Origin of the sequence: Natrinema sp. 74 (assembly GCF_046097095.1) — an archaeon.
GTDB lineage: Archaea > Halobacteriota > Halobacteria > Halobacteriales > Natrialbaceae > Natrinema.
The window spans coordinates 3,295,145-3,349,794 of the sequence record NZ_CP175698.1 but is presented as its reverse complement, the minus strand read 5'-3'; the positions used below and the strand labels follow the sequence as shown (position 1 = coordinate 3,349,794).

The 54,650-nt window shown below is 65.1% G+C and carries 56 protein-coding genes and 1 pseudogene (2 of these 57 running past the window's edge); 22 read left to right on the top strand and 35 right to left on the bottom strand.

Annotated features, from left to right (window positions below):
• Nucleotides 1-634: the 5' portion of a DUF354 domain-containing protein gene (locus ACJ70B_RS16655; RefSeq protein ID WP_408958114.1), read on the bottom strand. The gene continues 503 nt to the left of window position 1, outside the view; 634 of the gene's 1,137 nt are visible here — the first part of the coding sequence; it begins with the start codon at nucleotides 632-634; its stop codon lies off the left edge, out of view.
• Nucleotides 635-955: 321 nt separating this feature from the next.
• Nucleotides 956-1,888 (bottom strand): thiamine-phosphate synthase family protein, encoded by a 933-nt coding sequence (locus ACJ70B_RS16650; protein WP_408958113.1) that lies wholly within the window; start codon nucleotides 1,886-1,888, stop codon nucleotides 956-958.
• A 113-nt stretch (nucleotides 1,889-2,001) separates the two neighbouring features.
• On the opposite strand from ACJ70B_RS16650, the pseudogene mvk reads away from it, so the two are divergent.
• Nucleotides 2,002-2,991, top strand: a pseudogene (gene mvk, locus ACJ70B_RS16645) (mevalonate kinase); the annotation flags it as partial.
• Nucleotides 2,988-3,728, top strand: a complete 741-nt coding sequence (locus ACJ70B_RS16640) for an isopentenyl phosphate kinase (RefSeq protein ID WP_408958112.1) — start codon at nucleotides 2,988-2,990, stop codon at nucleotides 3,726-3,728. The pseudogene mvk and the gene ACJ70B_RS16640, both read left to right, overlap by 4 nt.
• A gap of 30 nt (nucleotides 3,729-3,758) precedes the next feature.
• Here the strand turns inward: ACJ70B_RS16640 and ACJ70B_RS16635 are convergent, their stop codons facing one another.
• A complete protein-coding gene (locus ACJ70B_RS16635; protein ID WP_408958111.1) occupies nucleotides 3,759-5,303 on the bottom strand; it encodes a TrkH family potassium uptake protein in 1,545 nt (514 codons plus the stop codon).
• Between the two features lie 311 nt (nucleotides 5,304-5,614).
• Here ACJ70B_RS16635 and ACJ70B_RS16630 point away from each other — a divergent pair, with 311 nt between their 5' ends.
• The 3 genes from ACJ70B_RS16630 (at nucleotide 5,615) to ACJ70B_RS16620 (ending at nucleotide 8,176) form a co-directional block, all read left to right on the top strand.
• Entirely contained in the window at nucleotides 5,615-6,301 is a 687-nt protein-coding gene (locus ACJ70B_RS16630) for a potassium channel family protein (RefSeq protein ID WP_408958110.1), read from the top strand.
• Nucleotides 6,302-6,419: 118 nt separating this feature from the next.
• The gene (locus ACJ70B_RS16625) at nucleotides 6,420-7,970 is read left to right on the top strand and encodes a TrkH family potassium uptake protein (RefSeq protein ID WP_408958109.1); all 1,551 of its coding nucleotides are present in this window, start codon (nucleotides 6,420-6,422) and stop codon (nucleotides 7,968-7,970) included.
• Entirely contained in the window at nucleotides 7,967-8,176 is a 210-nt protein-coding gene (locus tag ACJ70B_RS16620) for a hypothetical protein (protein WP_408958108.1), read from the top strand. The genes ACJ70B_RS16625 and ACJ70B_RS16620 overlap by 4 nt, the downstream gene beginning before the upstream one ends.
• A gap of 44 nt (nucleotides 8,177-8,220) precedes the next feature.
• Here ACJ70B_RS16620 and trkA read toward each other — a convergent pair whose 3' ends face one another.
• On the bottom strand, nucleotides 8,221-9,552 hold the full coding sequence (gene trkA, locus ACJ70B_RS16615) for a Trk system potassium transporter TrkA (RefSeq protein ID WP_408958107.1): 1,332 nt from the start codon (nucleotides 9,550-9,552) through the stop codon (nucleotides 8,221-8,223).
• 369 nt (nucleotides 9,553-9,921) lie between these two features.
• Between trkA and ACJ70B_RS16610 the strand changes: the two genes are divergently transcribed.
• The 4 genes from ACJ70B_RS16610 (at nucleotide 9,922) to ACJ70B_RS16595 (ending at nucleotide 14,912) form a co-directional block, all read left to right on the top strand.
• Complete coding sequence (locus tag ACJ70B_RS16610) at nucleotides 9,922-11,274, top strand: RNase J family beta-CASP ribonuclease (RefSeq protein ID WP_408958106.1); 1,353 nt, start codon at nucleotides 9,922-9,924, stop codon at nucleotides 11,272-11,274.
• 1 nt (nucleotide 11,275) lies between these two features.
• Nucleotides 11,276-12,328 carry a geranylfarnesyl diphosphate synthase gene (gene idsA3, locus ACJ70B_RS16605; RefSeq protein WP_408958105.1) on the top strand — a complete coding sequence of 351 codons (1,053 nt, stop codon included), beginning with the start codon at nucleotides 11,276-11,278 and terminating at the stop codon, nucleotides 12,326-12,328.
• Between the two features lie 157 nt (nucleotides 12,329-12,485).
• On the top strand, nucleotides 12,486-13,133 hold the full coding sequence (locus ACJ70B_RS16600) for a twin-arginine translocation signal domain-containing protein (RefSeq protein ID WP_408958104.1): 648 nt from the start codon (nucleotides 12,486-12,488) through the stop codon (nucleotides 13,131-13,133).
• Between the two features lie 60 nt (nucleotides 13,134-13,193).
• Nucleotides 13,194-14,912: a glutamate--tRNA ligase gene (locus ACJ70B_RS16595; RefSeq protein WP_408958103.1), complete on the top strand. Its 1,719-nt coding sequence runs from the start codon at nucleotides 13,194-13,196 to the stop codon at nucleotides 14,910-14,912.
• Nucleotides 14,913-14,960: 48 nt separating this feature from the next.
• Here ACJ70B_RS16595 and ACJ70B_RS16590 read toward each other — a convergent pair whose 3' ends face one another.
• Together ACJ70B_RS16590 and ACJ70B_RS16585 are read right to left on the bottom strand one after the other, a co-directional pair.
• The gene (locus tag ACJ70B_RS16590) at nucleotides 14,961-15,125 is read right to left on the bottom strand and encodes a hypothetical protein (RefSeq protein ID WP_408958102.1); all 165 of its coding nucleotides are present in this window, start codon (nucleotides 15,123-15,125) and stop codon (nucleotides 14,961-14,963) included.
• 38 nt (nucleotides 15,126-15,163) lie between these two features.
• A complete protein-coding gene (locus ACJ70B_RS16585; protein WP_408958101.1) occupies nucleotides 15,164-15,649 on the bottom strand; it encodes a DUF456 domain-containing protein in 486 nt (161 codons plus the stop codon).
• Nucleotides 15,650-15,726: 77 nt separating this feature from the next.
• On the opposite strand from ACJ70B_RS16585, the gene ACJ70B_RS16580 reads away from it, so the two are divergent.
• Nucleotides 15,727-16,467: an SDR family NAD(P)-dependent oxidoreductase gene (locus ACJ70B_RS16580; RefSeq protein ID WP_408958100.1), complete on the top strand. Its 741-nt coding sequence runs from the start codon at nucleotides 15,727-15,729 to the stop codon at nucleotides 16,465-16,467.
• A 159-nt stretch (nucleotides 16,468-16,626) separates the two neighbouring features.
• Here the strand turns inward: ACJ70B_RS16580 and tmcA are convergent, their stop codons facing one another.
• From tmcA to ACJ70B_RS16565, 3 genes are all read right to left on the bottom strand, one after another.
• On the bottom strand, nucleotides 16,627-18,894 hold the full coding sequence (gene tmcA / locus ACJ70B_RS16575) for a tRNA(Met) cytidine acetyltransferase TmcA (RefSeq protein ID WP_408958099.1): 2,268 nt from the start codon (nucleotides 18,892-18,894) through the stop codon (nucleotides 16,627-16,629).
• 115 nt (nucleotides 18,895-19,009) lie between these two features.
• Nucleotides 19,010-21,196: a DHH family phosphoesterase gene (locus tag ACJ70B_RS16570; RefSeq protein WP_408958098.1), complete on the bottom strand. Its 2,187-nt coding sequence runs from the start codon at nucleotides 21,194-21,196 to the stop codon at nucleotides 19,010-19,012.
• A gap of 88 nt (nucleotides 21,197-21,284) precedes the next feature.
• Nucleotides 21,285-21,548 carry a hypothetical protein gene (locus tag ACJ70B_RS16565; protein ID WP_408958097.1) on the bottom strand — a complete coding sequence of 88 codons (264 nt, stop codon included), beginning with the start codon at nucleotides 21,546-21,548 and terminating at the stop codon, nucleotides 21,285-21,287.
• Nucleotides 21,549-21,946: 398 nt separating this feature from the next.
• On the opposite strand from ACJ70B_RS16565, the gene ACJ70B_RS16560 reads away from it, so the two are divergent.
• Entirely contained in the window at nucleotides 21,947-22,675 is a 729-nt protein-coding gene (locus ACJ70B_RS16560) for a metal-dependent hydrolase (RefSeq protein WP_408958096.1), read from the top strand.
• Nucleotides 22,676-22,754: 79 nt separating this feature from the next.
• On the opposite strand, the gene ACJ70B_RS16555 is transcribed toward ACJ70B_RS16560, so the two are convergent.
• Together ACJ70B_RS16555 and ACJ70B_RS16550 are read right to left on the bottom strand one after the other, a co-directional pair.
• Nucleotides 22,755-23,366 (bottom strand): metal-dependent hydrolase, encoded by a 612-nt coding sequence (locus tag ACJ70B_RS16555; protein ID WP_408958095.1) that lies wholly within the window; start codon nucleotides 23,364-23,366, stop codon nucleotides 22,755-22,757.
• 13 nt (nucleotides 23,367-23,379) lie between these two features.
• Nucleotides 23,380-23,574 (bottom strand): hypothetical protein, encoded by a 195-nt coding sequence (locus ACJ70B_RS16550; protein ID WP_408958094.1) that lies wholly within the window; start codon nucleotides 23,572-23,574, stop codon nucleotides 23,380-23,382.
• 224 nt (nucleotides 23,575-23,798) lie between these two features.
• Here ACJ70B_RS16550 and ACJ70B_RS16545 point away from each other — a divergent pair, with 224 nt between their 5' ends.
• Both ACJ70B_RS16545 and ACJ70B_RS16540 read left to right on the top strand, forming a co-directional pair.
• Complete coding sequence (locus ACJ70B_RS16545; protein ID WP_408958093.1) at nucleotides 23,799-24,194, top strand: OsmC family protein; 396 nt, start codon at nucleotides 23,799-23,801, stop codon at nucleotides 24,192-24,194.
• A gap of 43 nt (nucleotides 24,195-24,237) precedes the next feature.
• Nucleotides 24,238-24,777: a gamma carbonic anhydrase family protein gene (locus ACJ70B_RS16540; protein ID WP_408958092.1), complete on the top strand. Its 540-nt coding sequence runs from the start codon at nucleotides 24,238-24,240 to the stop codon at nucleotides 24,775-24,777.
• Between the two features lie 3 nt (nucleotides 24,778-24,780).
• Here ACJ70B_RS16540 and ACJ70B_RS16535 read toward each other — a convergent pair whose 3' ends face one another.
• Both ACJ70B_RS16535 and ACJ70B_RS16530 read right to left on the bottom strand, forming a co-directional pair.
• Entirely contained in the window at nucleotides 24,781-25,821 is a 1,041-nt protein-coding gene (locus tag ACJ70B_RS16535) for an amidohydrolase family protein (protein ID WP_408958091.1), read from the bottom strand.
• Between the two features lie 309 nt (nucleotides 25,822-26,130).
• Entirely contained in the window at nucleotides 26,131-27,366 is a 1,236-nt protein-coding gene (locus ACJ70B_RS16530; protein WP_408958090.1) for an HD domain-containing protein, read from the bottom strand.
• 108 nt (nucleotides 27,367-27,474) lie between these two features.
• Between ACJ70B_RS16530 and ACJ70B_RS16525 the strand changes: the two genes are divergently transcribed.
• On the top strand, nucleotides 27,475-27,720 hold the full coding sequence (locus ACJ70B_RS16525; protein WP_408958089.1) for a hypothetical protein: 246 nt from the start codon (nucleotides 27,475-27,477) through the stop codon (nucleotides 27,718-27,720).
• 62 nt (nucleotides 27,721-27,782) lie between these two features.
• Here ACJ70B_RS16525 and ACJ70B_RS16520 read toward each other — a convergent pair whose 3' ends face one another.
• The 13 genes from ACJ70B_RS16520 to ACJ70B_RS16460 form a co-directional block, all read right to left on the bottom strand.
• Entirely contained in the window at nucleotides 27,783-28,271 is a 489-nt protein-coding gene (locus ACJ70B_RS16520; RefSeq protein ID WP_408958088.1) for an SHOCT domain-containing protein, read from the bottom strand.
• A gap of 111 nt (nucleotides 28,272-28,382) precedes the next feature.
• A complete protein-coding gene (locus tag ACJ70B_RS16515; RefSeq protein ID WP_408958087.1) occupies nucleotides 28,383-29,507 on the bottom strand; it encodes a Gfo/Idh/MocA family protein in 1,125 nt (374 codons plus the stop codon).
• 152 nt (nucleotides 29,508-29,659) lie between these two features.
• Nucleotides 29,660-32,023, bottom strand: a complete 2,364-nt coding sequence (locus ACJ70B_RS16510; RefSeq protein ID WP_408960126.1) for a beta-glucosidase — start codon at nucleotides 32,021-32,023, stop codon at nucleotides 29,660-29,662.
• Nucleotides 32,024-32,467: 444 nt separating this feature from the next.
• Nucleotides 32,468-33,085, bottom strand: a complete 618-nt coding sequence (locus ACJ70B_RS16505; protein ID WP_408958086.1) for a nitroreductase family protein — start codon at nucleotides 33,083-33,085, stop codon at nucleotides 32,468-32,470.
• A gap of 248 nt (nucleotides 33,086-33,333) precedes the next feature.
• Nucleotides 33,334-34,410 (bottom strand): methionine synthase, encoded by a 1,077-nt coding sequence (locus tag ACJ70B_RS16500; RefSeq protein ID WP_408958085.1) that lies wholly within the window; start codon nucleotides 34,408-34,410, stop codon nucleotides 33,334-33,336.
• Entirely contained in the window at nucleotides 34,407-35,411 is a 1,005-nt protein-coding gene (locus tag ACJ70B_RS16495) for a 5-methyltetrahydropteroyltriglutamate--homocysteine methyltransferase (protein WP_408958084.1), read from the bottom strand. The genes ACJ70B_RS16500 and ACJ70B_RS16495 overlap by 4 nt, the downstream gene beginning before the upstream one ends.
• A 118-nt stretch (nucleotides 35,412-35,529) precedes the next feature.
• Nucleotides 35,530-36,756, bottom strand: a complete 1,227-nt coding sequence (locus ACJ70B_RS16490; RefSeq protein WP_408958083.1) for a PQQ-binding-like beta-propeller repeat protein — start codon at nucleotides 36,754-36,756, stop codon at nucleotides 35,530-35,532.
• Between the two features lie 134 nt (nucleotides 36,757-36,890).
• On the bottom strand, nucleotides 36,891-37,463 hold the full coding sequence (locus ACJ70B_RS16485) for a HemK2/MTQ2 family protein methyltransferase (protein WP_408958082.1): 573 nt from the start codon (nucleotides 37,461-37,463) through the stop codon (nucleotides 36,891-36,893).
• Nucleotides 37,463-38,629, bottom strand: a complete 1,167-nt coding sequence (locus ACJ70B_RS16480; protein ID WP_408958081.1) for a mechanosensitive ion channel family protein — start codon at nucleotides 38,627-38,629, stop codon at nucleotides 37,463-37,465. The genes ACJ70B_RS16485 and ACJ70B_RS16480 overlap by 1 nt, the downstream gene beginning before the upstream one ends.
• Nucleotides 38,630-38,735: 106 nt before the next feature.
• A complete protein-coding gene (rsmA, locus tag ACJ70B_RS16475; protein ID WP_408958080.1) occupies nucleotides 38,736-39,629 on the bottom strand; it encodes a 16S rRNA (adenine(1518)-N(6)/adenine(1519)-N(6))-dimethyltransferase RsmA in 894 nt (297 codons plus the stop codon).
• Between the two features lie 101 nt (nucleotides 39,630-39,730).
• Nucleotides 39,731-40,330, bottom strand: coding sequence for a DUF655 domain-containing protein (locus tag ACJ70B_RS16470; RefSeq protein WP_408958079.1), 600 nt, complete (start codon nucleotides 40,328-40,330; stop codon nucleotides 39,731-39,733).
• A 136-nt stretch (nucleotides 40,331-40,466) separates the two neighbouring features.
• The gene (locus tag ACJ70B_RS16465; protein ID WP_408958078.1) at nucleotides 40,467-40,823 is read right to left on the bottom strand and encodes an RNA polymerase Rpb4 family protein; all 357 of its coding nucleotides are present in this window, start codon (nucleotides 40,821-40,823) and stop codon (nucleotides 40,467-40,469) included.
• A gap of 7 nt (nucleotides 40,824-40,830) precedes the next feature.
• Complete coding sequence (locus ACJ70B_RS16460) at nucleotides 40,831-41,139, bottom strand: 50S ribosomal protein L21e (RefSeq protein ID WP_408958077.1); 309 nt, start codon at nucleotides 41,137-41,139, stop codon at nucleotides 40,831-40,833.
• Nucleotides 41,140-41,379: 240 nt separating this feature from the next.
• Between ACJ70B_RS16460 and ACJ70B_RS16455 the strand changes: the two genes are divergently transcribed.
• The gene (locus tag ACJ70B_RS16455; RefSeq protein ID WP_408958076.1) at nucleotides 41,380-42,549 is read left to right on the top strand and encodes a cystathionine gamma-synthase; all 1,170 of its coding nucleotides are present in this window, start codon (nucleotides 41,380-41,382) and stop codon (nucleotides 42,547-42,549) included.
• 45 nt (nucleotides 42,550-42,594) lie between these two features.
• Here ACJ70B_RS16455 and ACJ70B_RS16450 read toward each other — a convergent pair whose 3' ends face one another.
• The gene (locus ACJ70B_RS16450) at nucleotides 42,595-43,590 is read right to left on the bottom strand and encodes a hypothetical protein (RefSeq protein WP_408958075.1); all 996 of its coding nucleotides are present in this window, start codon (nucleotides 43,588-43,590) and stop codon (nucleotides 42,595-42,597) included.
• Between the two features lie 142 nt (nucleotides 43,591-43,732).
• On the opposite strand from ACJ70B_RS16450, the gene ACJ70B_RS16445 reads away from it, so the two are divergent.
• Nucleotides 43,733-44,413 carry an MBL fold metallo-hydrolase gene (locus ACJ70B_RS16445; RefSeq protein ID WP_408958074.1) on the top strand — a complete coding sequence of 227 codons (681 nt, stop codon included), beginning with the start codon at nucleotides 43,733-43,735 and terminating at the stop codon, nucleotides 44,411-44,413.
• A gap of 56 nt (nucleotides 44,414-44,469) precedes the next feature.
• Nucleotides 44,470-44,907 (top strand): hypothetical protein, encoded by a 438-nt coding sequence (locus ACJ70B_RS16440; RefSeq protein ID WP_408958073.1) that lies wholly within the window; start codon nucleotides 44,470-44,472, stop codon nucleotides 44,905-44,907.
• Between the two features lie 101 nt (nucleotides 44,908-45,008).
• Here the strand turns inward: ACJ70B_RS16440 and ACJ70B_RS16435 are convergent, their stop codons facing one another.
• The 3 genes from ACJ70B_RS16435 to ACJ70B_RS16425 all read right to left on the bottom strand — a co-directional run bounded on the left by ACJ70B_RS16435 (nucleotide 45,009) and on the right by ACJ70B_RS16425 (nucleotide 46,585).
• The gene (locus tag ACJ70B_RS16435) at nucleotides 45,009-46,019 is read right to left on the bottom strand and encodes an AI-2E family transporter (protein WP_408958072.1); all 1,011 of its coding nucleotides are present in this window, start codon (nucleotides 46,017-46,019) and stop codon (nucleotides 45,009-45,011) included.
• Nucleotides 46,020-46,127: 108 nt separating this feature from the next.
• A complete protein-coding gene (locus ACJ70B_RS16430; RefSeq protein ID WP_408958071.1) occupies nucleotides 46,128-46,394 on the bottom strand; it encodes an elongation factor 1-beta in 267 nt (88 codons plus the stop codon).
• Between the two features lie 11 nt (nucleotides 46,395-46,405).
• A complete protein-coding gene (locus tag ACJ70B_RS16425) occupies nucleotides 46,406-46,585 on the bottom strand; it encodes an HVO_2753 family zinc finger protein (RefSeq protein ID WP_408958070.1) in 180 nt (59 codons plus the stop codon).
• A 269-nt stretch (nucleotides 46,586-46,854) separates the two neighbouring features.
• On the opposite strand from ACJ70B_RS16425, the gene nreA reads away from it, so the two are divergent.
• The 3 genes from nreA (at nucleotide 46,855) to nhaC (ending at nucleotide 50,340) form a co-directional block, all read left to right on the top strand.
• Nucleotides 46,855-48,156, top strand: a complete 1,302-nt coding sequence (gene nreA / locus ACJ70B_RS16420; RefSeq protein ID WP_408958069.1) for a DNA repair protein NreA — start codon at nucleotides 46,855-46,857, stop codon at nucleotides 48,154-48,156.
• Between the two features lie 222 nt (nucleotides 48,157-48,378).
• Nucleotides 48,379-48,585 carry a hypothetical protein gene (locus ACJ70B_RS16415; protein ID WP_408958068.1) on the top strand — a complete coding sequence of 69 codons (207 nt, stop codon included), beginning with the start codon at nucleotides 48,379-48,381 and terminating at the stop codon, nucleotides 48,583-48,585.
• Between the two features lie 315 nt (nucleotides 48,586-48,900).
• Nucleotides 48,901-50,340, top strand: coding sequence for a Na+/H+ antiporter NhaC (gene nhaC / locus ACJ70B_RS16410; RefSeq protein ID WP_408958067.1), 1,440 nt, complete (start codon nucleotides 48,901-48,903; stop codon nucleotides 50,338-50,340).
• Nucleotides 50,341-50,346: 6 nt separating this feature from the next.
• On the opposite strand, the gene ACJ70B_RS16405 is transcribed toward nhaC, so the two are convergent.
• The 4 genes from ACJ70B_RS16405 to ACJ70B_RS16390 form a co-directional block, all read right to left on the bottom strand.
• Nucleotides 50,347-51,429, bottom strand: coding sequence for an AI-2E family transporter (locus ACJ70B_RS16405; RefSeq protein WP_408958066.1), 1,083 nt, complete (start codon nucleotides 51,427-51,429; stop codon nucleotides 50,347-50,349).
• Between the two features lie 99 nt (nucleotides 51,430-51,528).
• Nucleotides 51,529-51,966 (bottom strand): DUF302 domain-containing protein, encoded by a 438-nt coding sequence (locus tag ACJ70B_RS16400; RefSeq protein ID WP_408958065.1) that lies wholly within the window; start codon nucleotides 51,964-51,966, stop codon nucleotides 51,529-51,531.
• A gap of 63 nt (nucleotides 51,967-52,029) precedes the next feature.
• Complete coding sequence (locus ACJ70B_RS16395) at nucleotides 52,030-52,725, bottom strand: type II CAAX prenyl endopeptidase Rce1 family protein (protein ID WP_408958064.1); 696 nt, start codon at nucleotides 52,723-52,725, stop codon at nucleotides 52,030-52,032.
• Nucleotides 52,726-52,729: 4 nt separating this feature from the next.
• Nucleotides 52,730-53,017, bottom strand: a complete 288-nt coding sequence (locus ACJ70B_RS16390; protein WP_408958063.1) for a DUF5789 family protein — start codon at nucleotides 53,015-53,017, stop codon at nucleotides 52,730-52,732.
• 167 nt (nucleotides 53,018-53,184) lie between these two features.
• Here ACJ70B_RS16390 and ACJ70B_RS16385 point away from each other — a divergent pair, with 167 nt between their 5' ends.
• Entirely contained in the window at nucleotides 53,185-54,177 is a 993-nt protein-coding gene (locus ACJ70B_RS16385) for a hypothetical protein (RefSeq protein ID WP_408958062.1), read from the top strand.
• A 115-nt stretch (nucleotides 54,178-54,292) separates the two neighbouring features.
• Nucleotides 54,293-54,562, top strand: coding sequence for a HalOD1 output domain-containing protein (locus ACJ70B_RS16380; RefSeq protein ID WP_408958061.1), 270 nt, complete (start codon nucleotides 54,293-54,295; stop codon nucleotides 54,560-54,562).
• 67 nt (nucleotides 54,563-54,629) lie between these two features.
• Here the strand turns inward: ACJ70B_RS16380 and ACJ70B_RS16375 are convergent, their stop codons facing one another.
• Nucleotides 54,630-54,650: the 3' portion of a metal-dependent hydrolase gene (locus tag ACJ70B_RS16375; RefSeq protein WP_408958060.1), read on the bottom strand. 465 nt of this gene lie beyond the right edge of the window; the window shows 21 of its 486 coding nt (coding positions 466-486); its start codon lies beyond the right edge, outside the window — the gene reads right to left on this strand; its stop codon occupies nucleotides 54,630-54,632.

Here is a 54,650-nt window from a genome sequence, read left to right as displayed (position 1 = left end):
GCGCGAGATCGTCGACGATCCGCTGACACCCCGTTGCGGAAATCCCGCTTTTGCCGATGTCGTGGTTGCTGTTGAACGCGCCGCGGCGAACGACGGCGTACCGATCGTCGGGCTCGACCCCGTTTCGACGAAGGAGGTCCGGATCCGGTTCGAACCGGTCGGGATGGAGGTACGCGAGTTCGTGGTAGCCGGGGTACCGAACGTGGTCGTCGCCGATGTCCTCGTTGAAACTCGAGGGTGTATAGATGCGGTCTGCGAACGGAGTTGTGAGGGCGTTTCCGTGGTTGATGCTCGTCTCAGTGTCGATATAGACGAGGCTCTCTGCGCCGACGAGCGTGGCGACGTGAGAGGCGGCGATCCCGTGGCTGCTGATGATGTAGTCCGGGTCGATCGCGCGCGCTCGGTTGAAGATACGCAGTTCGTATCGGATCTGAGTCAGTCCGAGGTCGAACAGCGTCTCCGGTTCTTTACAGAGGAGTTCGTGATCGATGTCGTAAGACTCTAGGAGAGAACTCACGACTTCGGCCTCTCGAGCGAAAACGTGGACATCGTGACCTGCGCCCCGAAGCGTTCGTATGAGGTGTTTGAAAAAGTGAACGTTTCCCCCGTGTTGGATCGTGACGATTACGTCCATCGGGCGAACAAAGCGAGTGACGGCGCATTATTACCGGTTTTGTAACGACGGACCGCCGTGCTATCGCGTCCGGACGCACCCTCGCTCTCAGTTGTGGGGGAATACCGACGAGAGCAGGGATCGGACCACCGGCCGCCACACAGTAGCGGTGCGCACAACTGTTTTGACCCGGAAGTTTGTCAGTTGACAGATTCGAAACCCCTGTACGGCGGACGGAATTGCGCTCGCCGTAATCGGTCGGCAGTTATTGCCGGATCGGGCGCACACGAGCCCGGCCTGGACTTCGACTCGGCGGTCAGATGTGGCTCCTTGAGGGCGAACTCACCGATCGGCGCGTCGGTGCTTCGAGCGTAACTCTGCGACCAGATCGGCTGCGTCGGCGGCCGTCGAGCCGAAGACGTACGTGGCGGGCTCGATGCCGAACGCGCCGCTGTGGTACGCGATCCGGGGAACCGTTCTGCGTTCCTCGAACCGGGTTCGGAGGTGGTCGGCGCGGTCCTCGTAGTCGGCGTCGAACTCGAGTGGTTCGATCCCCCGCTCACGTGCGGCCGCGAGCAGTTCGTCGTCGGTGGCGATATTCGTCGCCCCGCGAACGGCCGGGTCGACGGCGTTGGCGGCGAGGACGGCGGTTGCGACGTGTTTCGACGCGCCGAACTCGGGGTTGGCTGGGATCTCGATCCGACCGCCCATAGCGTAGATGCGGCCGGGCACCGCGGCCACGTCGGTCTCGTCGTCGGGACTGGGCAAGCACATGCCGACGTTGGTGCCGACGTTCGGGATGACCTCGGCCATGCCGGGGATCGACGCGAGGGTCCGTGCGGCGGTGCGGACGTTCGCGAGCACGTCTCGTTCGGCGCGCACGTCGGGATCGAGGCCGCGAACGCAGAGATCACAGCCGAGCCCGCGTAGCTCCGGCATGACCTCTTCGTGCAGCTCGCAGATAGGGCCGCGGTCCTCGAGACTGCGGACGAGCGAGAGGAGTTCCGCGAGCGCGTCGTAGCCGTCCATCTCGCCGCCTGCGAGCCCGTCGGCGATGCGGTCGACGGTCGCGACGGTCTCGGGATCGTCCCGAAATCGGTCGTCGCCGCCGCCTTCGCCGGCGACGTACTTGCTGACGGCGGCCTGTGTGACGCCGAGCTCCGCGGCGATCTCCTGCTGGGTCAGCCCTCGCTCGGCGAGACGAGTCGCCAGCATCGCCCGCACCGTCGGCAGAAACCGGTCGACGACGAGTTCGCTTGGCAAGATGAGTGACATACGAGCGACGTTCGAGCACAACGCCTTAAAGTCCGACCACAGCCCGGGCCGGGACGATGGCCCGCGCCAGCGGCGACACAGACAGCTATTAATCGTCGTCGTTCGAACGGCCCGCCATGACACTCTCGAGCGCTCCCGGCAAGGTGTATCTGTTCGGGGAGCACGCGGTGGTCTACGGTGAACCCGCCGTGCCGTGTGCGATCGAGCGGCGCGCGCGAGTCGAGGTACAGCGACGTGACGACGGCAAGCTCCGCGTTCACGCCGAAGATCTCAGTCTGGACGGCTTTACGGTCGAGTACGACGGGGTGGCGGGGAACGGACCGGACGTCGACGTCTCGGAGTCGTTGATCAGCGCCGCCATGGGTTACGTCGACGGCGCGATCGAGCAGGTCCGCGACGTAACCGGCGCAGACGACGTCGGCTTCGACGTGACGATCGAGAGCGACATTCCGCTGGGTGCCGGCCTGGGATCGTCAGCAGCGGTCGTCGTCGCCGCCATCGACGCCGCGGCCCGCGAACTCGGCGTCACCCTCGAGACCGACGAACTCGCCGAGCGAGCCTATCGGACGGAACACCAGGTACAGGAGGGACAAGCGTCGCGAGCGGACACGTTCTGTTCGGCGACCGGCGGCGCGGTCCGCGTCGAGGGCGACGACTGCCGCTCGATCGAGGCCCCCGATCTGCCGATCGTGATCGGGTTCGACGGCGGTGCGGGCGACACCGGCCGGCTGGTCGCGGGCGTCCGCGACCTGCGCGAGGAATACGACTTCGCCGCGAGCACGGTCGAAGCAATCGGCGATGTCGTTCGAAACGGCGAGGACGCGCTCGCGGACGGCGACATCGAAGAACTAGGGCGACTGATGGATTTCAATCACGGCCTGCTGTCGGCACTCGGTGTCTCTTCTCGCTCGCTGGATACGATGGTCTGGGCGGCCCGCGACGCCGGCGCACGCGGCGCGAAGCTGACCGGAGCCGGCGGGGGCGGCTGTATCGTCGCGCTGGACCCGACCGAGGAGACCGAAACGGCTCTGTCCTTTACGCCCGGCTGTGAGGACACCTTTCGCGCCGAACTCGCCGACGAGGGGGTGTGTCGCCTCGAATGATCGTCCTCAAACTCGGCGGCAGCGTCATCACCGAGAAGGATCGCGCGGAGACGCTCGATGGCGACGCCCTCGAACGGGCGGCCGACGGGATCGCAGCGGCACTCGAGGACGGGCGCGAGGATCTCGTGATCGTCCACGGCGGCGGCAGTTTCGGTCATCATAACGCCAGCGAACACGGCGTCAGTACGACCGCGGGGACCCGCGACGCGAACGCGGTGCTCGACATCCACGGTGCGATGCAGACGTTGAACCGGTTCGTACTGAGCCGGCTGCTCGAGCGCGACGTAGAGGCGGTCCCGGTCCACCCCTTTTCGGCGGCCCACCGCGACGCCGAGGGGCGGCTCGAGCTGCCGATCGCACAGATCGAGACGATGCTCGCGGAGGGGTTCGTGCCCGTCCTCCACGGCGACGTGATCGCCCACGCCGGCGCGGGTGCAACGGTGATCAGCGGCGACGAGCTCGTCGCGACCCTCGCCCGTGCACTCGAGGCGGACCGCGTCGGTCTCTGTTCGACGGTGCCCGGCGTACTGGACGCAGACGACGCGGTGATCGATCGGATCGACGAGTTCGCCGCCGTCACCGACGTACTCGGAGCGAGCGACGCGACCGACGTGACCGGCGGAATGGCCGGGAAAGTGCAGACGCTGCTTGACCTCGAGGCAGAGGCGTCGATCTTCGGGCTCGAGTCGCTGGACGCGTTTCTCGAAGGTGCAGAGCCGGGAACGACGATCGACTGATCCCGAGAGAACGACCGACGCGGCGACCCCTTAGCGGGTCCAGAACCCGCCGGTGAACAGGACGAGGACGGGGATGATCTCGAGCCGGCCGATCCACATGAGGAAGATCATCAGGAGCTTCGAGGGGATCGGAAAGTCCGTGTAACTACCGAACGGGCCGAGGTGACCGAACCCGGGACCGATGTTGCCAAGCGTCGCCAGGCTCGCGCTGAACGCCTCGAGCGACGAGAAATGCGGAATTGCGTTGGCCCGGCTGACGTCGAGTGCGATGGCGAATGTCGCGAGGGCAAAGATGATCAGATACATGAACGAGAACCCGAGCACGCCGCGGACGGCGTCCTCATCGACGATGTTGCCACCGAGCCGAATCGGCCGGACGACCTCGGGATGAGAGGCGGTAAACAGCTCCCGTCGCAACACCTTGAAGATGATCAGCCATCGGACGACTTTGACGCCCCCGCCGGTCGAGCCCGCACAGCCGCCGACGAGCATGGCGAACAGGAGGACGATCTTGCCCGTCGAACTCCAATCGATGAAGTCGCTGGTCGCGTAGCCGGTCGAGGTCAACAGCGACGCGATCTGGAACGCGCTCTGTCGCAGCGAGTTCTCGAGGATCCCCTCCGTCACGCCGCCGAGGTCGCCAAGCGCCGGTGCCGCACCAGCGTAGAGGATTCCTGCGAGTAACACCGTCAGCGCGGCGATCGCACTGACGTACGCGCGAAATTCGGAGTTCTGGACGAAGCGGTGTCCCTCGCCGCTGAAGACGTGCCAGAACAGGGCGAAGTTCGTCCCGGCGATGATCATGAAGGGGACGGCGGTCCACTGTACGGCCGCCGAAAAGGCCGCGACGCTTTCAGCCTCTGGCGAGAACCCGCCGGTCGGCAGCGTCGTAAATCCGTGTGCGATGGCGTTGTAGAGACCCATTTCGGGGGCCATCCCCGCGAGATGGAAGCCATAGAGGATCGCAATGTAGACGAGGGTGAACGCAAAGTAGACGAGCCAGAGGATGCGTGCCGTTTCGGCGATTCGCGGCGTGAGCTTCTGTAACTCCGGGCCCGGCGCTTCCGACTCGACGAGCTGTGCGCCGCTCACGGCGATCTCCGGGAGGATCGCGACCATCAGCACGATGATTCCCATGCCGCCGAGCCACTGCGTGAGCTGTCGCCACATCATCACGGCGTGAGAGTGGCGCTCAAGTGAGATTTCACCAAGGACGGTCGCCCCCGTCGTCGTGAAGCCGGACATCGACTCGAAGAGGGCGTTGACGGGGTTGACGAGCGTCGATTCGGTTCCCCATCCGGCGATGACGTACGGCACTGCGCCGACGATGGCGACCGCGAGCCACGAAATTGCGACGAACAGCATCGCTTCGCGGACCTGTAAGTCGGGATCGGGCTCGAGTCGCTCGAGGGCGTAGCCGACGGAGATCGTGAGCGCGATCGTCGCGACGAACGGAACCAGGGGGTCCCCGTAGATGAGTGCCACGACGATCGGAACCACAAGCGGTACGGCGAGATACTTTAGGAGGGTTCCGACCAGCGCCACGCTGGCGCGCCAGTCGGTCCGGAGCCTCATGGCGACACCTCATCTGTGTAGGCACGTCGGGACACGGTCTGTCTCGCCATTTCCGTCGGGTCGTATTAATCCATCATGACTTCCGCTCGAGGGCGTCTTGAGCCGAGAGTGGTCCGGAGCAGCCCTGAAACGGAGTTGCATTCGGTCAACTGACTCGGAGTCGAGCTCCGACGCCTGTCGACGAAACGGGTATCGGTACTCGTGAGCATCCGACTACGAGTATCCGCTGCCTACACGAACGACGATCCCGACCGATGTCGGTGTCCTCGAAACGGTATTTTTTCAACGATCAGGTGAGAACATCGACCAGAATGTATATCATCGTCGTCGGAGCGGGCGATATCGGGATGCCGCTGATCGATATCGCGACCCGTTCGGGAAACGAAGTCGTCGTCATCGAGAACGACGCCGAGCGGGCGGATCGGGTCGCCGGCGAATACGATTGTCTGGTACTCAACGACGATGCGACGGCCAACGAGGCGCTTACGGATGCCGGCATCGAGCGAGCGGACGCGCTGATCAGCACGACCGACCGTGACGCGACCAATATCATGGTCTGCCTGCTCGCACAGGAACACGACGTTCCGTCGATCGTCTCGGTCGTCCACGACCCAGAGCACATGAACGTGTTCCGCCAGATCGGCGTCAACACGATGGAGAACCCACAGGAACTCATCGCCGAGTACCTCTACCGGGCGGTCGCCCGTCCGGCGATCGTCGACTACATGCGAATTGGCGAGCAGGCGGAGGTGTTCGAGATTCACGTCGCCGAGAACGCGCCGATCGCCGGGGAGACCCTCACCCAAGCGGCCGAGGAGGACTTACTCCCCGAAGACGTACTCGTCGTTGCGATCGAACGCGACCAGGACGATCCGCCAATCACACCGCGAGGGAACACGCGGATCGAAGCCGGCGATCTGTTGACCGTGTATTCGGCGTTCGGGGCGACGCCGAAACTCACCGACGTGTTCGGCCACGAGGAAGACCGAGCGAGATGATGATCGCTGTGAACGGGCCGCCGATCCGAACCCGTCGAATCTCGGCCAGCATACGGACTCGAGTCGGCCGCCGGGACACCGCCGCGCCGTCGAACGCTCGACCGACGGGGAGCGATCTATGAACGAGGCGACGAAGACGATCAGCAGGGACCTGGGGCGGATCTTTCAGGCGCTGGCCGGGTTGCTGTTCGTCTCGTTGCTCGTCCCACTCGTCTGGGGCGAATACTGGACGATGCCGGCAGTGGCAGTCTCCGGGCTGATTCCGTTTGGTATCGGCTACGGTCTGACTGCCCGATTTCGGAACGCGGCCCAGCCCGGGAAGCTACACGGGATGATCATCGCCGCGATAGGATGGTTCTGCGTCGCAATCTTCGGCGCGCTCCCGTTCGTCCTCATCGCGTGGACGGCCGAGTTCGGACTCCCGATCGTCGAGACCCCGCCGCAGACGGAGACGCTCGCGGCGTTTATGGACCCGCTAAACGCGCTCTTCGAGAGCATGAGCGGCTTTACGGGAACCGGACTGACGATGACCGACAACGAGGAAGTCTTGCCACGCACCTTACAGTGGTGGCGGTCGTTCATCGAATGGGTCGGCGGCGTCGGCGTAATCGTCCTCACGACGGCGATCCTCGCACGTCCCGGCAGCGGCTCGTTGACCCTCTACGAGAGCGAGGCGCGATCCGAGCGGATCCACCCGAGCATCGTCTCGACGGTCCAGACGATCTGGTGGATCTTCATCCTCTTTACGTTCGTCTCGATCCTCCTGCTGTGGGTCGCCGGCATGCCGCTCTGGGGGGCGATCAACCACGCGATGACAGGCCTGTCGACCGGCGGCTTCTCGATTACCGACAACTCAATCGCCACCTACGACAGTGCGGCCATCGACTTCGCGCTCCTCCCGATCATGTTGCTCGGCAGTATCGCGTTCCCGGTCCACTACCTCATCCTGCAAGGCGAGTTGCGAAACTTCTATGCGGACCTGCAGACGCGCTGGGTGTTCCTCTATATGACCCTCGGCACGCTCGCGCTCACCGCGTTCGTGTACGTCAGTGATACGTACGACTCCCTGTTCACGGCGTTCCGGTACAGCTCATTCCAGTTCGTCTCTGCGGCGACCTGCGCCGGCTTCCAGACCGCCGTCGACACGACCAACGTGGCGCTTGGCCGGTGGCCGGCCCAGGCACAGCTCACCGTGACGATCGGGATGATCGTCGGCGGTGCAGCCGGCTCGACGGTCGGCGGAATCAAACTCATCCGAGTGCTCACACTGCTGAAAGGAATCCGGTTCCGAATTGCGGACGTCTTTTACCCCGAAACGGCCGTCCGCCGGCTGCGAATCAACGGTCGCCGCCTCAACGAGCGCGAGATGCGCCGGGAGTTCGAGGAGGCGGCGATCATCGCCGTCCTCTGGCTGCTGTTTCTCGCCGTCGGTACGTTCGTCCTCCTCGTCATACTACCACAGGGCGAGTACACGCTCGAGAACGTCATCTTCGAAATCGCAAGCGCACAGGGGAACGTCGGCCTCTCGACCGGCATCACCGGTCCTGACTCGCTGCCGGCGGTCGGAAAAATCATGTTCCTCTTTAACATGTGGATCGGCCGTCTCGAGATCATCCCCATTCTGGTGACGCTTCGGACAGTCTTCAGTCGCGGGGGACTGTACCGATGACCCTGAGCGACGTGCCGATCGTCGGTGACCTCCTCGAAGCAGGTGCCGAAGATCGAGTCTTCGACGGGCTCTTGCTCGTCGGTCCGGTGCTCATCGCCCTCATCGCGGTCGACGGTCGGTCGCCGCTTACGACCGTGATCGCGGTCGCGTACCTGCTCTGTTTCGTCGCGTACGTCCTGTACCGGGGCGTTCGAAGGCGGTCGTAACGGCTCACAGCCGGCGACAAACGCCCGGTCGAACCGCTCGAGAATCAGATCAGTTCGATGACCTCGTCGAGTACCGCCGCGTCGACGAAGACGATCACGTGATCGCCGGGCTGGACAGTCGTCGACCCGCGGGGCGTGATGTGGTCGCCGCCGCGAGAGATCGCGCCGATGACGACGCCTGCGGGGAGGTCGTTCGTCGCAGCGGCGATGTTCCCGCCGACGAGGGCGCTGTCGACGCCGACCTCGATCTCGATGACCTCCGCGCGGTCGTGCTCGAGCATCGCCACCTTCTCGGTGTGATCGGTCCGGGTAAAGCGGACGATCTCTTCTGCGGTCTCCTCGCGGGGGTTGATCGCCACGTCGATGCCGACGGTTTCGAAGAGGTCGGCGTACTCGGCGGTCTCGATGACGGCCACGGTACGGTCGACGCCGAGGCGCTCGGCGAGCAGGGAGACCAGCAGATTCTTCTCGTCGCTGTCGAGGGCGGCGATGACAACGTCGGCCTCGTCGACGCGCTCGCGGGCGAGGAAGTCGGCGTCGGTCGCGTCGCTCTGCATGACCATCGTGTTCGGAAGCGCTTCGGCGACTTCGCGGGCCCGGTCGGGATCTCGTTCGATCAGCCGCGGGCGAAAGCCGTGGTCTTCGAACTCGCGGGCGGCCTGGAAGCCGATCTCGCTGGCACCGACGACAACGACCTCCTCCGCGTCGTCCGGCATCGTGGCGACCTCGTCGGCGAAGTCGTTGATCGAATCGGGGCTGCCGATCACGACGATCCGGTCGCCGCCTCGGATGATCGTATCGCCGCGGGTCACGATCATCTCGTCGTCGCGGAAGATCGCGGCGAAGGTAAGCGAGTCATAGCAGTCGGCCTTCCTGACGGTCTGATCCGCGATCGGGCTGTCAGCAGGGATGTCGAACTCGGCCATCCGGATGAGGCCGCCGGCGAACGTGTCGACGTCGTGGGCGCTTGGCAGGCCCGAAATGCGAAAGATCGTCCGAGCGGCCAGCAGATCGGTACAGACCATGAAGTCGACGCCGAACGCGCCCTGTGACCCCTGCCAGGTCTCGAGCAGCGTCCGTCGTCGAACCCGTGCCACGGTGAACACGTCGGTGACGGCCTTCGCCGCGCCGCAGACGACCGCGTTCGTCTCGTCGTTGTCCGTACAGGCGATGACGAGCCCCGCCTCCGCTAGACCGGCCTCGCGCAACACCTCGAGATCGGTCCCGTCTCCGTGGATCGTCAGTACGTCAAGCGAGTAGGTGAGTTCCTCGGTGACGGCGGCGTCGCGGTCGACGATGACGACGTCGTGGGTGTCTTCTAAATTAGCGGCGATCGATCGGCCGACCTCGCCGGCCCCGACGATGATTACGTACACGGCGAGCCCTCCGAAAGCATGGTTGCTGCCCACCGGTTTCGAGGCGACCGGGAAATGAATTACGATGCCGAAAGCGGTCATGACGGTGTGAGTCGGCAGTCCTCACGCGCTCAAGTGACTCACGAGCAAAGCTGTTGTCCCGACGACCAACCCGCTGCGTTTTTAACACCCGGACGTGTACACTGAGATAGCGAAACCCGCGGGCAAGTGCGTTCGGGGTCCACGATGTCGTGGGCCGTCGACGGGTCGGCCGTCGTCCGAACGCATAGCGGGATGGCCGACGCGCTGTAAGACGCCGGGGCCGCACAACCGGGAGTCCGCGGACCGTTTCAATGAGAGTCCATAACGCGGCTTTCAGTGCTACGAACCATGGAAATCGAAATCGCAACCATTGGCGGCTACGAAGAAGTCGGACGGCAGATGACCGCCGTCCGCGCCGGCGACGACGTCGTCATCTTTGACATGGGTCTGAACCTCTCGCAGGTCCTGATCCACGACAACGTCGAAACCGAACGGATGCACAGCTTAGACCTGATCGACATGGGCGCGATCCCCGACGACCGGGTCATGAGCGACCTCGAGGGCGACGTGCAGGCGATCGTCCCCACCCACGGTCACTTAGACCACATCGGTGCCATCTCGAAACTGGCCCACCGGTACGACGCGCCGATCGTCGCGACGCCGTTTACGATCGAACTGGTCAAACAGCAGATCGAGGGCGAACAGAAGTTCGGCGTCGAAAACGACCTCGTCAAGATGGACGCCGGCGAGACGATGTCGATCGGCGACTCCGGCAAGGTCGACCTCGAGTTCGTCAACGTCACGCACTCGATCATCGACGCGATCAATCCCGTCCTGCACACGCCCGAAGGCGCGGTCGTTTACGGGCTGGACAAGCGCATGGACCACACGCCGGTCATCGGCGACCCGATCGACATGGAGCGGTTCCGCGAGATCGGCCGCGAGGGTAACGGCGTCCTCTGTTACATCGAGGACTGTACCAACGCGAATAAGAAGGGGCGCACCCCCTCCGAGAAGGTCGCCCGCGAACACCTCCGCGACGTCCTCTATAGCCTCGAGGACTACGACGGCGGCATCGTCGCCACCACCTTCTCGAGCCACATCGCTCGCGTGAAGTCACTCGTCGAGTTCGCCGATGACATCGGTCGCCAGCCGGTCTTGCTCGGCCGCTCGATGGAGAAGTACTCAGGCACCGCCGAACGGCTCGACTTCATCGACTTCCCCACCGATCTGGGAATGTTCGGCCACCGCAAGTCCGTCGACCGCACGTTCAAGCGGATCATGAACGAGGGCAAAGGCGACTACCTGCCCGTCGTCACCGGCCACCAGGGCGAGCCCCGCGCGATGCTCACCCGGATGGCCCGCGGCGAGACGCCTTACGAACTGGACGACGGCGACAAGGTCGTCTTCTCTGCCCGCGTCATTCCGGAACCGACCAACGAAGGCCAGCGCTACCAGGCCGAGAAGCTACTCGGCATGCAGGGCGCGCGGGTCTACGACGACATCCACGTCTCCGGTCACCTCAACCAGGAAGGCCACTACGAGATGTTGGACGCGCTCCAGCCCCAGCACGTCATTCCGGCCCACCAGGACATGAGCGGCTTCTCGAGCTACGTCAACCTCTGCGAGAGCGAGGGCTACAAGATGGGGCGTGACCTCCACGTCACGCGCAACGGGAACCTCATCCAGCTAGTCGACTGATATGACGAGCCCCGAGGCACGCGAAGAGGCGGTGCTCGAGGCGGTCCGGCAGCGCCGCGAGCAAGTCAACGAAGCGATCCCCGAGGAGCTGCCGATCAAGCGGCCCGAGCGGCTCTATGAAGCCTCGCGGTACCTGCTCGACGCGGGCGGCAAGCGGCTGCGACCCGCCGTCTTACTGACGACCGCGGAGGCACTGACCGACGTCGAGCCGCTGTCGACGGCGTATCGGTCGTTTACGTCGCTCGACGACGGACACGCGGTCGACGTGATGGCCGCAGCCGTCAGCGTCGAGGTCATCCAGTCGTTCACCCTGATCCACGACGACATCATGGACGACGACGACCTCCGGCGCGGCGTCCCCGCCGTTCACAAGGAATACGATGTCGAGACGGCGATTCTTGCCGGCGACACGCTCTACTCGAAGGCCTTCGAGATCATGCTCGAGACGGGAGCCGACCCCGATCGGATCGTCGAAGCGCTCGACGTCCTCGCGACGACCTGCACGAAGATCTGCGAGGGCCAGTCGCTGGACGTCACCTTCGAGGAGCGCACCGACGTCTCGCCTGATGAGTACCTCGAGATGGTCGAGCAAAAGACCGCCGTGTTGTACGCCGCCTCCGCGTGTCTCCCTGCGATCTTGCTGGGAGCCGACGACGACACGATCGACGCGCTCTACGGCTACGGCCTCGACATCGGCCGCGCGTTCCAGATCCAGGACGACGTGCTGGATCTCACCGTCCCCAGCGAGCAACTCGGCAAGCAGCGAGGCAGCGACCTCGTCGAGAACAAACAGACACTGATCACCGTCCACGCCCGCGAGCAGGGCGTCGACGTCGAGAACCTGGTCGACACCGACGACGTCGACGCGGTCACCGAGGCCGAGATCGACGACGCGGTCGCCGAACTCGAGGCGGCCGGCTCGATCTCCTACGCTAACGACACCGCTCGCGACCTCGTCGAACGGGGGAAAGAGCGACTCGAAGTCCTGCCGGACAACGAGGCCCGCGACCTCCTCTGTGAGATCGGCCACTACCTGATCGAGCGCGGCTACTGACGCTCGAGCGGCCGACGAGCCGGTTCGTTTCGTTTTTCGGTCGATCCTGCTCGAGCGGTCGCGCTGTCGGTTCTCGCGAGCCGTCTGCGAGTAGCGGGCGAACTCACTGTTCGATATCGTCCGGGTCTTTTTGCCGATACCGTCCCGAGCGGTGGACATGACTGACGACTCCTCCGGAGACCCGGCCGCGGGTCGCTCCCGGCGGCGGTTCCTCAGGACGGCCGCGGCGGCCGGAACGGCCGCGACCGCGGGCTGTGTCGGCTCGCTGCTCGGAACGTCGCCGTCGAACGAGATCGAACCCGTAGAGCCGAGCCGGCCGCGCAAGGGCACGCCCGGCGAGTTCTACACGCTCGTCGAACGGAACGACATTCCGGTCGAATCGCTCCGCTGGGACGGTTCGGATCTGGTGTTGCGATACCGCTCGAGCGCGGAGAGCGAGTCCGATTCGACGACCGAGATCGAGATCATCACGACGGTCTACAATGCAAACCTCGTGAAAAACGACGCGGACGTCGGCATGCTCTATGCGGAAGTCGTGGACCCGTTCGACGGCCAGGCCCGCGGCTGGGGCGTCAAAACGGAGTGGTGCAAGCGATACAACGCGGCCGTTACGGGGAGTTCGGGCGACGGTGGCAACGAAACGGCCGAGACGGACAGCGCCGACGGTACCGACGGTGGCAACGGGACCGAGAGCGGCAACAGCACCAACGAATCCGAGCGTATGTCCGCCGCGGACTCGGCCGCAATGATCCTCATGAGCAACGTCCTCAATACGCGGGTCTACAAGGAGGATCTCGAGGGCTGACGCGACGGAAGAGGCCGCGAATCGCGAGGGTTTTGGGCCGGGCGCGAATACCGCTCGGTAATGAACGACGAGTTACGCGAGCGCATCGAGCGCGAGGCCGAGAAGCACGCGCTGTTAAACGCCGTGAAACACGAGAGCGACGCCGACGTGGGCGCGATCATGGGGCCGCTGATGGGCGACAACCCCGACTTCCGCGAACACGGTGATCAGATCCCGGGCGTCGTTGGCGGGGTCGTAAGTCGGGTCAATGACCTCGATTACGAGGACAAACGCGAACGGCTCGAGGAACTGGCCCCCGAGGAACTCGCCGAGATCGAGGCCGAGGACGAGGAGGATGAACACGACCTGCCCGACCTGCCGAACGCGGACGACTACGACGAGATCCGGATGCGGTGTGCACCGAACCCGAACGGTCCGTGGCACGTCGGCCACGCCCGAATGCCGGCGGTCATCGGCACCTACCGCGAGCGCTACGACGGCTGGTTTTGCGTCCGGTTCGACGACACCGACCCCGAGACCAAGCGGCCGGATCTCGAGGCCTACGATGCGATTCTCGAGGACTTAGACTACCTCGGGTTCGAGCCCGACGCGATCTACAGGGCCAGCGACCGCCTCGAGACCTACTACGACCACGCCCGCGACCTGATCGAACTGGGCGGGGCCTACACCTGCTCGTGTTCGGGCGAGGCGTTCTCCGAACTAAAGAACTCGGGCGAGCCCTGCCCCCACCGCGACAAGGGAGTCGAGACCGTCCTCGAGGAGTTCGAGGCCATGATCGACGGCGAGTACGAAAGCGGCGAGATGGTCCTCCGAGTGAAGACCGACATCGAGCACAAGAACCCCGCGCTGCGCGACTGGGTGGCCTTCCGGATGATCGACACGCCCCACCCGCGCGAGGAAGCCAGCGACTACCGCTGCTGGCCCATGCTCGACTTTCAGTCGGGCGTCGACGACCACTTACTCGAGATCTCCCACATCATCCGCGGGATCGACCTGCAAGATTCGGCGAAGCGCCAGCGGTTCGTCTACGACTACTTCGATTGGGAGTACCCCGAGGTGATCCACTGGGGCCACGTCCAACTCGACGACTACGACGTGAAAGTGAGCACCTCGACTATCGCCGGGCTGATCGAGGATGGGGAACTCGACGGCTGGGACGACTCGCGAGCGCCGACGCTGAAGAGCCTGCGCCGGCGTGGCATCCGCGGCGAGGCCATCGTCGAGGCGATGACCGGGCTGGGCACCTCGACCAGCGACGTCGACCTCGCGATGAGTTCGATCTACGCGGCCAACCGCGACCTGATCGACGAGGAGACCGATCGGCGCTTCCTCGTCCGCGACGGCAACCAGATCCCCCTCGACGGGAGCCCGCCGGACGAGGCGAACCCGCCGCTCCATCCGAACCACGAAGACCGCGGCGTCCGCGAAATCCCCGTCGGCGATTCGGTCATGCTCGAGCCCGAAGACGTGCCAGAGTCAGGCGAGCGCATCTGGCTCAAGGGACTCGGCTGCTTCCGCTACGCCGAGGGCGCACTCGAGTACACGGCCGACGATATCGACGTGGTCCGCGAGGGCGACGTCGACGTCGTCCACTGGGTGCCCGCGAGCGAGAGCGTCCCCGTCCGCATGCGGACGATGGACGGCGACGTGACCGGCCGCGCAGAACCGGGCGTCGGCGACCTCGAGCCAGACGAGATGGTCCAGTTCGAGCGCGTCGGCTTCGCGAGAATAGACCACCGCGACGAGGAGGAGACGGTCGTGTACTACGCACATCCCTGACTCGAGCAGGGCCATCCCCCGTCGAGCCGGCCGCTTCTCCGCGAGGTATCACTCGAGCAACGCGTCTCCCCGGTCGGGATCGGGATCGGCCACGACGCCGTTCTGACGCCCCAGCACGCGGGCGTGGGCGGCACAGACGAGCCGATTCTCGTCCCAGGGGATGTGTAACTCGACCGCGGCGGGGCGCTCGCAGTCGCCCTCGGAACACTCCATTAACCGTGTGGACGACACCCACGACTTCAGCGTTTCCCTCAGAGCAGGAAGACGCCCACGAGGAACCCAAAGAGGATTGACGCCGTCAGCAGCACCTGAACCGCGGTCGATGCGAGGACGCCGATCGTCGTGTAGACGGCCGAGCGCGTGCTCCCCTCGATCTCCCCCTTCCGGACGTACTCGAGTGCGAAGACTGTCCCAAAGAGACCGACGAGCAGGCCCACTGGGCCGGTGACGAGCATGAGTATGATACCGACAACGGCCGCGGCAGCGGTGGTCAGCCAGGACGCGCCGCCGGCTCGAGCGGCGATCGAGCCGCCGAAGAACTCGAGAAGCATTGCCGTCACGCCGATAAGCGCGAGGACGAGGAAGGTGAAGAGGCCAAGTTCGCCGAATCCGGCCCCCCACCAGTAGAGGCCGAGTCCGGCGAGCGAGAGGAGGCCGCTTGGAACCATCGGGACGACCGCTCCGGCGATTCCACCGAGGAGCAACGCGACCGCGAGGACGGTGACGACGTCGACCATACGCGTACGGACGGCTGACGACGGCAAAGGCGTACCGCCTTCAGTACTGTTAGGTATCATGCACCGAACGAGTGGGTATGACCCAACAGCGCGGTGCGATCGTCGTCGGCGCGTCGTCGGGCATCGGCGAAGCGCTGGTCCGCCGGCTCGCCGCCGCCGGCTACGAGATCGGCATGGCGGCTCGCCGAACGGATCGGATGCGCCGGATCGGCTCGGAGCTGCCGACCAAGACGTACGTCGCGACGATGGACGTCACCGACACCGAAGACGCCCGCGAGGGGCTGTTCGAACTCGCCGCGGCCATGTCCTCGGTCGACGTCGTCGTCATCAGCGCCGGCGTCGCCCACGTCAATCGCGACCTCGAGTGGGAGCCCGAACGTGAAACGATCGACGTCAACGTCCGCGGTTTCGCGGCCATCGCGACGGCGACGATGGAGTACTTCGAGGAGACGCCGGATCACGCCAGCGCGACCGACGGTCACCTCGTGGGAATCTCTTCCGTCGCGGCCCACGTCGGCAACGGCGACGCGCCGGCGTACCACGCATCGAAAGCCTACGTCTCGACGTACCTCAAGGGGCTGCGCTACCGACAGAACCAGCGGGACGCGGACGTGACGATCACGACCGTCGAGCCGGGATTCGTCGACACGAAGCTCTCGCTGGGTGGCTTCTGGGAGTGTTCGCCAGAGACGGCCGCGGAGCAGATCGCTCGCGCGATACGCAAAAAACGGAATCACGCCTACGTCACCCGGCGCTGGCGGCTGATTGCGGGGGTCCTCGATCTGGCTCCGGAGTGGCTGCTTCGGCGGCTGTTCTGAGTTCGGTTCGCTCGTTCGATACGGTTCGCGAATCGACCATCCGATTTCGAGAGCGGGGTTGTTGACGATTTGGGCTGCTCACGTGGCTGGCCCGAAACGATACGTCTGGTCTCTCTCGAGCAGTCAGTCCGGCTCGACCAGCGGCGAGGGACGAATCGATCACTCGTCGGCGAACCGATTGCGGACCGCGAGCGCTGCGTCCCCACCGTAGCGGTCCACGAGCGGGCAGATCGCATCGCCGAGCGCCCGCATGCACTGTCCGGTAGAGGGATACTCGAGGCGGTCGGCGACGGTGTCCCAATCCCGTGCCTGTAACGCCCGTAAAACGAGTAGCCGCTCTTCGCGGGCGGTCAGATCGACGTCGTCGGGGTCGTCGACGAAGTACCGCACGACGAGGTCGCGGAACGGGCCGGGATCGACGTCGAACAGCCCCGGCCCGTAGGCGGCCCCAGCGACGACGCGCCACTCGTGTGCTGAGAGCGCGAGCGGCGGTCCTGCCCCGTCGTCGACGCTTCGGAGCACTGCGCGGACGATATCGGACTCGAGATCGTCGAGCGCGTCTGAACAGAGGGCAGCGAACCGGCGGGCGAACCAGTCCGCGTGGCGATCGTGGAGCGCCCGCCCCGCGTCGCTCGTCGGCGCGAGCATGAGCGCGGAGTGTTCCCCGCTGGCGTCGTTGCGCGTCGTCGAAACGTGCACCGTTCGATACCCGTTCGCGCGCCAGAACGCGAGGAGGCCGGGCGTCGCGCCGAAGCCGGTGCCGAGCCAGTCGACCGAGTCCGAGACCTCCGCTTCGATCCGCTCGAGCAAGCGTGAGCCGAGTCCGCGCGACCGGACGGCGTGATGGGTCGCGATACGGACGACGCGGATGCCGGCCGGCTCGCCCGCCGGCTCGTCGCGCAACTGACTCGTCAGTACGTCGGGCAGCATGTTCCCGCGGACGCGGCCGCCCTCGTACATCATCGAACGGGTTTCGGCCGAGAGGTTCCCCTCCCGTGCAAGCAAAGCGACGCTGACGACGTGGCCGTCGTGGATCAGCGCACGCGCCTCGAGGTTCGGTGCGTCGAGCAAGCGCGCGAGGTCGTTTGGCTCGGTCCGGTAGTGAGCGAGGACGAGCAGGCCGAAGGCCTCCCGGAGCAGGGTATCGTCGGCGAGGAGGTCGTCGGGCTCGAGGGACTGATATGCGACCGTTCCGGGATCGGCGTCGGCCACGAGCGGTTCGACCGGCGGGCGAGCGTCGAGCAGGAGCGCGCGAAACGCCCATACTTCGACGGGATCGCCCGCCGCGTATCGGATCGGCTCGACGAGCGTGCGCTCGGTCACCTCGCGTCCGTCCTCGTCGAGTCGGTCCCGAAACCGGACCGAGAAGCCGCGGCCGGCCCCCTCGTAGCCGTGAATCGTCGTCGCGAACGCGACGCGGTCGGCAGAAAGCAGCGCCTCGAGCGTCGCGACCGGGAGTGCGGCGGCCTCGTCGACGATGACGATATCGGCCGCTTCGCAGCCGTCGGCGGCCGCGCTTGGCTCAAGGAATCGAACGACACCACCGGCAGCGGTGTCGATCCGCCGCGACTCGACCGTCGGCTCGCGTTCGTCGCGCTCGCCCGCAAGCGTCCGACAGAGCTCGCCCGCACGGTCGAACAGTTCGGTCGCGTTCCGCGCGTTAGGAGCGGTCACGAGGACGTCCTCGCCGGCGGCGGCGAACGCGCCCGCAGCCAGCCCCGCCGCGCTGGACTTGCCCCGGCCGCGGTCGGCCTCAAGCACGACGGCCCGATCGGCCGCGAACAGCGACTCGAGGGCGGCGACGGCGTCGGCCTGATCGGCCGTGAGGCAGGCCTCGTAGGCGGCGGCCGGAAACCGGCGGTCGGCGGGTGCACTCGGCGTCTCCGTCGGCGGCCTCGGGGCCGACTCGATGAGCCCGTCGGCCTCGAGTCGGTCGCGCTCGAGGTCGACGATCGCGATCCCGCGGTGGGCTCGCAGCGTCTGGACGAGACGGCGACGAAAACGGCCGGTCACGTCCGCGAGTTCGAACGGTGGAACGGCAAGCGAAGCGTCGAACCCGTCACGGCGCTCCGGCCACGACTCGAGTGGCGGCGTCAGGAGAACCAGCAGACCGCCGCCGTCGACCGTTCCGACGAGTTTTCCGATCGCGTTCGGCCGAAGTTCGTCGTGGGCGTCGATCGCGACCGCCGCCCGCGTCGTGCCGAGGAGGTCCCCCGCGTTGGCCTGCAGAAGCTGCTCGCAGCGAAGTCGATCGTCGGGCCCGACGAGCGTGGTCTCGGTAATCGGGATGGAAAGTGCGTCCAGAATCGACTCGAGGGCGTCGTAGCCGCGCTCTCGGGGGCCGGCAAGCACCAGCAGACGGCGCTCGTTCGTCCGCGTTGCGTCCGCGCGAAGCGATTCGGCGAGGCCGACGACGTCGACGTCCATGCGTTCGGATTGGAGCCACGAAGGGAATAGGCACCGGACCGCGACGCCGTCGCCGTGGCGATCGATTTGCAGCGCTATCGCTGGTCGATCGAGCGGACGACGGAGAAGACGGGCCTTACGCGAGCGTCTCGCCGAGGGCCTCGAGGGCAGCCTCGCGCACTGCATCGCGTTCGCCGGGCAGGAACTCGACGTGGCCGTCGCGGCCGCCGACGACGCTGACGCCGCCGTTAGGCACGGCCTCGGCGATCGCGTCGCCGAGGTCGCGCACGTTCACGGGCTCGGTCGCACGGACGTGGAGTTCGTCGTCGCCGACGCCGAGCGTGACGTACGGCGGATCCGTCCGGTCACGTTCGCTGCGGTGGAGCGCATCGAGCAGCAGGATCGTCGTCGGGAAGTTATACCGGTGCGTGAAGGCATCGGTGTCGAGGACGGAGACGGTGACGTCATCGACGCCGCGAACGGTGAGGTTCTCACGGGCCGTCTCGAGTTCGGCCTCGAGTTTGTCGCGGAACTGCTCGGAGACGTGGGCGGCGAGGTCGCCGTCTCGGGGTCGCTCCGACCCCTCGTCGTCGCCGAACAGCAGGTCGATGACGAGTTCGCGCTTGTCCTTGTACGACTGGTAGTAGGCCTCGAGGGCGACCGCTTCGCGGCGTTCGGAGATGCCGGTCTCGTCGTAGCCGGCCTCGGTCGCGAGCTCGAGGTATTCGTCGGGGGTGTTCTCCCAGTAGCTGACCGCGGGGAGGTGCACTAAGTCGGCGCGGACATCGTCGTTGACGTGGGCAGCGACGTTCGCTGCGAGGGCGGTCGAGGTCGTGTCGGCGATGTCGACCCCGGCCAGCGACGGTGCGACGGCCACGTCGACCGCGTCGGTGATCTGGTCGTCTGCGCGGCTGTCGTCGATGACGAGCGCGTCGGCGTCGTACAGCGAGAGCAGTTCGTAACCGTCGACGGATTCGACGGTCGAGCCAGCGTCGACCAGGACGACGAGCGGAAGCTGCTCGCCGTGACGGTCGCGGGCCTCGAGCATCGAGGTGACGTCGCTGGTGGCGGCGTCCATGTCGTAGACGCGACCGTCGAGCGGGCGGCGCTCGAAGTAGTGGTACTCCGCGTCATCGCGGGTGTGTTTCTCCCGGATCAGCGGGAGGACGGCGCGCTCGATGGCGGCCCCGGCGACGTAACCGTCGGCGGTCGCGCCGTGGCGGACGACGATCGGGCGCGCCTCCATGACGGCTCGGCGGATCTCGGTCGCCGCGTCGGCGATACCGTCTTCGACGGCTGTGACGGCCTCGTGGTCGGCCAGCGGCGCGACGTCGGCCGGACGGGCCTCCTCCTCAATTGCGCTTTCGAGGCGGTCTTTGACCGTCTCGCGGTCCTCGTCGGTGAGGACGTCGAGGGTCTCGGTTTCGACCTGGAGGTCGCCGTGGTGGTGCTCGACCTCGCCCTCCAGAGCGACGACGTCGTCGACGTCGACGTCGGGGTAGGCGCGAACGCCGGCCTCCTCGAAGGCCGCACATTCGACGGTGCCTGTCTCGTCGCTGAGCTCGAAGACCGTGGGGCCGCTGGTCTGGCGAACGCCGGTGATCTCGCCCTCGAGGCGGACGACGCTGCCGACCTGGTTCTCGATGGCGTCGACGGTCGTTCGGTTGAGCGCGGGCTCCGGTTCGGACTCGGCGTCGGCCGCGTCCTCGGTCGTCGGCGTCGATGCGGCGGCGGACTCGGTCGCGACGGAGCCGCTTCCCGCGACGGTGCCGGCCGTCTCCGCGGCTGCCGGCTGCTGGTCGTCGATAGAATCCGCGTTCGATTCCGACTCGTCTTCGTCGGCGGCGGCTTGCAACTCGCCGGCCTGAACGGCCCCTTCGTCGGCCGATTCCTGAACGTCTTCGTCGGCGTTCTCAGCGGCTTGGTCGGTGTCGTCCTCGAGATCCTCGGGCTTGTACTCGCCGTCGGCCGTCTCGATCAACTCGCCGCGGAACTCGCGTTCGCGCTGGCGGATCGACCAGCCGAGGTCGACGTTACCGTTGTCTCGAACGTCGAGTACCTGGACGAAGACGTCGTCGCCGGGTTCCCAGTCGAGACTCTCGAGTCGTCGGTCAAGTTCGCTTCTGTGCAACAGACCGGTGACGTGATCTCCGATGTCGACGAAGACACCGAAGTCGGCGTAGCCGTCGACGGTTCCCCGGTAGTAGCGACCGGGCGTGAGCTGTGAGGCGGCGGTGCCGCGGAATTCGAATACGGCATCCTCCTCGTGACTCTGGCAGATCTCGCCGTCAACGGGTGTGCCACAGATGATACAGTTACCCATCTACTCTGACCAAGCAGTTTCGCCCTAAAACGGTTGTCGAAATGCGTCCGCACTCCGAGCGAGGTGCGGGTCCGACGCCGCGTCCCGATCAGTCGAATGCAGGCGACTCCTCCTCGAGCGTCTCGATATCGTCGGCGAGCGCCCGAACGTCTTCCGGGAACAGCGAGACCTGGATCTCGTTGTCGTCCTCGTCCTCGAAGACGAGTTTGACGCGCTTGTCGCCGAACTCCCGGGCCTCGGTCGACTCGACGTCGAACAGTTTGACCGTGGCTGCCTTGTTGTTCGGGCCGACGTTTTTGATCGCTCCGTCGTTTAGCTCCACCATGAATTCCTCGAGCGTCAGTGCAAGCATAGTCGCCGCTACGGTCCCCGGATAAAAAACGGCAGGCATTGCGGCTCACTGTGACGTACGATCCGTGAAGAACGTGGTGTTCGCGGCCGATAGCGCTCGAACGAGCGTCGGCCGCGTGGAAGGCCGAACGACGCCGCCGCCGACGGAGTGGGACGTGCGACGATCAGCCGGGATGTGATCCCGGACCGCATGCGTGGTGTGTCAGTTCGCGTGCGGCTTTCTATCGTCGACCGAGAGCACGTATAAACATTGGTGATAGTACACGCCGTCTCAGCCCGTCAATCGCTAATTACAGATCGCAAGAGAGCACGAACTTCCGACGCAACGATCGATGGTCGGCGTCCGGGTTGCCGACCCCGGCCGTTTTAAGTTGGTTTCGCCCGAATCGTTCACCCGCTATGGAGCTCACTTGGCACGGCCACTCGACGTGGCACGTCACCGTAGGGGAGACGGAACTGCTGATGGATCCGTTCTTCGACAATCCGCAAACGGACCTCGAGCCCGACGACCTCGAGACGCCTGACTATGTGTTGCTGACCCACGGCCACGCCGACCACATTGCCGACGCCGGCGCGTTCTCGAATGCGACGCTGGTCGCGACGCCGGAGTTGACGTCGCACTGCCAAGCGGAGTTCGGGTACGAGGACGCCGTCGGCGGGATGGGAATGAACCTCGGCGGGACCGTCGAGTGCGGCGACGCCTACGTCACCATGGTCCGGGCCGACCACACGAACGGGATCATGACTGAGAACGACGAGAGCGGCGGAATGCCCGCCGGCTTCGTCGTTTCCGACACCAAGCCGACGCAGGTGAGCGACGAGGAGTCGACGACGTTCTACAACGCCGGCGATACCAGCCTTATGACCGAGATGCGCGAGGTCATCGGCCCGTATTTAGAGCCCGACGCCGCGGCGGTGCCGATCGGCGATCACTTCACGATGGGGCCGTGGCAGGCCGCCGTCGCCGTCGACTGGCTCGACGTCGACTACGCCTTCCCGGAGCACTACGATACGTTCCCGCCGATCGAGCAGGACCCCGAAGACTTCGAGAGCGAAGTCAAAGCGACGGGAAGCGACGCCGAGGTCCACGCGCTCGAGGCCGACGAGCCGTTCGAACTCGAGCCCTGATCGGCACGAGCGCCGCGGTTCGCCCGGCCGTTTTCGCGGTTCGCCCGCCGAAGACCAGCGTCCGGACGCGAGAGGGTGGTCACTCGAACCGGTCGCCCGCCGCGGGATGCCCAGGAGCGCCGTCGCCGCTCTCGCTCCGGTCACCGATCCGATAGCGCGTCTCGAGCGGGTAGCTTCTGTATCGGGCGAGTATCAGATGGAGGACGATGGCAACAGCGATCAGCCCGAAATTCCAGATCGGCGAATCGTAGTAGATGACGTCGACGATGATCGGCTCGCGATAGAACGGCCAGAGCGGCTCGAGCGGGGCCGCGATGTCAGGTGCGGAGAGCACGTCAGCGAACAGGTGACTAACACCGCCGACGATCAGCCCTGCCGTCGCGAAGACGAAGACCGTCTCGGTCGCGATCTCGGTGCTTCGGATCCAGCGGTGTGAGTTGAGCCAGGCGGTGAGCCACCGCGCGGCGAAGACGCCGACGAGGATACTCACCAGGACGACGAACGACACGGTATGGGTCACGCCATGGTGGGTGACGGGGAGAACCCCCCGAAGCACCAGATCGGTATCGGGGAGCATCGCCGTCACGAGCGCGAACGCCGTAAATCCGAGCGCGGCTCGTCGGCCCCAGATGATCCACGCCGGCGCGGCGAACAACAGCGCCATTCCGAGGTGGCCGGTCACGTCGACCATGCGATCGCTCGAGTTATCGGAGCCGCCGAGCGAGCCGGAGGACCAGGGACGTGATCGTGCCGATGCCCGGAACCCGGGACGAGAGCGCCGCCGCACCGAGGAGCAGGAGGCCGCTCTTCGTCCGGCCACGCCGGAACGCCAGCACGCTGTCGATTACCGTCGAGACGATACTGAGCTTGTTCGCCGATCGCGCGTTGAAACCGCTCATAATCTGTGTTTCGCGTTCGTGCGCAGCGGGCAAACCGACCACCACTGCAAACGCAGGGCCTATCGCTGCAAACGCGACGCTCCGGAAACCGGACGTGACGGGCCGCCGAGACGAGCGCGAGTCGCTCGTGGGCGACCATCGACGCGGCGGTGCGGCCCCGACATCAACCGGTCGTCTCGTCAGCACCAACGTTTACAGCACCGCTCGTGGATCGCTCGAGTGCGATGGCGAAACAGGTCACCACCGTCTCCGACGAGGGGTACAGCGCCACGAACGAGATCCGCGACTTCGAGACCACGATCGACGCTAACGGCGAGGACGCCCCCGATACGCTCGAGTCGCTGCTGGCGGCCTACGGCTCCTGTTACGTCCCGGCGCTCCGGGTCGGCGGGCAACAGCGCGGGGCCGACGATCTCGGGCGAATCGAGATCGAAACGACGGGCGAACTCAACGACGACGATAAACTCGAGTCGGTCCGGTTCGATATCAGCGTCGAGGCCGACGTCGACGACGACACCGGCGAGGGGATCATCGAGCGTGCGTTCGAACTCTGTAAGGTCCACGACGCGCTCAAAGAGAGTCTACACGCGGAGACCAGCTTCGAAGGCGACGCGTTCTGAGAGCGCGGCGACCCACCGATCGGCTCTCGACGGTCAGTCTCCGATGAGCAGCTTCAAGACGGCGCTCGAGACAGAGGCAGACATGCTACGTTCGTTCGACGGAATCGAACCACGGGTCGCAGACTCCGCGTACGTCGACGAGGCCGCGGTCGTCATCGGCGACGTCGTCATCGAAGACGAGGCCAGCGTCTGGCCGAACACCACGCTTCGGGGCGACCACGGCACGATCGTCGTCGGCGAGGGCGCAAACGTCCAGGACAATGCCGTCCTCCACGAGGAGGCCGTACTCGAGCCCTTCGCGACCGTCGGGCACAGCGCCATCGTCCACGATGCGACCGTCGCCGAACGCGCGCTGGTCGGGATGAACGCGGTCGTCCTCGACGGCGCTCACGTCGGCGAGGGAGCGGTCGTCGCCGCCGGCAGCGTCGTCACCGAGGGCACCGAGGTCCCCGAATCGACGCTCGTCGTCGGCACGCCCGCGGAACCGAAGACGGAGATCGACGATCCGCACCTCGGGGCGACGGCCGACCGGTACGTCGAGCTCTCGAGCGAACACGCCGAGACGTCCGAACGGCTCGACTGAACGTCAGTCGACGCGCTCGCCGTCGGCCCCATAGACGACCTCCCGAACGTCGTCGACGCCGGCCCGGCGAACCACGGCCCGGACCGGATCGCGAGCACCGGCGAGGTTGTCCGAGTCGCCGTCGAGCACCAGCAGCCGCGCCTCGCGGCCCGGCTCGAGGAGACCGTACTCGAGGTCGGCGATCTCGGCCCCATTGACGGTCGCCATTCGAAGGATTTCGTCCGCCGGCAGCGCGGAGAGCTTCGCGAGGAACTCCATCTCGCGAAACATCGACGGTGAGTTGAGAAACACGTTGTCCGTCCCGAGCGCGAGCGTCGTCCGCTCGTTGAGTTCCTCGTAGGGCGACAGCCCCACGTCGGTCACCAGGTTCGAGCGCGGGCAGACGACGATCGGCACCTCCTGATCGGCGACCCGCTCGAGATGGCGCGGTTCGGGGTGGACCATATGGACCAGAAAGTCGGGCTCGAGATCCAGCGCCGGATCGATGTCGCTTTTGTCGACCTCGCCGGCGTGGATACCGAAGGGCTTGCCCGCCTCGCGGGTCGCCGCGCGCTCCTCGTCGAACTCGGAATCGTTGGCTCCGCTCGCGCCGAAGCCGTCGCCCGCGCCCATTGCGTCGACGGACCCGCGCGCGAACGAGATCGCGTCGATCTCGAGGCCCTCGGCCGCGTCCTCAAGTAGCCGAACGCCCGCCACGTCGCCCTCGCGGAAATCGAGGCAGGCGGCCGTCCCGGCTCGCTGCATAAACGACAGCGACCGCGCCATCGCGCCCACGAGTTCCTCGCGATCGGCCGCCCGGAGCAGCCGGTGTTTCAGCCCGTCCGGCGGCGCGACCAGTTCCTCGAGCGAGAGGCCACCGCCGGCCTCCTTGGCGATCGAGTCGCCGATGTGGGTGTGAGCGTTGACGAACGCCGGCAGGATGATATCGTCGCTCTCGACGGACGCCTCCTCGATGGCCTCGATGCAACCGTCCTCGTCGACGACGATGCGCCCCTCGACGGGGTCGAAGTCGGGGCCGCGGAGAATCGTTCCCGTTCGTTCCATACGAGACCGTTCGCGGTCAGTCCCTTCAACGATTCGCCGTCGGCCGGTCGACGACTTGAGTTGGCAACACTCGAGTCGGCAGCAGACGAACGCGGGCGCGCTGACGACCATCGGGGCGAAGGGGACGCGCGGATCAGCTTCGAGGGTCTCGTCGACGAACCGCGACGGCCGCGGCCCCGAACGGAGCCGTCTCCGATACACCCTCCATCCGACATTCGGTATCGGGCGACGGAAGTCCGACCGTTCCGTCGGTGGGAGTGCTCGAGGGAGAGAGGTCCCAGTACGGGCGATACGCCGGAGCATCGGTCGTCATCGATCGACGAACTGGTCCAGCGTCGTGTCGGGGCCATCCCGAACCTCACTGACCAGTGCGCCGTCGATATCGAGACCGAGGACGTCCACAGCGGCCCGGCCGACCCGGTCGCGCAGCGCCGGCGGCGAGTAGACACCGAGGCGCCACTGGGAGTACTGGGCCGCTCGCAGCGCCCCGACCAGTGGCGACTGCTGGCCGAGTCGGCGAACGTCGCCGGTGACCATCACGCGCGTCGTCGATTCGGCCATCGACGGCCGACTCGGCACGTCGAGGATGACGCGCGCCGGATCGGCGCTCGCGCGATCGGCAATCTCTCGCTCGAACTCGCGGATCGTCCCATGGTCGGCCTCGATGATCCCGCCCGGCACGTCGTCGATCTCGGCCCACACCGCCCGTTTGAACAGGTCGCGCTGATCCAGCCGCCGGGAGAACTCGGCGGTCGCCTCGCAGGACCTGAGCGCCGCGATCAGATCGTGGTCGTCCATCCGCTGGAGCACCTCGGCGTCCACGTCGGCGGCCGGCGCGTTCAGCAGCCGCTCTCCCGCTCGCCGGAGCATCGCCTTGCTGATCCGAGCGACGCCGTGGCTGTAGACGGTCGGATTCATCAGCGCCCGGGCGACCAGCAGGCTCTCCGCGGTCTGGACGTTCCCCTCGTCCAAAACGAGTTCACCGTCGACGAAGGTCAGTTCCCGGACGAGCCGGCCGTGATCGATCGTTCCGTAGGGGACCCCCGTGTGATGGGCGTCCCGCACCAGATAGTCCATCCGGTCGACGTCGAGTTCCCCCGAGACCAGCTGGCCGAACCGGCCCTCGCCGGCGACGAGATCCGCCACCCGGTCCGGCTCGAGGTCGTGGTCGCGTAGTACGTCCCCGACCGCCCCGTTTGCGAGCAGCCCGTGGACGTCGTCGTGGTACCGGCCCGTTCGCCGATAGGTGAGCGACTCGAGATTGTGGCTGAACGGCCCGTGACCCACGTCGTGGAGGATGGCCGCGGCGCGAACCCGCTCGGCTCGTTGGCCCTCGACCGCGAGATGCTCTAAGGCCTCACAGGCGAGATGGTAGACGCCGAGGCTGTGTTCGAACCGCGTGTGGTTGGCCGAGGGGTAGACCAGCGAGACGGTGCCCAGCTGGCTGATCGACCGGAGCCGCTGGAGTTCCGGGGCGTCCAGCAGGTCGCGGGCGACGCCGTCGACCTGAATGTGGTCGTGGACGCTGTCCTTGATGGTCTTCATGGGTCGTCTTTGGGCCGGTTCCTACAAAAACGGTCGTCCGAACGACGCCTCGAGTTGCGAATTCCGGCTAAAGGGCTACCCGCATCGCCACGTTATGGCCCACTCGCCATGACCGATCTGACCATTCCACCGGACGCCGACGAGCGACGAGCCGCGGAGTTGGTACAGAGCCACGTCGAAATCGGCGACACCGTCGAGATCCGAAACTCGGAACGGACCGAAGACCACCAACTCGACGTCACCGGCGAGGTGACCGGCCTCGAGGCCGACTACGTCGAAATCGACGGCCAATCGCCCGCCGACAAGGGCGTCAGGTACGACGAGATCCACACGGTCAGTCGGATCGAGTCCTGAGCGGCCGGCAGCGATGCCGGCGACGCGCTCGCCGTCGCGGCGCTCGACGGCCCCGGTCACAGCTATCGCTCGGTCTCCCGCTCGCGGTCGCGCTCGTCGGAATCGTCGCCGGTCGAGTCGGCCAGCGGATCGCCTCGATTGACCCGATCGACGTCGACGCCGGACGCCGACGGACCGTCGTCAGCGTCCGATCCGCCGAGGACGTCGTCGGGGAGATCGTCGACTGCGACGAGTCGCTCGAGGCGACGCTCGAACTCTGCATCGTCGATCTCTCCCGCTGCGTAGCGGCGTTTGAGTTCGTCGAGCGGATCGGCCTCGGATGTGGGATCGCTAGCTGTCGCCGTCGGCGCGTCGTCGTTCTCGAGGGCCGTTGCGATCTCCTCGCCCCAGAACAGCAGGATCGGCATAAGCAGAAACCAGCCGATGATCGAAATCGCGGCTGCGAGGACTCCGAGTCCGGAAATCGCGACGACACTCGTCAGTGCGAGGGTGACGATCGCGATCAGCAGCCAGCCATCTTCGGCGATGAACCGCTGCAGTCGACTCGGCATTCAGTTGTCACGTCGTCCCGATCGTACAAAGTCGTTCTGACGACCGACCGGTAGGACGGCCGCGACCGACGCGATCGACCCGGCCGGCGGATCGCGTCGAAACGTTCGTTTTCACTCGAGCGCGATCCACCTGCCCTCGTCGTCGCTCTCCGCGATGGCATCGAGGACCTGCTGGGCGGCGAGTCCGTCCGCAAAACTGGGTGCGAACTCGCGGCCGTCCGCGACCGCGCTTAAGAACTCGTAGTTCTCGTGGACGAAGGTGTGCTCCCAGCCCAGCACGTGACCCGGCGGCCACCAGTGGTCGACGTACGGGTCGTCCTCGTCGGTGACGAGGATGGTCTCGTAGCCCCGATTGCCGTCACGGAGCAATTCGAGTTCGTTCAGCCGCTCGAGCGAGAACTTCAGGCTCCCCTCGGAGCCGTGGACCTCGACGGTGTGGTCGTTCTTGTGGCCCGTCGCGAAGCGCGACCCCTCGAGGGTGCCCATCGCACCGTTAGCGAACTCGAGTTGCGCGGTGTAGGCGTCGTCGACGGTGACCGCGCGACGCTCATCACTGCCGGCCACCGGGCGCTCCTCGACGAACGTCTGCAAGTGGCCGCTAACCCGCTCGATCTCGCCGGCGAGGTCATCCGAGCCGACCAAAAATCGCAGGAGGTCGACCGAGTGCGAGCCGAGGTCACCGAGCGTACCTGACCCCGCTAGCTCCTCGTCGTTGCGCCACGACCACGGGGCCTCGGGATCGACCAACCAGTCTTGCAGATACCGCCCGCGGACGTGACGGATCTCACCTAGTTCGCCCGCCTCGAGCAGCGCCTTCGCGTACCGGATCGCGGGCACGAACCGGTAGTTGAACGCGCAGCCGGCCGGAACGTCGTCGCCCGCCGCACGCGCCGTCTCGGCCATCACGTCCGCCTCCTCGAGCGTCGGTGCGAGCGGCTTTTCGCAGAAGACCGGCGTGCCGGCCTCGAGTGCCGCGATCGACGGCTCGGGGTGGACGTGGTTCGGCCCGAGGTTGTAGAAGGCATCTACGTCGTCGATGACCGCCTCCCAGTCCGTCGAGATCGACTCGAAGCCGAACCTATCGGCGGCATCTTCCAACGCCGCCTCGTCGCGACCGACGAGGACGCTGCGTTCGATTTCGGGCGCGTCCGGGAAGAACATCGGAAGCCGCGCCATCGCGTTCGCGTGCGCTTTCCCCATGAATCGATAGCCGAGAACGCCGACCTCTAGGGTCATGGACGGTCGTTCACCGGCCCGGTAGTTAGCGCTTTGCCGTGAGACGGACCGCGTGGCGCCGATAGGGTCGCGCATGATCGCTTCCCATCGGGACCGAAAGCGGGACGCTTACTGACAGCAGCGACCCGCGGCGTTCCACGACGGCCAGCGAATCACGTCCGATGGGAGGATCGCCATCCGACGTCGCCGCGTCGCTTGAGCCGGCGGTAGAGCGCCATCGCATCCCCGAAGTCCTCGTTACCGTCGTTGTCGATATCGTACCGCCCCGGGACCGGCTCGGGATCCGTGATCGAGCCGGCGTTCTCGACCGTCAGCGTCGCCGTCGCGTCACCAACCGAGAGTTCGTACGCACCCGCTTCGACGACTTTCGCCCGGTCACCGGGCATGTCGCCGGGGACGACCTCGAGCGTCGAGAGGTCGAGCTCGAGGTCGACGGTCGCGGACTCGCCGGGTTGGAGGGCGACCCGCTCGAAGCCCATCAGTCGTCGATGAGGCTGAAGCACGGACCCGTAGCGCTCGGTGTTGTACGCTTCGACGATGTGTTCGCCGGCCGTGTCACCGACGTTCGAGACGGTTACCTGTGCCGTAACGGTCGGGTTTCGGGCGGGGTTGCCGACGGTGTCTCGGGACAGTGATAGCCCCGAGTACTCCCACTCGGTGTAAGAGAGTCCGTGACCGAACTCGTACTGGACCGTCTGGTCCGCCGCGCCGACCGACTGGCGCGGCGGATAGTCGTCGTAGATGAGAGGGACGTGGCCGACGTTGGCCTCCCAGGTGAACGGGAGCCGTCCGGAAGGATTGTACTCGCCGAACAGCGTGTCGGTGACCGCGACGCCGGTATCGCTGCCGGGTTGGCCGGCAAACAGGACGGCGTCGAGGTGATCGAACGTTTCGTCGGTCCCGCGCGGGCTTCCGGCGATGACCACGCCGACGAGCGGGATATCGTCGGTCTCCGCGTCGACCAGTTCCACGAGCTCCCGTTGTGCCTCGGGAAACCGCATCTGATCGCGATCGCCGTAGCCCTCGTTGTGCGGCCCTTCGCCGAGCACCACGACGACGGCGTCGGCCGCTCCGGCGGCGTCCGCGATCGCCGCTTCCTGCTCGTCGGTGACGTCGAAGAACCCGTTATCGAAGTTCTCGAAGATGCTCTCGTATGGCGCGGCGTCGAACTCGGTCGGAACGTGCGTGAGCCGGTCACCGAGTCGGTCGGACAGCTCGCCCGCGATCGTGTTCTGACGCGGCCGCGGGCCGTCCTCGGTCAGGTCGCCGTTCTCGATCCCCTGCCACCCGAGCGTCCAGCCGCCGTGTTGCATCAGGAACCGGTTTGACGTTCCCGCCGAGACGCCGGGGCCGGTCAGCAGCACGTCCTCGGTGCCCTCGAGCGGCAGAACGTCCCCGTCGTTCTTCAAGAGGACCAGCGACTCCTTGGCGAGGCGCTCGGAAACGCCTCGCGCACCGCCGACGAGGTCGCCGATCTCGTCTTCGGGGACGGATGGTCGGTCGAACAGGCCGAGATCGCGCTTGAGCTCGAGGATACGCCGGACCGACTCGTCGATGTACTCCTCGGCGAGCTCGCCGCTCTCGACAAGGTCGATCGTCGTGTCGATAAACTCCGTCGGCGCTGTCTCCCCGCCGCACATGTGCATGTCGATACCGGCCTCAAGTCCCTGTTTGACGGCCTCGCGCCACCCCTCGTCCGTATCGGGGAGGTACTCGTGATTCGATAGCAGTCGCTTGAAATCGTCCCAGTCGGTGAGGATGATACCGTCGAACTCGAACCGCTCCCGGAGCACCTCCGTCAGCAGCCACCGCGAGGCGTGGGCGGGTTTCCCGTTGACCGCGCCGCTGTTGACCATCACCGTCTCGGCCTCCTCGAGTGCGCGTTCGTAGGCCGGGAGCTGTCTGGTCCGGAGATCGCGCATCGATGTCCGTGCGTGTGCGCGGTCCTTGCCGGTGTTCGGTGCCCCGTAGCCGGCGAAATGTTTGACCGTCGCGGCGACGCGGCCACTCTGCTCGAATCCGCGCGCTCGCGCTCGTCCCAGTTTGCCGACCATCATCGCGTCCTCGCTGTGGCCCTCGAAGTATCGCCCCCAGCGCATATCGCGGAGCACGTCGACCGTCGGGCCGAAGATCCAGTGGCCGCCCATCGCCGCGATCTCGTTCCCAGTGTGGGTCGCCGCCGCCTCGACTAGTTCGACGTCACGGGTCGCACCCATGTTGAGCCGCTGTGGAAAGCTCGTACAGCCGTCGAGCAGCGTGTTCCCGTGAAGGGCGTCACAGCCCCAGAGGAACGGAATTCCGTGGTCCGTGTCCTCGACCGTATACTGCTGGAGCCGGTTGAGCCCCGCGACGAACTCCTCGCCGTCAAACGTCGGTCCCGTCGCCCCGCCGTTGATGATCGAGCCGACGTGAAGCTTCGAAAACAACTCGCCGAGCGTGTCCGCATCGTCGTGGTCGTTGAACGCAGTCTCGGGACCAAACCCCTCGCCGAGATCGTCAATCGCGACCTGCGTCATCTGGCCTACCTTCTGCTCAAGGCTCAGACGGTCGACGAGCGCGTCGATCTCCGATTCGTGTCGCTCGCCCGTAGCAGCGGCCGTACCGACGCCGACGGCAGACGCCGCCGTCGCCGCACCGGTCGCTTGCATGAACGTTCGCCGTGATTCGTCGACTGTCTCCGATTCGCGCTTCGCTGGTTGATCGTCTGACATGCGATACCGATTGGCAACTCGGGATATGATAACTATTCTCTCTCTAAGAGTTGTGTCATAATCACATCGTATCCTACTAGGGAAATCTATTTATAGTAATATTCACTCTATTGAGAGTTCATCGAGAGATACAGCCACTTCCGAAGACCAGTCGCTGCTTCGAATCAGTCGGAACTACCGAACTCGGCGTCGGAAACGGAATCACGACCGATCGGACGGCGGAACGGGGCGACTCGAGGCTCGATTCGATTACTCGAAGCCGCCGCGGTGGACGATTTCCGCAAGCGGCTTGCGGTCGCTCGGTTGTTCGCGCTCTTGTAGTTCTTCGGGAAGCGTTTCGGGCGGTGCGCGCTCGCCGATGGCGACCATCGCCTCGACCGCGTACTCCTCGGGAACGTCGAGTTCCTCGGCCGCGCGCTCGTAATCGAAGCCGGCCATCCCGTGGACGGCCAACCCGCGGCGCGCGCCCTCGAGCGCGAGGTTTTCCCAGGCTGCACCGGTATCGAAGGAGTGGACGGGGGCCGGTTCGCCGTTGTGGTCGAACGTCGTCTTCGAGACGATGACCGCGAGTACGGCGGCGTCGGTCGCCCACGACTGGTTCATCTCGTTCATGAGATCCACGAAGTCCTCCCACTCGTCGTCCTCGCGTGCCGCGATGAGGAAGCGCCAGTGCTGGTTGTTGAATGCGGAGGGTGCCCAGCGCGCGGCCTCGAACAGGGGGAGGTACTCGTCTTCGTCGAGTGACGCACCGGTCATCGCGCGCGGCGACCAGCGATTGACGAACAGCGAGTCGATATCGTGGTCGGCGTCGCGGTGCTCGGCGACATCGTCGCGCAGCTCGCGTCGAGTCTCGAGAGAGTCTGACATCGATCACCGATAAGAGCGCGACGAACATATACGTTATCGGACAATAGAGTTACCAGGTAACATCTGTGTCCCGTCGCGGCTCTCGGTTCGATATTGGATTCGGACGTACTGTGTATGTGATGGGTTCTCAGAGAACGGTCAGCGAACACGCCGAATGCGGCATCGATATGGCGTCGGCGAACGGATAGCAGCGCTCGACGGCTGAACCGGCGAAGCGAGGAGCGAAAATGAGAGCGTCTCGGAACCGATCAGTCGTCGGCGGGCGTCGGCGTGCCGCGCTCGATATCGATGTTACCTGCGTCGAGGTCCGCCTCGACGTTGCGGGCCGCCTGCACCATGTTCTCCATCTTGCCGTAGGCGACCTCGCGGGGCAGCAGCTTCACGCCGCAATCCGGCGAGACGACTAGCTGCTCCGGCGGGACGACCTCGAGACCCTTTTTGATGTTTTCCTCGATCTGTTCGACGGACTCGGCCTCGGCAACGTGGACGTCGGTGACGCCGAGTGCGAGATCCTTCGTGAACTCGGGGTCTTTGAAGACGTCCAGTTGCTCGTAGTCGCCGTTCGTGAGCTCGAGGTCGAACTCGTCGACCGGGAACTCCAGAATTTCGGGGTAGATTCGGGAGTAGTCGCCGTAACAGACGTGGAGGCCGATGCGGACCTCCTCGGGGATGTCGGCCACGATGTGCTCTAAGGCCTCACCGACGATGGCGTGGTCGTCAGGAGTCGTTGCGAGCGCGGGTTCGTCGATCTGGATATACTGTGCACCGGCGTCGACGAGCTTCTCGATCTCCTCGTTGACGAGGTCCGCGAGGGCGTAGGCGAGTTCCTCGTCGTCCTCGTAGGCCTCGTTGAACGCCCAGCTCGCGAGCGTGTACGGACCCGTGATCGGGACTTTCACGGGGCGGTCGGTGGCGCTGGCGGTGAATTTGTACTCGTCGACGAGCCAACTGTCGTCGTACTCGACCTCGCTAACGACGCTTGGTTTGTCGAAGTAGTTGTGCCCCCAGACCTTGACAGGGCCGTTGAACTCGTAGCCCTCGATGCGGTCGGCGAAGAACTCGACCATCTCGTTGCGCCGCATCTCGCCGTCGACGACGGCATCTAAGCCGGCGCGTTCGTGTTCGTTCGTGATGAGTCGGGCGGCGTCGTCTTTGGCTTCCTGCCAGTCGTCTGCGTCGAAGTCGTGGTCCTCGTCCTGATAGAGCTCCTTCGCGCGGTTGAGCCACTTGGGCTTCGGGTAGGAGCCGACGACGGTCGTCAGCAGGAAGTGGTCGTTCTCGTGGTCGTCCGGTCGGAACTGATCTTTGTTCTCGTTTTCACTCATGCTGTTTGCACCTCCGCGAGGTCCGCGGCTTCTGCAAGGACGTCGAGTTTCTCCACGTACTTGCCGTAGGGCAGGTAGAACGTCTCGGTGTTGGTCGTCAGATAGATCGTCTCGAACGCGGTCACGCCGAGCTGGCCTTCGACCCAGTCGACGCGGTCGCGGATCGCTTCGGGGTCCTCGACGAGCGTGTTCTGGCCGTCGGCGAGACCGAGCGCGACGTCGTCGGTTGCGCCGTACTCCTGAATGTTGTAAAGATTGTCGTCCTGGTTCGCGACGAAGTCGAAGCCGACCGCGTCGATATCGGCGTCGAGCAGGTGTGCGTAGACCTTCTCCTCTAACGCACCCCAGTAGGGCTGGACGACGACGTCGGCGTCGGTCGCCGCTGCGACGCGATCGATCGCCTCGCTCGCGCGCTCGTCTTCGCCGTCGCCGGGTGCGTTCTCGACCAGCGAGGGCTCGAGCAGGAACAGCGTCTCGACGTCGGGGAAGGCGTCGACCTCGCCTGCGAGGAACTCCGCGATGCCACCGAGGAACTCGGCCTCGTCGTCGTAGTGTTCGTCGGTTGCGAGGTCCGCAAGCGAGTACGGTCCGGGGAGGACGGCCTGCAGATCGTCGCCGCTTGCGAGTTCGGCGGCCGTCTCGAGCTCCGAGGCGACGTCGCCGGAGAAGCCGAGGTCGTCCTGGACGACGGGCTCGCGGTAGAAGTTGTTATTATCGTAGTAGCGGACGATCCCCCGCGTCTCGACGGCGTCGTGGACCGCGAGCGGGTGAGCGAGCATATCGTCCCAGCGCAGTTGCCCCTCGACGATGCGGTCGAGACCTGCGTTCTGCTGTACCTCGATTACGTCCTCGCGGGCCTCCTCGTAGGCCGCGGTGATCGCCTCGCCCTCGTCGCCGCTGACGAGGTCGTGTTTCTGATGTCCTTTGAGGTCCGAGAGGTCGTCTTTCGCCCAATCCGGGAGCGGATACAGTCCCGGCGTGGTCGACACGTACTCAGTCATCGTAGGGCCGGCTAGGCTATACCGACGCTTAATATTTTCCATCCGCACTAATACGCAGTAGTAATCGTTTCGGCACTCGAGAGAGCGTCGACGGGGTTGACGCGATGTCTCGCCGACGTTACTCGAGTGCCAGCAGCGCGTACGTCCCCGGCGCGTATGTCCCCGTATCGACCTGTGCGACGACGTAAATCGTGCCGTCGTCGAGGATGGGTCCTGGACCGACGCGACCCGCGAACTCGCGCTCGAATCGGACCGCCGGTCCGCCGTCTGGACTGTCGCCCGGCGTCGGATCCAGTGCCCAGAGGCGGTCGCCGCCGACGAAGACGGTGTCGCGGCCGTACGCCGGGGCCGTGTGTTGCCAGTCGCCGATGTCGTGTGTCCAGTGGCGCTTGCCGGACTCGGCGTCGATGGCGGAGAGACCACGGCCGGTCGCAGCGAGGACGAGATTATCTACGACACCGATGCCGCGTTGCGTCCTACCAGTGTCGGCCGTCCAGTTGATCGTCGGACTCGAGAGGCCGTCGTCCATCAACGCGTACGTCTTTCCGTCTTGGCAGGATATGTACACCGAGTCCGAGCCCGCGGTCGGCGGACCGCTCGGTTTGGCGGGCAGTTCCCATCGCCACCACCCCGTCCCGTCCTCCGCGAGCAGCGACACCTCGCCCGCTTCAGTCGCGACGACGAAACCGTAGCCCTGAAAGACGGCGAGGTGGTCGAGTATCTGGCCAAACACGGTCTTTTCCCAGCGTATTTCGCCGTTTCCCGGATCGAGACCGACGACTCGATCACCTGCACCGCAGACCAGTAGTCGGTCGTAGTACATCGTCGGTGTTGTCACGCCGCCGTGAGTCTCGAACGATCGCTCCCACAACTGCTCGCCCGTCTCGGCCTCGAACGCACGGATCGCGTTCGCCGTCGCGACGTACGCGACGCCGCCGCGGACCAGCGGTGCCGTTGTCCTCTCTTCGACGGTCCATCGTTCCGTTCCGTCCGCGGCGTCGAAGACCCGCAGAGTTCTGGCGTCAGGTTGATACACGCGCCCGTCGGCGACGACGGGTGCGTGAGATGAGAACGGTGCGACGTCGACCCGCCAGCGCTCGGTGACGCCGTCCACGGGGGCCTTTCCGTCGGCGACGGCACGGGTGTTGGCCGCGTTGCAACCGAAACTCGACCAGTCACCGTTCGCTCCGTGGATGTTGTTCTTGGGAGCCGGTTGCCGACTGACACCCGATGCCGGCGGCTCATCGGGCTGGGGATCGCTCGAGAGTAGCGAACACCCTGCGAGCACGGCGCTTGCGGCGCTGGCTCCGACAGCGGTCAGCAGGCTTCGTCGAGTAGCGGGCATTGCACCGTAGAACTCAACCACCTATAATGTATATTTCTATGACGTTTCGAACGGAGGCCTGAAGACCAGTGGCCGGCTGAATCGGCTGACGAGTGGTCGCCGTAGTTTGACGACCACCAGGTCGCGTTCGGCCCTTACCGAAGCAACTCGAGGATGGTCAGCGTTTCAAAGGGGAACGACTCGTCGGCGACGGCGACGGCGCTGAAGCCCTCCTCACCGGCTCGTTCGACGACATCGTCGACGCCGGTGAGGCTGCTGACGAGCAGGTAGCTGACGCCGTCGGGCGCGAGCACGCGGCCGACCGTCTCGAGGAACGGGTCGATGACGGCGCGGCCGTCCTCGCCGCCCGACAGCGCGCGCTCCATCCAGTCGTCCCACTCGTTTTCGGGGTCTGTCGGCAGGTACGGCGGGTTGAAGACGACGGCGTCGAACGTGCCGTCCCGGAACGGCGCGACGAGATCCGCTCGCACCGTCTCGACGTCCTCGCTGCGGGCCTGACGGACGGCGTGAGGGTTCAGATCCGAGGCAATCACGCGAGCGTCCGTCTCGTCGGCAATCTGTCCGGCGACGTACCCCGAGCCAGTACCCACCTCGAGGACGAGGGCGTCGCCCGCGAGGCGCTCGCAGACGGCCTCGGCCAGCAGCTGCGAGTCCTCGGCGGGCTGGTAGACATCCGGTTCCTCGTCGCGTCGGTCCTCGAGTCCCATCAGTTCTCCTCCGGTGTCGTCATCCGATGTTCCCGTGTGGTTCCGTCGCCGACCCGAGTACTCGGTTCGGTCGCCCGTTCGTCGGCGACTCGAAAGCCGCCGGTCTCGTCTCGTCCGGAGAGTTCTCGCTGTGGGTACGGAATCTTGATATCCTCGGCCTCGAACGCCTCCTTGATCGCGTTGATCGCGGCCGTTCGCGCCCGCCAGTAGCGTCTGGCGCTCGGTTTGTCGATCCAGAATCGGACGGCGAGAACGACCGCCGAATCGCCGAACGACTTGGCGACGACCTGTGGCGACGGCGCGGACAGCGTCTCGTCGATCTCCGTGACCGCCTCCGTCGCGAGGTCGATCGCGCGGTCCACGTCGGTCGCGTAGTCGACGCCGACGTCGACCTCGAGGCGCAGGCGGCCGCGCTTCGAGCGGTTGGTCACGGTGCTCGAGGCGATGGCGTCGTTCGGGATCATGATGTACTCGCCGTCGAACGACCGGACCTGGGTGTTGACGATCGAGATGTCGGTGACGACGCCCTCGTCGCCGTCGACCTCGATCCAATCGCCGATTTCGAACGGCCGGGCGAACATCAGGACGAAGCCGGCGAGCATCGTTCCGAGCGTCTGGCGGGCGGCCATACCGAGGACGATCCCGAGGAAGCCGGCCCCGACGAGCAGACTGCCCAGATCTTTGATCCAGATGCCGAGGATGACGACGAGGGAAACAGACCAGATGACCACCTGAGTGAGTCGATGGGTGATCTGTCGTTGGTGTTCGGTGACGGCCGCCGTCGAGTCTAAGACCTCTTCGATCACTCGTCGAACGAACCGCGTGACGATGACCGTCACGACGAACAGTATAAACGAAAGTATCGCGTGCGGAACGGCTCTGCCGCCCAGATTGAGCTCCGCAGAAAGCTGCTGGATATCATCCGTCTGCCCCCAGACGCCGGTCACGACGGCGAGACTCAGCGCACACGTTCCGATGAGCAGCGTCATCGAAACGATGTCGGCGTACAGCGGCCTCGCCCGGTCAGTCAGCCACGCGTGTACCCGCCGATAGGAGAGGAGCACGGCGAGTACGAGCCCGACGGCCGCGGCCGACACCGCGAGTTTGAGCGGCATCGTCGGGAACAGCTCCGATAGCCAACCGGCCCTCGTCAGTAGTCCGGACATGCGTTCGTCTCTCCGATCTGTCGACCGTGCAGCTTTGAGTATCCGTTGGTTAAGGCACTCCCGCGTGACGCAAGCAGCCCGTTTTGACTCGAGGAGTGAGCCCGATTTACTCCTCGAGATCGCCCACGTCCATCGCGAGCCGTGCCAGCGCGGCGAACTCGGCCGGGGCCATCGCGCCCGCACGCTTTCGAAGGACATCCTCGTCGGCCGCCTCGACGACCGCTTCCGGCTCGCCGAGTCCGGAGATGTGTGCCGTGTTCCGAATCGCATTGCGGATCGTCTTCCGGCGCTGCGTGAACAGCGCTTTGACGAATCGTAGGAAAAACTCCTCGTCGTCGACTTCGTAGTCGGGTTCGCGCGGCACCGCCCGCACCACCGCGCTCTGAACCGCCGGCTGTGGCTCGAACGCCTCTTTCGGAATCGATTCGACGAGTTCCACGTCGGCGAAGTGCTGACTCGAGACCGAGAGCCGGCCGTACTCGCTCGTTCCGGGCTCGGCGACCATCCGCTCGGCGAACTCCCGTTGAAACATCAAGACGAGCGGCTTTTCGGCTGGAAAGAGCCGGAATGCGATCTCGCTCGAGACGCCGTAGGGGAGGTTCGATACCGACGCCGAGAAGTCGGGCAACTCGACCTCGAGCGCGTCGCCCTCGATCACGGTCAGCCGATCGGCTGCGATCTCGTCGGCGAACTCCTCGCGCAGAAATGCGGCGAGTTCGTGGTCGCGCTCGACGACGGTCACCTCGTCACCGACCGCGAGTAGCCGGTCCGTCAGCGCGCCCGTGCCACCCCCGATCTCGAGCAGGTGGCTCGTCTCGCCGTCGCTCTCCACTGCCTGCGAGGGATCACCGCCCGCGGTATCTATGGCGCGTTGCGCCTCGCGATCCGTGAGATAGGTCGGCAACCGGTCCAGCACGCGATCGTCGACGAGGAAGTGCTGGTCGCGGTCCGGATCGCCGCGGACGCCCGCCCGAGCGATCAGTCCGTCTGGGTCTCTCATTGCCGGCGTTACGGATGGGGACGGTGTAAACGCACCGTCTCGAATTCGATCGGCGATCCTCGTCCGGCGGTCGCGATCGTTCGACCCGCAGAAGAGCGGACTCAGTCCGTGTTCTGTTCCTGTTCCCGGCGACCGACGAACGTCTGATATTTGAGATCGTCGTCGCGCAACTCCTCTAAGATGCGCTCGACGAGGATCTCGTCGGGATCGTGTAACCCCGAGACGCGCTCCGAAAGTTCCTCGAAGCTCTCGAAGGGCTTTCGCTTTCGCTCGTCTAAGATGCTGTTACGGAGCTTCTTCCCGATCCCCGGCAGCAGGTTCAACTGGTGAAGTCGCAGCGTGATCGGCTGGGCGTCGTTGTAGAAGTCGACGAACCGCTCTTCGTTTTCCTCGACGAGATCAGCGACGACGTACTCGAGTTCCGACTGCGCGCCCGAGGAGAGATCCTCGTATTCGACGCGGTGGGCTTCGGTGACGACATCGCGCTCGGCGGCCGGTTCGACGACGACCTCGCTGCCGATCGTGAGCCGCTCGTCCTCGTCGAAGGCGACCTGATAGAGCTGAAAGTCCTCGATCCCGACGGCGTAGCCCGCCGGCGACTTCGCGTACTGCGGTCGGCCGTCATCCGACAGCCCGTGTGCGAGGTAGTCCAACACGACCGCGCGCCGAACGTCTCTCTCATCGCGATCAGCTTCGCTCATTGGTTTACGGTACGGTAACGGCGTACTTAAAGAGTCGCCCCGCTTTCCGGCTCCAGCTCGGTGGCCGATCACGGAGATTCGTCTGCGAGACTCACGTCTCACCGCTATCGGATACGAAAACCGGTTCGAGCGTGAGTCAGGCGTACTGCGCGACGACGTTGAGAATCTCGTCGAGTTCGTCCCCCGACAACGAGTAGCGCTGCTGTGCGTAGACCGACCGGAGCTCGTCTCGGTCTCGTGGCAGGAGGTTCGCGATCTTATAGGCCGTCGGCTCGTCGACCTTCTCGAGGTCCTGCAGGTCGTCGACGAGCGCTTGAGCTTCCTCGGGCTCCAAGACGGCGAACCGGTTCGCGTGTTCGATCGCCCGCGCGAGCTCGTAGCGTAGCTCGCGATCCTCGTCCATCGCGCGTTCGGCTTCGATGTCGGCGAGCAGCTCCTTCGTTTCCGAGACCGTCAGGAACTCCTCGTCGACGATCTCTTTGAAGATCGTCATCCTGCGGTTAGATTCGGCTCTTCTCCTGATTTTGCGCGCGCAGGTGGGCCGCGGTGACGAGCAGCGTCTTGTCCGAGCCGCCGTCGTTGATCTGGACTTTGAACGCACTGCCCTGTTTCCCGATGACTTCGCCGGTGCGACCGTCGAATCGCGGGTGGAAACGTCCGTCCGGAACGCTGGGGTCGATCTTCAGGTGGACCTTTTCGCCTGCTTCGTACTCCTGGATCGCGCGCTGTGGCGGCGACGTACCGCGATCTCGGGGGTCGTTCGCGAGCTTTCGCCGGGTTCCCTGACGAGGGCCATTAGATTTCGGCATAGTCGTACGACCGGGTTGTCCGGTGACGGTTATAAAACACACGTATTACGCCCACCTTTTGCTCCTCGGGATTCCTCGCTGCGCGAGGAACCGCTCGGAGCAAAAATCTGGACCAAAAAGGCCGCGCTCGCTCCGCTCGCGCGGTACTCCCTTACGACTCCGCGAGCCGTCTCGCCGCCGCTGACCATTTCAGCCTCCCCGTCCCAAACAGTGATCCGACCGCGGGTTGCCCGTTTCCGTATGGACGACGATCACGACCGCCGGATCGAGACCAGATCGATCCACGCCGGCCAAGCGCCTGACCCCGAGACCGGCGCGCTGATGACGCCAATTCACGCCAACTCGACGTACGAGCAGGACGCGCCCGGCGATCACCGCGGCTACGAGTACTCCCGCACCGGGAACCCGACGCGGACGGACCTCGAGGAAAACCTCGCAAGCCTCGAGAACGCCGAGTACGGCCGTGCGTTCGCCAGCGGGATGGCCTCGATCAATACGGTCCTGAACCTCCTCGAGGCCGGCGACCACGTCGTGACGGGCAACGACGTCTACGGCGGCACCCACCGCATCTTCACGCAGGTCTACGAGGACTACGACCTCGAGTTTTCCTTCGTCGATATGACCGATCTCGACGAGATCGCGGCTGCGTTCCGCGAGGAGACGGCGCTACTGTGGCTCGAGACCCCCACTAATCCGCTCATGTCGATCGTGGATATCGAGGGGGCGGCCGAGATCGCCCACGACAACGATGTGCTCTGTGCGATCGACAACACGTTCGCAACGCCGTACCTCCAGCGACCACTCGACCTTGGCGCGGATATCGTCTCGCACTCACTGACCAAGTACCTCGGCGGTCACTCCGACGTGGTCGGCGGCGCGCTGATGACCGACGACGAGGAACTGGACGAACGGCTTGGCTTCTTCCAGAACTCTGTCGGGGCGACGCCCGGCCCCTTCGAGTGTTTCCTCGTGCTCCGTGGAACGAAGACCCTCCCCGTCCGCATGGATCGCCACTGCGAGAACGCGCGGGCCGTCGCCACGTGGCTCGAGGACCACCCTGATGTCGACCGGGTCTACTACCCCGGTCTCGAGTCCCACCCCGGCCACGAGATCGCCGCCGATCAGATGGACGACTTCGGCGGGATGTTGAGCTTCGAACTCGACGCGAGTCCGGAGGAGGCCAGCGCGGTCGTCTCGAACACCGAGATCTTCACGCTCGCGGAGAGTCTTGGCGGGGTGGAAAGCCTGATCGAACAGCCCGCGCCGATGACCCACGCTGCGATTCCCCGCGAGGAACGGCTCGCGGCCGGGCTCTCGGACAGCCTGATTCGCGTCTCGGTCGGCATCGAGCACGTCGACGACCTGATCTCGGATCTCGAGACGGCAATCGACGCGGCCCTCTCGTCGTAACGCAAGCCTCGAGTCGGCCCGCGTTCGCGGCCCGAAATCTGGCGCTTACTTGAGGCCTTCGCTCGTGACGTGATAGCCCAGTATCCGCTCGAATCCCTCGAGGTAGGCCTCGATATCAACGCTGTCGATTTCGGATGCGAACCGCGTCGCGTTCTCGTATTCGGCGCGCCAGCGCGCCAGAAAGTGGTCTTCGACATCAGACTCAGCGATCGTATCGATGGTCGAACAGACGACCGCATCGGTCGGATTGCGTCGGAGCGTCCGAATTCGGTCCCGCGATACGATGTCGTTTTCGAGCGCGTGGACGACGACGCCGGAACTGCAGTCGCCCTCGGCGAGTTCTCGCTTCCAGGTCGAGATCCAGTTGCCGATGCGGGCCATCCGCTGGGTTCGATCGCAGACTCGGCGCAGCAGCGACAATTCGTCGGAATCGAACGCTTGTGCGTTCGCGAGATCGATATCCGCGTACACGTATATCATCATGTTGTGGACGTCGTGTGCCCAGAGCTCGCGCTCCGAGACGAGCCCCGGGTTGTCGTTCGCGAGATACGAGTACTCGACCGCTCGAAAGACCTGTCGGAGGTCGAACTGCAGAAGTTCCGTGAACTCTGCGGTGCGGGGCCCAGACTCGTACAGCGTCGCAAACTCCTCCCAGACGTCCGTCAGAAATCGGACGACGTCGCCGTCGACGTCGCGGCGTGAGGGGACGGGCCGCCGGTCGCTATACGGAATCTTCGTCAGTTCGTCGAAGGTCGCTCGATCGCCGTGCCGTTCGGCGACATCGTCCGCAACGACGGCGAAAACCGACGCGACTAACTTCGCGTCGCGGACGGGACACGCGCGGTCGTCGTCGACACACGAGAGCCGAAACGTCGGAAAGAGGTGATAGAGCCAGCGCCAGAGGAACCGATCTCTGTCGGCGGCGATATCGTCGTACGAGTCGAGCAGCGGAAGGGCGGTATCGGGGAGGTCCTGTCGTCGAACGGCCGCAACCGGATTTCCGTCGATGTCAGGGATGGGGACTGGAGACTCGTTCCGCATCACCTACATGATGAAATTCACATGTGATAAAGTTATGTATTCATATGAATAGGTCTATGAAGTTTCCGACTAGACTCTGCTCCGAATCGGCCGCTCGCCGCGGCCACCCACACATATCGTGGTGGCGGCGAATGTGGCCCATATGGCGGAGAACACCGGAATCCACGCACTGCCGATCACAGTCGAGTACGACGGCCGATCGATTACGATCACCCCCGCAGTCGTCGAAACTAACCGCGGACTCGTTCTACTCGACGTCGGTCCCGAGGGTGCCGTCGGCCCCCTCGAGACCCACTTGACGAGTCTCGGGTACGAACTCGCGGACATCTGGCTGGTGGTCCTCACGCACCACGACGGGGACCACGCGGGCGGGCTAGCGGAATTAGTAGAGCGGGTCGACGCGGTCGTCGCGACCCACCGCGAGGAAGCGCCGTACGTCTCGGGCGAGCGCGACCCGATCGCGGGCGATGGGGATCGCTATCCGCCAGTCGACGTCGACCTCGAGTTGGCCGACGGGGTTCGAATCCCGACGCTCGGCGGACCGATGGCAGTCGTGGCGACGCCCGGTCACGCGCCGGGTCACGTCTCGCTGTACTTCCCCGACGGGAACCTCCTTATTGCCGGCGACGCCCTCGTCGCGGACGGCAGCGAGGGTAAACTTGCCGGTCCGAAACCACGTTTCACACCCGACATGGACCGCGCGATGGAGTCTGTCGGCTCGTTGGCCGCACTCGAGGTCGACCACACGCTGTGTTATCACGGGGGATACGTCGACCGGGGAAGCAAACGGATCGGGGAGATCTACGACCGACGGCGCGAGTGAGCGACGGACGGATCGAAGCGGAATTCTCATCGGTCTCGAACACCAATCGACGGGCAATGCGTCTCGAACTCCGCGTCTGTCAGCACTGTCTCGAGGGCGATCACGGCAACGAACAGCGGACGGCCCTTCTTAACGATATGGTCAACTGCGCCGAGCAGATCAAAGAACACAGGGAAGTCATCGACCTCGATGAGGTGCACATCCGCAGAGTGAGAGACGACGAACCCGGAAAGCCGGAGGCACTACCGGTCGTCTCGGCGACGATTCAGAACGACCAGGTCGTGCTGAACGACACACAACTCGTCGCGGAGGGGCAAGACGGGAACATGCTTCTGTACGCCAACCCCGACGACGTACTGACGGTACTCGCCGGTAACCTAGACGAGATCAACAAGGCCGTCGCCGAAGACGTGACCGTCGATCTCTCGCCCGTCGGTGCGGAGATCGTTTCTCAGGCCGATCTGGGCGCGAACCGGGATCGAAACCCGAACTGATACGGACCACTGGACGTACTCAGTTTCGGCGTCTCCGGGACCCGCTTCCGAGGGACGCCGATACCCAGGTACGGCAGATCGTATGAGTCGTCAGGCGTCGATCACCTCACAGGTCGGTGGATTACGCCGTAGTAGTCCCCCAGTACTTCGATCGCCGTCAGGGCGAACCCGATGAGCAGCGGGCCGATAAACAGGCCGACTGGGCCGAGGAGATAGGTTCCGCCTAAGATGCCGACGAAGATCACCGCCGAGTGGAGCTCGGAACCGCGATCGATCAACACCGCTCGGAGATAGTCGTCCGTCACGGCGACGGACGTAAGCCCCCAGATAACGACGAACGCCGCCGACAGTGCGCGACCGTTGAAAAGGAGATAGAGCACTGCACCGCCAAGGATCGGTGCGACGCCGACGATAGGAACGAGCGCCAACACCATCATCGCGACCGTCAGGATCGCGGCCTCGGGAACGCCGGTAACGAAGAGGGCAACGCCCGCGACGGCCCCCTGAATGAACGCGACGAGGACGTGCCCCTTGAGGATCGCCCACGTCATGCGGTTCGTCGCGGCGATCAGTTCGTCGTTCACCCCCGGCGGAAGCGGCGTTATCCGCCTGACCCACTCGACGGCCCGGTCGCCGTCCTTGAGGAGGTAGTAGAGGACGAATACGAGCAACAGAAAGCCAAGAAACGAGTGAAAGCCGACGCTCACGACCGAAGAGACGCTGCCACTTGCGTACGCCGTAATCCGATCGGTCGCGCGCTGGGCGAGGGGCCGAATCGGAACGGTCATCCCGAACCGCTGTTCGAGAACCTGATTTACCTGCCCAAGTACCTGCGACCGCGACACGTTCTCGAGCAGCGTGCTGGCCTGTTCGAGTATCACTGTTACGCTAAGTATCAGCGAGCCGATGATGACGACCACGACGAGCAGTGCGAGCACGCCGGCGGAAATGCGCGTTCCGACGCGGTCCTCAAGTCGCCGGTGGACGGGTGTGAGAACGAACGCGAGCAGGCCCGTCACGAGCAGCCACGACAGAAACGGCTGTACGAGAACCCAGAGGATCGCGACCGACACGGCCACCAGTGCCCAGGCGAACACCGTTCGGGCGTCCATCAGCCGTTCCGAACGCTCCCGCGACGAAAGGCGTTCGGGGTGGCAATGCCGGAGTCGGGACTAGTCGATCGTGACAGGATCGAAACGACGAAACAGTCCGCGCCGGCGTTAGATCCGGCCGACGTTCTCGACGCCGACGCTTTCGACGCCGTCGACATCAGCGAAGTTCTCCTCGACGGTCTCGGTTCCGCCCGCATCGTCGGGAACGATCACGGTCGGGTAGAGGGCGACGAGTCCGAACGCGACCTCGTCACGTTCGACGCCGTTAATCTTTGCACCCTCGGGGAGAGCGCTCTCGAGGCGCTCTTGGAGTGCGTCGAGATCGATATCGGGGCTGTCCGGCATGACCTTGATTTTGGCAGCAACTTTTCCCATCGAAGAACACCTTATGGGCCGGTGAATCCGCAGTCGGGACACTCATAGAGGTTGCTCTGCTTGCGACATTTGGCACAGCGGTAGATCTGCTGGCCGCAGTCGGGACACTTGAACGCGGCGGCGTTCGTGCCCGCGATGTTGAGCCCACAGGAGACACAGGTGCGCGTCTCTCGATCGTCGGTCGTACTCATACACCTCTTTTTCCGCCCGCCGTTTTTAACGGTTGTCTTTCGACGGCTCCCGGCCGCCGGCCGGAGTGCGATGCGAGACGCCGCGCGCATATCGGTGTGGGTCGATCTATCGACGCGTTTTCCGACTCTGAAAATGCGCTGCTGGGTACTTATTGATCGGGGCCAACAGTGGAAACGAGGTTCGGTGGTCGACGCCCGACCGAACCTCTGCCTCTGACATCCTTCCCGGAACTCAACATTCAACACCGTGTGGTCCCTATCTCGAGCGAATGCGCCTCGACGAGTACATCGAGGAGTTAGAGCCAGACGAGGAGGCAAAGCGCCGCCACCTCGCCAAGGAAAAGTCCTACGCGATCACGGACCATTTAGCGGAGTTCGAACAGCGGTTCGACGACGCGCTGAGCGGCGACACCCTCGTCGGCTCGACCTCGCCGTCGATCTTCGTCGGGCGGTCGAACTACCCCGACATCCCCGTCGGGCTGCTCTCGCCGGTCGGCGACGAGGACGACGCCGCGGAGTACGTCACCGACGGCGACTGGTACCGCCAGGGGTACGCCATCGACGACGTACTCCAGCGTCGGACCGGGCTGTTGAACTCGAGCAAGCGCGCGAACGTCGATTCGCCCTCGATCGCGAGTCGACTGACGCCGAACGTCCACGACGCCTGGAGCGGGTTCGTCGGCGTCCAGCGAGAGGTCGCGATCGCCGACCGGCCGGTCGACCTCGAGATCGGACTGAACGACACGCCGGATCTCGGCCTCGATACCGGCACGGACGTGGCGACGCCGCGCGGCCCGCGTGCCAACGCCCGGAACGCGGAGCTGCGGGAGAATCCGTACGTTCCCCGACCGGTCAAGAAGACCCTCGAAGATGACGACTGGCAGGCAGAAGGAGCGATGACCTACCTCTATCGCCGGGGCTTTGACGTCTACGACATCAACTCGATCCTCTCTGCCGGCGCGCTTGGCCAGACCGAACAGCGCCGGCTGGTCCCGACGCGGTGGTCGATCACGGCCGTCGACGACACCGTCGGGAAGTACCTGCGCGGGCGCATTCGGAACGCACCAAGCATCGACGACGTTCAGGTCTGGGCCAACGAGTACATGGGCAACCGCTACTGGATCATCCTCGCGCCCGGCAACTGGGAGTTCGAACTCGTCGAGATGAAAGCGCCCGGCAGCATCTGGAACCCCGATCCCGAGGACAACGTCTGGATGGCCAGCGCCGCGGAAGGATACGAGGGACGCTCGAGCTACGTCGAGGAGACCGCAGGGGCCTACTACGCCGCCCGACTGGCCGTCTTAGAGCACCTCGAGTCGATCGGCCGGCAGGCGAAGTGTCTGGTGCTGCGCGAGGTGAGCGACGACTACTGGGCGCCCGTCGGCGTCTGGCAAGTTCGCGAGAGCGTTCGCAACGCCTTCGAGGGAGAGTACGGCGAGTCCGAGACCTTCCACCAGGCGGTCGCCGAGGTCGCGACGCAGTTGCCGGTCACCCACGATCGCCTCCGTCGGAAGTCCGAACTCGCGGCTGGACTGCAGTCGAATCTCAGCGCATTCTCCGCTCGAGAGTAGTGGGCTACGGTCGTGTTCGATACAGGCGATCTACGTACCGCTCGGCCGATCAACCCACGATAGCAGGACGCCTCGCTTCGGTCCATCACTTCCCGAACACACTATTCAACGTTCTCCTCCTCGAGCACGCTATTTACTGACCGTTTCCTCCTCGAGCGCACTATTCAACGAGCCATGTGGGTCCGACCCCATGCCTAAATCGCTCGAGCGTCTTCGGCCGGTATGGCCCTGGCGCTCGTCAGCACCGAATTCCTTACCGCGGTGGGACTGCTCGTCGTTCTCGTCGGCGTCCCGCTGTTCGTTCTCGCGGTCATCGCCGTCGTCACCGGATACATCCAGCACGACACCGAGCAGTATCTCGAGGAACTCGAGACCGCCGAGGGCGTGGAAGCCGCCGACGGCAGCGAGTTGGCTGACGACCGCCGTTAACGACCGATCCGATCGACCAATCGTCTTCGAGTACTGCGAGTCGTCTTGTACCGTCTCGAGCCACATCACATTGCCTCGAGTCGCATCGACCATTCCATTCGCTCGGTATCGCGGTCGATACTGACCATCGATCGGTACCGATCGAGACTGGACGTTTCTGTTCACCACTAGCCGTCGATATTCACCGTTGTCCGCCACTGTATCGCCCGAAAACGTCACTGTGAATACCTGTGAACCGTCCGTCAACATTCTCCGATAGATTATCATTGATAATAAGGCGCGCATCTTTTATTCCTCAGCCGCATACGCCGGGTGATGTCACTCGATTTCACTCCGACGACGATCGAGGATCTCGAGCCGGAGCGACGGCCGTCTGTCGCGCTCGCGCTCGTGCCGGTGCTCGCCGTCGTCGTCTTTCTCGGCGTGGGCTCTGCCGTCCTCGGGATGGCTCCCCACGTTCCGCTGCTGTGGAGTATCGCCTTCACGGGCGCCTTCGGCTACTATCTGGGCTATTCGTGGGAGGACCTCTACGACGGAATCGCCGACAGCCTCCTGATGGGGCTCCAGGCGCTGCTGATCATCTTCACGATCTACGCGCTGATCGCGACTTGGGTCGACGCCGGGACGATTCCGGCGCTGATGTACTACGGCCTCGAATTGCTGAACCCGACGGTCTTCCTGCCCGTCACGGTGATTTTCGCCGCCGTCGTCGCGTTCTCGATCGGCTCCTCATGGACGACGGTCGGAACGCTCGGCGTCGCCTTCGTCGGGATCGGTGCGGGGCTCGGCATTCCCGCGCCGATGACCGTCGGTGCGGTCATCTCAGGGGCCTACGCCGGCGACAAGCAGTCGCCGCTGTCTGACACGACCAACCTCGCTGCCGGCGTGACGAACACGCCGCTGTACGACCACATCCGCCGCATGCGGACGGGGACGGCCATTGCGTTCGGCCTCACGGTGGCCGGGTTCGCCGTGCTCGGCCTCCGAGCGGGCGGTGAGATTCCCGTCGGTCGGGTCGCCGAGATTCAGACCGCGCTCGCGGGTACGTACGACCTCTCCGTGCTCGTCTTCGTGCCCCTGATCGTCACCTTCGGCCTCGCGCTCTACGGCTACCCCGCGCTCCCGACGCTCGTCGCCGGCGTCTTCGCCGGCGTCGGAACCTCGATCCTCATTCAGGGAACCGGCTTCGTCACCGCCTGGGAGGTCTTCATGAGCGGCACCGAACCCGAGACCGGCGCTACTCTCGTAAACAATCTCCTCAAGACCGACGGGCTCACCGGCTCGGCCTGGACCATCACGGTCGTCGTCGCTGCGCTCACGCTCGGGGGCCTGCTCGAGAAGACCGGCGTGCTCGCGGTGCTCGCACATCGCCTCTCCCAGGGCGTCCGGAGTTCCGGCGGCCTGATCGCCGGCACTGGCATCTCCGCGATCGCAATCAACGTGTTGACGGCCCAGCAGTACATGAGCATCCTTCTCCCCGGGATGACGCTGCGGAACCTCTACGAGGAGTTCGGGCTGGACAGCGACGAACTCTCGCGGGCCGTCGAGGCCGCCGGGACGCCGACCGGCGCGCTCATTCCGTGGCACGCCGGCGGCGTCTTCATGGCCACTACGACCAACGTCGCAACCCTCGAGTACGCGCCGTTCTACCTGTTCGGATTCCTGTCGCCGCTCGTGTTGTTCGGGATGACCCTGACCGGGTTCGGCATTCCGACGACGGACAGAGCGACCGAACGAGCGCAGTACGCCGACTGAGCAGCGTCACTTCTGGGCGGGCCGTGGCCGGTCTCGGTTTTCGTCCGTACACGAGTCACCTCCCGCCGCCACCGCGGGCGACACGAGGTCGTTCGTGACCGTCAGTACGCCCTTGAACACCGCGAGGACGACGGGGCCGACGAACAGCCCCACGATTCCGAACGCGTAGCTGCCGCCGACGACGCCGAGCAGGGCCATCGCCGGATGAAGGTCGGAACCCCGATCGACGAGGATGGCCCGCAGATAGTTGGCGGCGACCGTCAGAACGACGAGTCCGTACCCCAGCAGGAACGATCCACGAACGAGCCCACTCGAGGTTGCGTGCGCGACCGTGACCGGGGCCCAGACGAGCCAGACGCCGATCGTGGGCAGAAACGAGACGAGAACGAGGATCACTGTCAACGTGGTCGCATACGGGACACCGAAGAGCGCGAGCCCCAGGCCGCCCAGGATCCCCTGTACGACCGCGACGAACACGTGGCTTCGGAGAACCGCCCAGATGACGGTGTGGATCGCCGTGAGCAACTCATCGAATACGCGTGGCTCGAGCGGCGCGACCGTTCGGAGCCAGTCGACGACGGCCGGACCGTCGACGAGCAGGTAGTAGAGCAGGAAAGCGGCGGCGATCACGCCGACCGCCGCGTCGATGCCGACCGAGGCGATTTCGACGATCCGAGCCAACGTCAGTTCCGTTGCGTTCGAGACCGCGCCCTCGAGTTCCGACTGTACGACAGTCTCGAGGGCGGCGGTCGCCTCTTCGCCCATCCCGAGTTCGGTCCGTGCGAGCTCGCTGCCATATGCGGCGATCCGCTCACCGTCGAACGACTCGAGGGTCGAGGCCGTCGTCCGGAGCACGACCAGCGACGCGAGCAACAGCGGAACGACGCCGGCGACGACGGTAACCCCAGCCAGCGCGAGGCCGGCGGTCCGTGCGCCGATACGCGGTGCTAACCGCTCGTAGGCCGGTCGGAGGACGACCGCGAGCAGGCACGCCGCCAGCACGTACTCGAGCAGCGGGAGGACCACGACGCCGGCGAGTCCGCCGAGTACGCAGACGAGGAGGGCGAAAACCGCCGTCCGCGCGTCCATATGTCATTCTCTCTATTCGAACGCATAAGTGTTGATATGCGTGACTGTATTCTCGATCGAACGGTCGGCGAGCACTGCCGAAACGGCGTTCGTCGCGTACTAGAGGTTCTCGTACGCCTCGGAGACCATCGCGCTGGTTTCGTCGACGATTTCCTGCCAGTTCTCATCGTCGGGCGCGATGCCGAGCAGCCGCGCGATCTTCATGATCGAGACGTGGTAGACGACCTGTCGGCCGGGTTCCGCTTCCCAGATAACGACGTTACAGGGGAACAGCGCTCCCATCTCCTCGGTCACGTCGAGAACTCGATCCGCGATCGCCGGATTGCATGCGCCCAGCACGTAGTAGGGATCGCGGTCGGCGTCGACCTTCTCGTTGAGCAGGTCTGAGGGCGAGAACTCGGCCGGAACGCCGAAGCCGACGTTCGTGAATACTTCGCGCGTGTGCTCGATGGCCTCCTCGTGGTCCATCTCGAGAACCGCGCGGTGTTCGCCATAATCTTCGGGGTCGATCTGCGTCGGGTCGATGGGCAGCGTCATACGTGATGGTTGGTCGCCTCGCCTCTTATAGGTCGCTGCCGGGTGCCCCGATCGCGAGACTCGTCAGAGGGGAATCGGCAGCCACTCGAGGTACCGCAAGACGACCGTCGGATCGAACAGCGGTTCGTGTAACACCAGCCAGTCGAGGAGGACGAGGCCGCCGCCGTGGGCCAGCACCGACGGGAGGATGGAGTCCGATTTGTAGTCGACGGCACCGAACAGGACGTCCGTCGGCCCCGACAGCAGGAATTCGACCGGCGGCTTCGAGGAGTGATGCAGCATGTAGACTACGGGGCTGATGAACACCGCACCGAAGCCGAGTTCCCGGACACCGACACAGAGCAGCCCGCGGTAGTAGGTCTCGGCGGCCAGCGCGAGGGTCAGCAGTTTGAGCGCGTGCGGGATGAACGCACCCGGCGCAGTGGATGTCTCCCAGATCGGGTAAAACGCGCGGATCGTCGGGAACGTCGAACCGACGAGATAGAACGGGAGCACGAATAGCGCTAACAAGACGGTGTTTCGGAGCGCGATCCGATCGACGCGCCAGCCGATGCGACGGCCGTGGGTGAATCCGAGCACGAGCGGGCCGGCGATCAACAACACGCTATCGATGACGACCCGCCGGTCGAACCCGTTCGGGACGAGGTGGGTCCAGAGCACCGCGATGACGGCCCCAAGGAGCAACGACTTCTGAACCCAGGTCAGGCCCGTCAGCCGTCGATACCAGCGGCTGTCGCGGTGATCCGACTCGGAGGCCACGGTGTTACTTGTCCGCCGTCGGAACCGGTCCGGTCCCGATCACGTCTCGAACGTGGCGCTCGAACTCCTGGTGGCGCTGGAAGTACGTCTCCTCGACCGACTCGAGGACGCCACCAAGTTCGCGGGGGCCGTCGGGCGTCCGGATGACGGAATCACCCTCGAGGCGGTCGACTTCGCTCTTCTCTTTCGGCCAGGTCAGTCGCGAGCTCACGCGGGCGAGCGGTGCGCCCTCGACGGGGGTGTGCTCTCCGAGCGTGACGGCCGGCTCCGCATCCTCGTCCTCGTCGCTCATAGGCCGTCGTTTGTGAGGGCAGCGATTCAAGCTTTCGTTTCGGCCGATCCGCTCGTTCTTCCGTACAGCATCGACCGGCTCCGCCCCGTCTGGTTGGCGCTGTACCTCTCTGATATCTGAACTGTGTCTGACGTATCGTTTTGTGGCGGGCCGCCAAACGGCTCCGTATGACAAGCCTGACGGAGGTCTACGACGGGACCGCGCGGGGGGTGACGAGTCGTCGACTGTACGCGGGAACGACGCTCGTCTTGCTCGGCGCGCTTCTGGCCGTCGTGGCCGTTCTCGTCGCGACGACGGACCTCTTCGGCGGCTACGCGGTCGAACTTGCGCCGTCGATCGCCGACGCCCTCGCTCCCATCCGTGTCGGCGGTGCACTCGCCGGCCTCAGTATCCCGACCGCCCTCGTCGGCGTTTTCATCGTTCTACCGACCGGCCGTCGCGTTCGGGCCGCCGCCGCGATTAGCGCGAGTCTCTGTCTGCTCGGGGTCGCCCTCTTCTGGTACGCCTACCCGTATCACTGGCGGGGCTACGGCCAACAACTGACCCTCGAGGTCTCCGCGGTTTACCTGCTCGGGCTCCTGGCCGCGGTCTGGTGTCTGTTCGCCGCCGTCGCGACGTTCAAGCGACGCAACGACCCCGGTGGCAACCTCGAGATGAACGTCACTCGCCACAACAAGACCGTTCTCGAGGTCGACGACGCTGAGGAGCCGAGTGGACTCGGCGGTATCGGCTTCCTCGGTGGCACCCCCGACGGAGACGTGGAAACACAGACTAACGCAGACGCCGGCGCGGGGCAGAACGGTGGCGAGGCCGCGACGCTCTCGTCCGGCAAGGACTCGAGCAATCGCCGGTCATCGCGGTCGACCGGCAACCGACCCACCGGCTCCGCCCCCGGTCGACGCGTCGGCGCTGCGACCAGTGACGGCGGGTCCGCCAACACAGACATCACCTCGCCGCTCGATTCCGGCGACGATCACGACGCGGAGGTCGTCACATCGTCGACCGAGCGGCCGGCCGCCCCGACGGATCGCTACTGCGGGAACTGCGAACACTTCGAGTACGTCCGCTCCTCGGACGGAATGGTGCCCTACTGTGCCCGCCACGAGACGGCGATGGACGACATGGACGCCTGCGAGGAGTGGACGCCGAACCGCCGGTAACGGTCGCGCTCATCTCGAGGGGAACGTCGGTTTTGATTTTGCCCGACGCTCTGGAACGAAATAATCACAGCATACCTAAGTGGAATCTCGGTTCCGAGTAACATGGGACCGAGAGATGGGGAACGAACTCTTCCGCGGTCGATACGTCTGGTCGAGTACGACGCCGACCGTCGCCATCGTCAACGCGATCGCCGGCATCGAGAACGTCGAGTCGACCGATCTCCCGGCGGTGCTCGATACGCACCTGTACGATCACGTGGATCCGGAAGCGCTCGATACGCTCGTCACGACCAGTTCAGATCCCGAACTATCCTTCGTCGTCGGCGACTATCGCGTCGAGATCGACGGAAACCAGCTATCGATCACGCTTTCTGGCGATCGCTAACGGGGGTACCGTTCGCTCGTTGCTCGCTGTCAGACGCGATGCGGACGAGCGACAGCGGCCGTGGCCGTCAGATCCCGAGGAACTGTCG

Excerpts from the sequence above, each read along its gene's own strand:
- ACJ70B_RS16650 (WP_408958113.1), bottom strand. The coding sequence starts at position 1,888 with ATGTCACTCATCTTGCCAAGCGAACTCGTCGTCGACCGGTTTCTGCCG.
- ACJ70B_RS16620 (WP_408958108.1), top strand. The coding sequence starts at position 7,967 with ATGACCCTGAGCGACGTGCCGATCGTCGGTGACCTCCTCGAAGCAGGT.
- ACJ70B_RS16480 (WP_408958081.1), bottom strand. The coding sequence starts at position 38,629 with ATGTCCGGACTACTGACGAGGGCCGGTTGGCTATCGGAGCTGTTCCCG.
- ACJ70B_RS16610 (WP_408958106.1), top strand. The coding sequence starts at position 9,922 with ATGGAAATCGAAATCGCAACCATTGGCGGCTACGAAGAAGTCGGACGG.
- ACJ70B_RS16380 (WP_408958061.1), top strand. The coding sequence starts at position 54,293 with ATGGGGAACGAACTCTTCCGCGGTCGATACGTCTGGTCGAGTACGACG.
- ACJ70B_RS16580 (WP_408958100.1), top strand. The coding sequence starts at position 15,727 with ATGACCCAACAGCGCGGTGCGATCGTCGTCGGCGCGTCGTCGGGCATC.
- ACJ70B_RS16485 (WP_408958082.1), bottom strand. The coding sequence starts at position 37,463 with ATGGGACTCGAGGACCGACGCGACGAGGAACCGGATGTCTACCAGCCC.
- ACJ70B_RS16590 (WP_408958102.1), bottom strand. The coding sequence starts at position 15,125 with ATGGAGTGTTCCGAGGGCGACTGCGAGCGCCCCGCCGCGGTCGAGTTA.
- ACJ70B_RS16520 (WP_408958088.1), bottom strand. The coding sequence starts at position 28,271 with ATGCCGAGTCGACTGCAGCGGTTCATCGCCGAAGATGGCTGGCTGCTG.
- nhaC (WP_408958067.1), top strand. The coding sequence starts at position 48,901 with ATGTCACTCGATTTCACTCCGACGACGATCGAGGATCTCGAGCCGGAG.
- ACJ70B_RS16595 (WP_408958103.1), top strand. The coding sequence starts at position 13,194 with ATGAACGACGAGTTACGCGAGCGCATCGAGCGCGAGGCCGAGAAGCAC.
- ACJ70B_RS16505 (WP_408958086.1), bottom strand. The coding sequence starts at position 33,085 with ATGTCAGACTCTCTCGAGACTCGACGCGAGCTGCGCGACGATGTCGCC.
- ACJ70B_RS16550 (WP_408958094.1), bottom strand. The coding sequence starts at position 23,574 with ATGAGCGGTTTCAACGCGCGATCGGCGAACAAGCTCAGTATCGTCTCG.
- ACJ70B_RS16390 (WP_408958063.1), bottom strand. The coding sequence starts at position 53,017 with ATGAGCGACGAGGACGAGGATGCGGAGCCGGCCGTCACGCTCGGAGAG.
- ACJ70B_RS16400 (WP_408958065.1), bottom strand. The coding sequence starts at position 51,966 with ATGACGCTGCCCATCGACCCGACGCAGATCGACCCCGAAGATTATGGC.
- ACJ70B_RS16600 (WP_408958104.1), top strand. The coding sequence starts at position 12,486 with ATGACTGACGACTCCTCCGGAGACCCGGCCGCGGGTCGCTCCCGGCGG.
- tmcA (WP_408958099.1), bottom strand. The coding sequence starts at position 18,894 with ATGGACGTCGACGTCGTCGGCCTCGCCGAATCGCTTCGCGCGGACGCA.
- ACJ70B_RS16545 (WP_408958093.1), top strand. The coding sequence starts at position 23,799 with ATGGCGAAACAGGTCACCACCGTCTCCGACGAGGGGTACAGCGCCACG.
- ACJ70B_RS16495 (WP_408958084.1), bottom strand. The coding sequence starts at position 35,411 with ATGACTGAGTACGTGTCGACCACGCCGGGACTGTATCCGCTCCCGGAT.
- nreA (WP_408958069.1), top strand. The coding sequence starts at position 46,855 with ATGCGCCTCGACGAGTACATCGAGGAGTTAGAGCCAGACGAGGAGGCA.
- idsA3 (WP_408958105.1), top strand. The coding sequence starts at position 11,276 with ATGACGAGCCCCGAGGCACGCGAAGAGGCGGTGCTCGAGGCGGTCCGG.
- ACJ70B_RS16635 (WP_408958111.1), bottom strand. The coding sequence starts at position 5,303 with ATGAGGCTCCGGACCGACTGGCGCGCCAGCGTGGCGCTGGTCGGAACC.
- ACJ70B_RS16425 (WP_408958070.1), bottom strand. The coding sequence starts at position 46,585 with ATGAGTACGACCGACGATCGAGAGACGCGCACCTGTGTCTCCTGTGGG.
- ACJ70B_RS16515 (WP_408958087.1), bottom strand. The coding sequence starts at position 29,507 with ATGACCCTAGAGGTCGGCGTTCTCGGCTATCGATTCATGGGGAAAGCG.
- ACJ70B_RS16630 (WP_408958110.1), top strand. The coding sequence starts at position 5,615 with ATGTATATCATCGTCGTCGGAGCGGGCGATATCGGGATGCCGCTGATC.
- ACJ70B_RS16415 (WP_408958068.1), top strand. The coding sequence starts at position 48,379 with ATGGCCCTGGCGCTCGTCAGCACCGAATTCCTTACCGCGGTGGGACTG.
- ACJ70B_RS16535 (WP_408958091.1), bottom strand. The coding sequence starts at position 25,821 with ATGGAACGAACGGGAACGATTCTCCGCGGCCCCGACTTCGACCCCGTC.
- ACJ70B_RS16455 (WP_408958076.1), top strand. The coding sequence starts at position 41,380 with ATGGACGACGATCACGACCGCCGGATCGAGACCAGATCGATCCACGCC.
- ACJ70B_RS16530 (WP_408958090.1), bottom strand. The coding sequence starts at position 27,366 with ATGAAGACCATCAAGGACAGCGTCCACGACCACATTCAGGTCGACGGC.
- ACJ70B_RS16555 (WP_408958095.1), bottom strand. The coding sequence starts at position 23,366 with ATGGTCGACGTGACCGGCCACCTCGGAATGGCGCTGTTGTTCGCCGCG.
- ACJ70B_RS16460 (WP_408958077.1), bottom strand. The coding sequence starts at position 41,139 with ATGCCGAAATCTAATGGCCCTCGTCAGGGAACCCGGCGAAAGCTCGCG.
- ACJ70B_RS16640 (WP_408958112.1), top strand. The coding sequence starts at position 2,988 with ATGATCGTCCTCAAACTCGGCGGCAGCGTCATCACCGAGAAGGATCGC.
- ACJ70B_RS16435 (WP_408958072.1), bottom strand. The coding sequence starts at position 46,019 with ATGGACGCCCGAACGGTGTTCGCCTGGGCACTGGTGGCCGTGTCGGTC.
- ACJ70B_RS16560 (WP_408958096.1), top strand. The coding sequence starts at position 21,947 with ATGGAGCTCACTTGGCACGGCCACTCGACGTGGCACGTCACCGTAGGG.
- ACJ70B_RS16565 (WP_408958097.1), bottom strand. The coding sequence starts at position 21,548 with ATGCTTGCACTGACGCTCGAGGAATTCATGGTGGAGCTAAACGACGGA.
- ACJ70B_RS16465 (WP_408958078.1), bottom strand. The coding sequence starts at position 40,823 with ATGACGATCTTCAAAGAGATCGTCGACGAGGAGTTCCTGACGGTCTCG.
- ACJ70B_RS16490 (WP_408958083.1), bottom strand. The coding sequence starts at position 36,756 with ATGCCCGCTACTCGACGAAGCCTGCTGACCGCTGTCGGAGCCAGCGCC.
- rsmA (WP_408958080.1), bottom strand. The coding sequence starts at position 39,629 with ATGAGAGACCCAGACGGACTGATCGCTCGGGCGGGCGTCCGCGGCGAT.
- ACJ70B_RS16445 (WP_408958074.1), top strand. The coding sequence starts at position 43,733 with ATGGCGGAGAACACCGGAATCCACGCACTGCCGATCACAGTCGAGTAC.
- ACJ70B_RS16430 (WP_408958071.1), bottom strand. The coding sequence starts at position 46,394 with ATGGGAAAAGTTGCTGCCAAAATCAAGGTCATGCCGGACAGCCCCGAT.
- ACJ70B_RS16470 (WP_408958079.1), bottom strand. The coding sequence starts at position 40,330 with ATGAGCGAAGCTGATCGCGATGAGAGAGACGTTCGGCGCGCGGTCGTG.
- ACJ70B_RS16510 (WP_408960126.1), bottom strand. The coding sequence starts at position 32,023 with ATGACGCAGGTCGCGATTGACGATCTCGGCGAGGGGTTTGGTCCCGAG.
- ACJ70B_RS16500 (WP_408958085.1), bottom strand. The coding sequence starts at position 34,410 with ATGAGTGAAAACGAGAACAAAGATCAGTTCCGACCGGACGACCACGAG.
- ACJ70B_RS16525 (WP_408958089.1), top strand. The coding sequence starts at position 27,475 with ATGACCGATCTGACCATTCCACCGGACGCCGACGAGCGACGAGCCGCG.
- ACJ70B_RS16540 (WP_408958092.1), top strand. The coding sequence starts at position 24,238 with ATGAGCAGCTTCAAGACGGCGCTCGAGACAGAGGCAGACATGCTACGT.
- ACJ70B_RS16440 (WP_408958073.1), top strand. The coding sequence starts at position 44,470 with ATGCGTCTCGAACTCCGCGTCTGTCAGCACTGTCTCGAGGGCGATCAC.
- ACJ70B_RS16585 (WP_408958101.1), bottom strand. The coding sequence starts at position 15,649 with ATGGTCGACGTCGTCACCGTCCTCGCGGTCGCGTTGCTCCTCGGTGGA.
- ACJ70B_RS16450 (WP_408958075.1), bottom strand. The coding sequence starts at position 43,590 with ATGCGGAACGAGTCTCCAGTCCCCATCCCTGACATCGACGGAAATCCG.
- ACJ70B_RS16625 (WP_408958109.1), top strand. The coding sequence starts at position 6,420 with ATGAACGAGGCGACGAAGACGATCAGCAGGGACCTGGGGCGGATCTTT.
- ACJ70B_RS16570 (WP_408958098.1), bottom strand. The coding sequence starts at position 21,196 with ATGGGTAACTGTATCATCTGTGGCACACCCGTTGACGGCGAGATCTGC.
- ACJ70B_RS16405 (WP_408958066.1), bottom strand. The coding sequence starts at position 51,429 with ATGGACGCGCGGACGGCGGTTTTCGCCCTCCTCGTCTGCGTACTCGGC.
- ACJ70B_RS16385 (WP_408958062.1), top strand. The coding sequence starts at position 53,185 with ATGACAAGCCTGACGGAGGTCTACGACGGGACCGCGCGGGGGGTGACG.